The organism is Paenibacillus sp. 23TSA30-6 (genome assembly GCF_014858585.1).
Classification (GTDB): Bacteria; Bacillota; Bacilli; order Paenibacillales; family Paenibacillaceae; genus Paenibacillus.
In genome coordinates this window covers 1-41,729 of record NZ_SLTL01000039.1, presented here as the reverse complement: position 1 = coordinate 41,729, position 41,729 = coordinate 1, and the positions used below count along the sequence as shown (strand labels likewise).

Here is a 41,729-nt window from a genome sequence, read left to right as displayed (position 1 = left end):
TAGGGACGCACCTCGAATGAATTTGATTTTATTCTCGCATTCTCGATTCTCGATGTCCACTTTTTAGTCTAGCATCAATGATAGCCAGCGCATCCAAAATAAGCTTTGTGCATGTTTTAAGTCTCTCTATATGTTCGTCTTCCTGCTGTACCAAGCTCTCATATTGATCAGCCGTATTTTCAGATGGCTTCGTATGTTCCTCGCTCTTTGGCTGTTTCAGTTGAGTATCCAAGTAATCATCTCCTTTATATAAGCAGTGTAGCAAAGGATGGTACTGGATGTGGTACGCGGATACGTAACATATAAAAACAAAATCCCGTACGATAATGTAGATTTAAAGATAAAAAATCTGAAAGTGAACTCTGTATAGTGAGTTCACTTTCAGATTATTCTCTTAAGCCGTTAACTATTCTGTAGCTATTCCTTTAAGCATGATTTCTCTCCAATAGCTTGCGGCGGTACTTAAGTACTCTTCTTAAGCCCGACTCAATCTCTTTTTTAGTGCAGGGTACAGTTATCGTAATTTCATTGCAAAATAGCACATTAGACGTATTCTCACCTTGTGTAATTACACTTGCAATTTGACTTTCCATTAACCAAACATCCGATTTAATCTTGGAAGAATGAATTGGAAACATAAATAGTTTCAAAATAGGACTTAAGCAAATAGGGATTTTATTTCCATAGCCCGTCATTAATCTGGCCGCTTTTCGCACCCCGTCATATTCAGCCCCGTAATGTAACATCGTATCTTTTAATAGGTTAATAGGTCTTCTGGGATCTTGAAACGAGCCCATCTCCTCATATATCTGCGTGATCCAACATCCAGACGGGTCAAGCGTAGGTAATAACGCTAATGTGTTCGGTTTAATTAAATACGCCATCTTCTTTTTGATTCACCCTCTCTTTCCTATGAACTTGTTGTTCAAAGTAAAAGGAGTATACTAACAATGTGTTGGTATACTCCAGCATACTTCTCCCTCCATATTTAATCGTTCCTAGCGAGTGTATGGGGGGAGGTCAATGAATTAATATGTACTCACCCCCTTTGAGGAAGATTTTGTTAACCATCTTTCTATCTTCAAGATATCGTCTTTATTTCCTGAGAGATAGTAGTAGTTATCTTTGCCCCTTCTTACTCCCTTAAATAATTCCCATTGTTCATGATCTGGAGAAAAGTTAATTATAACAAGTTTAGACATTCTTTCTTGAATTGTTTTTAATTTGCTTTCATAGTTCATTTGACTCGTTCCCCGAATAGCATGGTATGCGATCGTTTGCAGTATTGAAAAGGATGCCAACATGGTTTTATGATAATTTCCGATAGTATCAGGAGGATGTAGCTTAAAAAGAAATTTAAACCATTCATTTATTAAATCTATATTCTCCTCATAATTTAGTTTGTTTTTAATAATTCCTTTCGGTAGTTCACTTTTTAGCTCACTGGTTAGAAAAATAGAAATAATTTTTCTTAATTGCGATAGAGTAAGAAAGCTCTTATTATTAGGCTTCTTTAAGCTTTTAAGTTCTCTTTCCACTTTCGCCTTAACTAAATCTGTATTTTGTTCAAGAACGTCATTAGAAATTCGATTAATCTCGTTTCTCGAATCGTAAGCGATTAATTTTGAGAGTGCTACCTTCTTGCCTTTAGTATTAAAGTCTACATACGCTTGCATAATTTCTTCTTGATTTAATCCTTCGTAAATCTGTATTGCAATAGAACTCTCATTAATAAAAATTCTTAGTGACTCACTTTGGTCAAGTTCCTTGGGGTCAAGTGATTTTTGCTTTTGATCAATTACAGTCGAAATTTGCGATAGGGCAAGCAACCTCCCATTTCCATCAATTATGGTTAATCGGTCAGAAAGACGGCTATCTTCTTTCGCTTCTTCTGTATATCTAGCAACAACTAATGGGGGGAAGTAAATTTCATTATTCAAAATATTGTCTACAATATAATTTCGAATTGTTCTAATTCTAGTTTGACTTACATCAAAAAAAATCACTTTATTCTCAGCAACATATCTCAATAAATCCTTAACTTTAAACAGTTCTATGGACTGTTTAAAATCAGTCCGGTAATTCATATGTTAAGTCCACCTCTTTTCTCTTCAATAATTTCAAGAAAAGAATTAGTAAATTTGTTGATGGCAGTAGTATTACTAAAATCAACAAGTCTTTTTTTGTTTTTATCATAGTATGCGTAAAAGATAGGGTCTGTATGTTTCCAAGTGCATTCACTCTTTAAAATACTCAGTAGGTTAATAGCTTCAATATATGAAATATTATTATTTCTTTTTAGCTGATTCACGGTATTCGCAAGTACAATTTGAATCGTAGTAATGCCTGATACATATATAGTACGGTCATTAGCTTTTTGGGGAAATATTTCAAGCCACTTACGAAAAAAAGAGATAGCTATAGGTCTAATTTCATTAATCTTAACCTCTTGGTAAGACTCTTCTCCTTCCTTTATATTTAGATCTCCTTCAAACATAGCTATTAAGCATCTTCTCATGCCAACCAAAGTAGTGAGTGCAGAATTTTGCTTTGATAGTCTTGAAAGTGTTTCTTCAATCTCAAATTCAGATTTCAAATCATGAGAAATCTCGCGTACAAGTTCTGAATATTGGTCGCGTTTATCATACTTAACTATCAGTCCACCATGCAGTTCTCTACGCTCAGTGTTAATGTCGCTAAAGAGCTGTCTCTCCTGCTGGGTATTAAGATTCAGATATATTTGCATAGAAATTGGATAGTTATTAAGCTTTTCTAATATTTTTTTATTCCACTCTACTTCTTCATTATTGCTGGTCATTGTAGTATTAGAGACCATCATCTGAATTCTTTGAATAGCTAGATTTAGACCGCTAATGCGATGCTGGCCGTCAATTACAATTAATTTTGAGTCAGTGGGCATTTCCCAACCATTTGATACCTGTGTTAAAGCTCCTCGCGCCGAGAAAACAAATGGTGAGAAATAAAACCAGTCTTTTTGAACTGCATTTAAAATAAAATCTCTAATCTGATTTCGTTTTCTAACATCAAGTTGCCTTTGTACATATTCGTCCACTTCAAAAATTGTATTCAAATATCTAAAAGGAAGCTGCGTTAATAATATCTTTTTTCCAAATTGAATATAATCTTCGCCTGGCAATCTCGTTGTTATATTATGCTCATACATTATCCTCACCTCATTTTCATTATAATCACTATATTTGGATTTGAATATAATTTCATTCATATAAATCCCATATTTAGTATATCTCCATTCACTATACTCATATTCGTTTTTTTCAGTAATATTAACGTTATTGAAACTCTGTTGCTTTCTATTTTAAATTTGCCTGCGTTTCTTTTCTGATATACTTCTTTCTTAATTAAAGCCCTCTTTTTTTCTACTGCTTGGGTAAAGTCAGCTAGAATTAAATCATAGACTTATCCATTTAATTGTTAAAACGCAACAAACCTCGAACATCGGAGGTTTAAGCCTGTTTCTCTGCTTTTATATACACCATAGAAGACGAGTTTTACACGTTAAGATAACCGTCAGTCTTTCCCCTTTGCAGCTTTTATAGATCTATTTATACCTTCAAGCAAGCCGCTCTACATTCGACTTTAAAACCTTAGTGTGCCATTTTCATATCGCTTTAGAGTTTCAGACAATTTCACCATAGTTGTTATCGGCTGCGCCTGAACCTATCTACACCTCTCCACTTTTTGTTCTTTTTTAAGGTGAATGTATTGCATCCGCATTCAACCACATCTATGCCATGAGTGAGGAACACCATGCTGTAATTTTCGGAAGACGCATTCAAACATTTAGGTCTTTAACAGGTTATCAAGCCAAGTGTGAAAGGTCTTCCATGAATGTTTCTTGATCAGTTCTCCGCTGAATGTTCACTTGGAGGGTTGTTATTTAGAAGTGGGGAGCGTTTCCACTGTTCCTTTGTTACCTCAGTAATTTTCTTTTTCGAAAAAAATTCATGCAAAATATCATCTATGTATTATTGGAACGCATTATCAAGAAGAGTACAAACCATCAAAACAAATCTGCATGTTATAAAGCATAGCCGCAAACTTTTACGCCAGTCTACGGTTAGTCATTTTAAATGTTCCTTAAGGATACTAAGTAACGATAATTCCAAAGGATATCAACATTAAGAGTGTCGTGCGATGAACATAGATACATAGGCTTTTTTTTGGGACTGAGAACGGAACATGACCGCATCCAGTTCAGTCGCAAAACATCTAGCAAAAGCAAATCTTTTTTTAAACTATAAAATGGATCTACCAAGGAGAGTTCCCCGTACTTCTCCGGCTGCTTATGTCTGCTTATACCGCTTTCCTTAGTACCACAATGACTCTTACAATCCATCTATGCCGATAGAGATGTTCTAGCTTGCTATGATCCCGATATACTAATATGTTATTGCCATAGATTGATTCTCCTGTTTGAATGTGTTGTGTTGACTTTATTACATGAACTAGGGCATGAATCATATCTTCATTTATTTAACGGTGTCATACTTCATATCATGTTAGAACAGTTATTTTAAAAAAACCAAATGCCAGTACTCTTCCTCCTCCATCCGATTATCTAAACATTGACTTTAATAAATAAATATGATATAATAAATGTTTTAAAAATACATGATTATTCCTCAGCATCAAAATCCCGCCCTGCACTGCCCTCCATATAACGGACTTTTCGATTTGTTCTCATTACCCGCCCGTTCTTAATATCAAAAAATCCTCGTAATGCTTTTAAAATATTTTTTTTGACTCCAGTCTATTTAGGTAGTCCTGTGAGCATGTAATCTCGCTACTTTATAATATTTTTCTTGTACTTCTTTACCAAATTTAAATAAAAACTCATCACGTTATATGTATCAAACTCTTTTCGAATGTATATCATATGTATATACATCATACAAAGGATGGGGTATAATTGGAACATAAAACGAGAAGGGATATGATCCTCATGACGACAACTACGCTTAGCAAATGGGGAAATAGCATTGCGATCCGTATTCCGAATCAGTTACTTAAACATCTTGATTTGGAGGAAGGCTCTGAGGTTGAAATGATCGTAACATCTGAAAAAGAAATTATCCTTCGGCCTCTCATAAAACCTCAAGAAACGAATGAAGAATTGCGTGACCACTTAGCTATGCTACTTTCAAAAATTAAAACAGATTCGCCACGTCACAACGAAGTTGATCTTGGTATCGAGGGAGACGAATTGATTTGATCATTCCTGCACGCGGAGATTTGGTTTGGCTAGATTTTGATCCACAAGCTGGACACGAACAAGCTGGACGACGACCCGCAATCACACTATCTGATAAACCTTTTAATGAGTTGACTGGTTTTGCCGTCATGTGCCCCATCACGAACCAATCTAAAAATTACGCATTTGAAGTTCCTTTACCGGACGGATTGCCCTTTAGCGGCGTTGCTCTCACTGATCAAATGAAAAGTCTGGATGTTAGAAAGCGTAGAATTAAAATTGTTGGTAATGTATCTCCCGACTCCGATTTTATGAAAAGTGTCCTTCGGAATACTCGATCCATATTAGCGTGAAAATCGTTCCTCTTTCATAAAACCCAAGCAAAAGTCTTGCCTTTATTTAAATAAGCAATCTGAACTGGAAAACAGATGTAGAGAAGCGAAAACAAGCAGTCCATCCTCAACCGAGGATCGGCTGCTTATTTTTTATGAGCTTCACCATTTGTTTTACGTTTGCAATTCCCATACCATAGAATTCAACCGCCGAATAAGCCTGTTGTCGTGCTCCGCAGGTGCATGACAGCAGCCCATCCTTTTGCATTTGACGCAGGCAGTCGAAGTCAGCACTATTCCCGCACTCAACCCTTGTACAATTTCTTGAGTGTGGGACATTTTCAAATTGCTTTCCATCTCTTGGATATCAATGCTTTCGAGTTCCGATATATTACTACCATCCACGTGTCGAGACGATGAAAGGAATATACATCCTCTGCTTTCCAGAAATACACATAGTAAATACCCCAACGATTGGGCCATTCTGTAAACTAACTCTCTCTTTTAACCGATAAATACATATGCTGGATTTAGGAAAGGAGACACCTATGGAAAACATCGTGACGTACGGTCATATCGAAATCATGCCTTATGAATTCGTTCGCCTTCATGAGCTTAAAATCTTAAAAACAGTCAATGACCATGCCCGAATGATCTGTACAGGCATTATCTCGGAGAAAAAGCGCGAGCTGTATGTACGTGCTTCGGATGAAGAAACTCAGGTCAAAGCTTTTGTTACAGACCAAAATGGCAATCGACAGCCCCTTTTTCGAGGCATTGCCCTGGATGTGGAGGAAAAAGTCGTTCACGGCGTTCATTACCTGACCGTCGAAGCCATATCTCATACCTATGAGCTAGATATTAAGCGACATCAACGTTCCTTCCAGAACCCCAAGCTCACCTATACGGGTCTGATCGAAAGTATTGTATCGGACTATTCCAAAGCAGAAGCGATGGATGTTGTGTCCCATAAGAAGCCCATCGGCACCTTTATCATGCAATATGATGAGACCGATTGGCAGTTTCTGAAACGGATGGCCTCCCACTTCTACTCTCCGCTCATTCCTGCGGTGGGCTATGGAGTGCCGAAGTTTTATTTTGGCCTGCCTATGGGACTCAGCAAAGGAGAAATTAAATCTACCAATTATAAGGTCACCAAACGGGTTGCGGATTTTCAAACAGCCTCAGAGAACCATATCCCTGGCGTACGTGATGCTGATTTTATCCAATATGAGGTCGAGACAGAGAAATTACTGGAACCTGGCTACGAAGTGACCTTTCAAGGTCATAAGTTGATCGTAGCTGAGGTGCTAACGGAGATGAAAGACGGGGTGCTAACCCATACCGCCAAGCTGTCACCACGAAGCGGCTTACGTCCAATTAAAGACTACAATCGCTCCATTATCGGCGCTTCCATTCATGGCAAGGTACTGAGCGTTCGCCGGGACAAAGTACGCGCCCAGCTCGATATGGACGATCAGCAAGATCCGAACACGGATTACTGGTTTCCCTACTCTACCATCTATGCATCTGCGGATAACACGGGCTGGTATTGTATGCCTGAAGACGGGGACAGCATCCGTATCTATTTTCCCAGTTATAAGGAAGAAGAGGGATACGCGATCAGCTCAGTTAAAAGAGAACCACAACCTTCCGGGGGAAAATCTACTGCTACTTCTGGACATGCCACAGCTTCTGCTTCGTCCGCTGGATCAAAGTCTTCTTCGGCACTGTCTGCGGTAGCTCCTGCGCCAGATCGAATGGCTGATCCTGCCATTAAGACGCTGCGAACCAAATACGGCAAAGAAATCATGCTCGCTCCAGATCAAATCGTTATTTCCGGCAATGGCATGTCCATTGTCATTAACGATAAAACAGGCATTGATATTGTAAGCGGAAAAAATGTGAGTATTAGCGCAACTTCAGATATTGTTATGAGTTCCGGTAACATCCAGCTTTCCGCCGGAAAAATTGAGCTGTCTGGTAAAGGCAACACGATTACGCTGGATGACAAAACCACCTTCTCCGGCACGGAAATTAAGATGAACTAACGGAAGGCGAGAACTAGCAGATGGATAAACAAACGGCGTTACACCATTTTAAAGAGCATCATTTTACACCTTTGCTAGACATTCAGTTGGACATGCTGGAAGCCATGTTTCATCGCTACCAAGCTCAACTAATCTTCGATTTCAAAGAATCGTTTAGGGATTTGTGTATACACATTTTGAGCATGCAGCAACAAGGTCAAAAAGAACCCATTGGATATATCCACTACTCATTCTTGCGCACTCAGATGCTGGAGCAATCCTACCTGTATATGATCGAGGCTTACTCTGCTGAATGGTACGAAGATGATTCCGATTGCAAGTTAACCTATGACGCATCATGGGCCTATGCACCGATGAGTACCATGTTGGAAACCTTGGAGCAGGAACGAAAAATATATATGGGGACGATCACTTCAGTGGACGTTGAACGACTGATGTTAGAATCCACTCCTTTTTTCCACCAGTTTGTGAACTCCCTCCTGCGCTTAGGGTTGGCAGAAGCCGTTCAAATGCCTGAGTATCTCGCTATTCATAAAGCTGGACGTTTAGCCATCCGAACGGGTGAGTACAAGGATATCAGCGAGAATCTATATGTCGAAGATCAGGAAGCGCTTGTTCCAGATGATGTGAGCGAACAATTGATGCAATCCAGTGAAGAAGAACCCTATGTTTACGAAAACCTAAAGCGGGTCTCTCTTCCCCACCTCCGCCTGATCCAAAAGGATTTGCGCTATAACGATTTTAGCCACAGTGACTTACGGGAAAGCCAGTTTCACACCTGCATATTGATCGGGAGCATCTGGCAACGAGCGAATCTGGAAGGAGGCAGCTTTCAAGGATGCCTACTGACCGATACGGATTTTAGATATAGCGATTTGAGAGGTGCTAGCTTCAGCAGTACCAGCGGACAGCCGCATCGGGAACATGGAGTTCGGGTTCCGGGGCTATGTGGGCTTCATTTTGAACACGCCAACCTGGATGGGGCTGATTTTACGGATGTACATTCGTTTGAACATGCGTATTTTGAGGGGGCTTCGATGCAAGGAACCCTTGTCCCACGAAAGTACCAACAACATTGGAAGCTGAATGAAGCACAGCGTCAATCCATCGTGTGGACAGAGTAAGGAGGAATGTGTATGCGCCATTATTATGTGCTGGTCGATGATCATCGTATTTCCCGAAACATCGAACCGATGAATATGGACCTTTTTAAAACGCCATTTGTTGGCATGCCTCCGGCTCAGGTTTTAGATGTTCATGCGACAGAAGATGCCGAGTACACGGACTGGCTACCGTTTTCAACCTCAAAACCGCTATTTTCCGACCCTATGAAACGGATTCTAGAACTATACAATACACAAGCTCGTTTTAAGCAGGTGTATATCGTGAACCGGGAACCAAGCCGTCAGGAGCTATATTGGATTCCATCTGTTCCCTCTGTGGATGGTATTTCAGAGCAGACTGAATTTTACCCGCATGATCAAACCCTGAAACACCTTGTGCTGGATAGTCAAAAGGTGAATGGACATCATTTTTTTCGACTGTCCAACGTGAGGGAACCTTATTTCATCGTTAGCTTGGAGGCTGCTGAAAGCTTGCTTCGTCGGAGTTTGAGTGGTTTTCGGCTACAAAAGCTAGAACTCTTATAAGGAGGTTCAACCTTGACGGAGCATTGGGATGAATTTTTTTTGAAGTTGCATCATCAACAAACATTGAAAGAGCAACTAAGCATGGCGGAAAACGATGAAAGCTGGATGATGATATCTATTGAAGAAGCGATGGAGGGAATTTCGAAAGGTTCACTAACGCTAGCAGATGAACAGGAAATTCGGTTTCAGACCCTTCCTGTCTTTGAAAATCAACTCACCATTTCCCTACCTGACTCTCTTATTCCAGAATTTCAGACTGGAAAGACAGTAGACCCATCGAAAAGCTTCGTCGTTCAGGACAAGCTGGGCGGAATCCTGTTCGGTCTGCACCAAAGTGGGCAAGAACTGAACCCTGAGCAAGTGGAAGTCTATCAACAACAGATAATGGAGCAAACGAGTCGCGCACAACCAAGTATGAAGCTCGTGGATGAAAAGGCTCTTTCTATTCAAGATACCATCATTGGCTGTTATGAAGCTATTTTTCTAGTTTCCCCCTCTCCCTATTATCAGATTGTCTTTGTGCGTTCCTGGCGTGGCAAGGCTGTGATTGGGAGTTGCCAATTTAAGCTGGAGGATGCTCCCCTATGGGTCCCTTTAACCTATGCCATGCTGCACACCGCGACATGGTCGGAGCCTTCTTGATTCTATACCTTTTATCCAAGGAGGTACTTATATGTTTTTACCTATACTTATTAAAGCTCTGGCCCAAGGTGCGCTCAGCGGAGAACATTCCTATGTGGTGAGAGGAGCCAAGTTACAGTGCAGTCAAGGTACAGACCCTGGTGTGCTCAATATGATGTACAGCCACGGTGTCTTCATTAAAGATAAACCCGTTCTGAACGTGGATGATGCCATTTGTGGAGCCAATATTAGCAAAATTAATGCTTTTGGACTGTGTAAATTGAAGCATGGTCTTCCTTGTGAACCTGAGATTGCGTTTGGGTCCAAGTGGACAGGCGGAAAAGAAGACGTATTGATTGAGGGGGCACCCGCCCTACTCAACAATTCGACCTTAATGTGTAGCTGTCAAGGTGTACAAGAGGCGATATCCTCCTTTTTTGGTGCAGACAGCACAGGATCAGGTGGTGGAGGTATCATCTCCATTACAGATGACGGACAAGATGGCTGATTTTATCAAGCAAGGAGAGTAAGGGATGAACATCGTAGCAAAAGACCGCTTTACCTATCAGCACTTACATGTCACTTGGCCCTATGGCAAGCTACGTCTTAGTCACGTCCATATGAGTCACGAGCTGGGGGAACATGCCAGACTGATGATCACGGGTAGTCTAGAAGCCGATCAGGCAGATACAATCATTACCAAAGCAAGCAGCGACGACGAAGTTGAGCTATGGTATTTAGATGCCAAAGACCAGAAGCATCCCTTATTCATGGGACAACTGTACTGCGTAGATGTGGAGCACAGACATCAAGAGGTCGTGGTTAATCTTAACGTCATTTCTCATAGTTTTAAACTAGATACGCAGCTCAAAAATCGTTCCTTTCAACACATCAATCAAAAGTATGTAGATATTGTAGATGCGGTACTAGCCGATTATAAAGGCTCAGACAAGATTGATGAAGCTTTTGAGAAAAAAGCAACAGGTCAATTCATCATGCAGTATCAGGAGACGGATTGGACCTTTTTAAAACGGCTGGCTTCGCATGTAGGTGCCCTTCTCGTTCCTAATATCGTTTCCCACCATGCGCAAATTTGGATCGGTATTCCACAGGGCAGGCAACATATTCATTTAAAAGAGGTTCCTTTTACGTTGCAGCGCAAAATTGCTCCCTATCTAGATCAGGAGGCGAACGGCTGGAAATCTGCCACTATTGGAGATTACACCCGGTATACCTTTGAATGGGATCAAATGCTGCAACTGGGAGATGAAGTCGAGCGCAATCACGAAACCTATGTCATCACTAAACGTGAAGGCCAGTTGATTCGTGGCCTGATGACCTGGTCGTATGAATGCGCGTTGTCGCAGGGATTAAAGGTGCCTAAAATATACAATCGAACCATCATCGGTGCATCCATTGAAGGAAAAATACTGGAGGTCAGCCGGAATCAGGCTCGATTACACTTGGATATGGACGATCAGCAGAATCCCAAGGATGCCCAGTGGTTCCCCTATTCTGCCGAAGGGAATCAGGTGTGGTATCTCATGCCGGAAAAAGGGGCGCAGGTGAAGCTGTATTTTCCAAGCGCAGACGAAGACGATGCGATGGTTATCCAATCGGTACGAACGAAACCATCTACTGTTGCCGCCCCTCCATCTCACGCAGCTCAAGGTGCCGTGGTCGAATCACCTGCAGAACGCCACCAGCGTAAAACTACCGATCCCGGGGTCAAATCCTTTGCAAATCCGCAGGGAAAAGAAATTTCCTTAGGAAACTCCGAACTGTCGATGAGTGCTCAGGAAGGATCGCTATACATCTCCATGAATACCCATCACGGTGTCAGCCTGAGCAGTACTCAGCATGTTCAGATTCAAGCTACCGGCAGCCTTAGTCTTTCAGCAGGAAGCATTCTGCTGAAAGGAACCAACGGCTTACACTTGAATACAACAACCGATACATTGGATTTGGAGCAGGAAGTCAACAGTGTGAGTTCGGAAATTCAGCTTATAGCTTCCCTCCATCAGTACTACCCTGAGCCGCTTTTGTCTGACTTTGAAAAGCAAGTCGCTGAAAAGGGGATTCAAAGTGTGATGGGAGCACGCGTAAAGGAGAATGTAGGCTCCACGCTCAAGGGGGAATTGGATGCGGGTTTGGATTTTTTAAGCGGGGTATGGAACTCCGCTGTCGATATCGTGGATATAGGAGTCATGGTGGCTACTCCTTTCGTCATGCCCGGTAACGTCACCGGGAAAGGTTTCCTCGATCGTAATGAGACCCTTGAAGGCATTAAGCATGCAGGAGGATATATTGCGGAAACGGTCACTTTTCAAAAATCAGGAAACGAACTTCTGAATGACGGGAAAAAGGCTTGGGATGGTTTTACAGAACCTCTTGTGAAAAAGTGGAACAATTTTATTCCAAACCCGCTGACAGACACGAAGCAAGAAAGTTATGATGCAGGGTATGACAGCATAAAAGCTGTGGAGCGTGGAGTGGATGTATTTACAATCGTCAAGGGAGGAGCCAAACTCACTAAGAATTTAGGAAAGCTAGGCAAAGAAGAAGCCTCTTTATCTAAAGGACTCAAAGAAGCTGAAGAAAAGAAAGCCGGTAAAGGAGGAACACCGGGGTTATTCGGAGATTCAGCAAAGGCCGACTCTGCTCTAGCCAAGGTTGGAGATGGAAAATTCAAAACGAATGCCCTCCGTTTTCCAACCAATTTCGAATCCTTGGGGAATTACTTGCAAAGTGTAGCCCGAAAGATGAACATCAGTATAACTAAAAGGTTACCCATTTTCGAAACTGCTGGAGGTCATTATCGGTTTCATGATCCTGGTCCTGATGTTCCGCATTCCAAAGCGGGTGCAAAAATCACGCCTGAGAGACAAAAACAAATTGATGCGTTAGAATCAGGAGAGTACACGGGTAAGAGCACTAAAACGCTGGAGAAACACGATTACATTCCTGACGATGTAAAAGACGTAGTTAAACAAGTTAAAACTAAAGGTACTTTAAGAGAAGGAATTGATTCCAACGGTAAAGTAGTTAAAAGGTGGGTAGTTCCAAACGGATTTGAAAGTGTTGAGGATTTACTAAAAAAAGCGAGGGATGGGAAAGTGGATGTTACAAAATGGGGCTATACTAATGTGCAAAAATTAGAAGAATCAGTAAACAATCTTCAAAGTAATTATCTTAACAACCCTAAGTATAAACGTCCTAATGTTTTAAATTCAGGTAATGCAGGAGCAATATTTAAAGGCGTGGAATTTGATCCGTTAGGTTTCCCTATATTCGACAAAAAATATATCAAATTTGAAATATCCTTACTAGAGAGTCACACATCAAAACAACTACTGAATATGTCTCGTCCTAACCATTTACAAGCTTCAACAAAGTTATACTGTGAAAAGCTAAAACTGGAGGCAAAAGCAGCAAATTTGGATTTAAACACATATTTAGAGGATGTATTAAAATATGATAAGAAACAAATACGTGCCATTATAAAAGGGGATGATAAAATACCTGGCTTTACTTGGCATCATCATCAAGAAACAGGAAGAATGCAGTTGGTAGATGAGAATGTTCATGGTAAAGTAAATCATACTGGTGGAAATAAAATATGGGGTAATGGCGATTAAACCTCTAATAAATTAGAAGGGAGAATTAAAATGGGATATGAGCTAAAATGGTCTGATAATATAAATTTAGATGAAAGCAAATTGAGAGGTCTTGAGGAGCGATGGAATATCCGCTTTCCTAAAGAGTACGTAGAAATTGTACTAAATCATGATGGATCAGTACCATATATAATAGATCAAAATGGTGAAGAGATGACGGGCGTTGTAGAAGTACCTGGGAAATTAACATGGTCTATACAACTATTGTCTTTAATAGAAAAAGAAGTTCTTGGAGAAGTAATTTCTCCAATTGAACTAGCGTACGATACTTTAAGTGAGGCTTTACCGAAAAATATATTTCCCTTTGCTATTAATGGATCTGGTGATAAATTTTTATTTGATTACAGGAAAGATACAAATGAACCGGAAATTTTGTTTCAAAACCATGAAGATTTAATCTTGGAAAGTGAAATAACCGAAGAGGAATTAGAAGAAAAATCACTTGAAGACTGGCAGGACGAAACATTAGATTTTGTATGTGAATCATTCGCAGCTTTTCTTAAATTAATTTCTCCTAGAGACTAAAAGGATAATTCTTTAAAGCTACTGCCCTAAACATAGCTATAAATAAATGAACTTAATTATATAGATTCGGGAGTGGATTATTTAGAGAAATCATTATTAAATATATATTAAATTCATTTACTCTTTTATTTAAGATGGGTCACTCTAAAATTTTGAAAGTCCATTCCAATTTGAATCATAAGAGGAATGGACTTTTTTTCAATTTAAAGAAGAAATAAAAAATAGCAGCCCCACCAATCTCCCTACACCAAAAACAATAACTTGCCATCCCTCCCCAACAGAGTTAACATACACACACTTCAACAACGGGAGGGGAAATGTACCATGTCAAACTGGCCGGATTGGTTTCTCGAAGCATTACGCCAGCGGTTTTATCAATTAGAACTAGCCCGTGAACAACAGACTTCATGTTCATCTGAGGAAAAAAATTTATTCACTCAAATGGATCAATTCAAAACCAACCAAAACGAGGATATCCAACGTCTGCTATCCGAATGGGAAGAAGCCATAGGCGATCAGCTTAGTCAGGACAAACAATCTATCTATATGGAAGGAGTCAAAGACGGGATTCGATTGATTCTTCCCGTCATGCACTCCACAAATATTCCGTTAGCCCATTGATTGTTTCAGCCTATGGTTTCTCTAGTCCCTGAATTCATTTAACATTGTTCTATTAACCTTAAATGATTTCATCTATGCTCATTCCACTTTTCAAGGTAAAAAAAATGCGCTGGTGAGAGATTCGTGATCTTCTCCACCAACGCATTGAACAGGTTATCATCAAATTGTTCTAGCATATCTTGCCATGAGCTTAGTACCTGAATAATCTCATCGACACGTTCCTTGATTTTCTCATTCTGATCCTCTTCCTCCTCTAATATCAGCATCTGCTGCCGTAGCTCGTTGAGCTCAGTGGAAAGTCTGTTCGTCTCTTCATCATAAACGCTCTCGTCAATCTGATTCCGTAGCTTGAGATTCACTAATTCCTTCAAGTCGGATTTCAATTGTTGCATCTGTCCTTCGATGTTCAAAAGCGGTTCTTGCCCTACTTTGCTCGATAGTATCGATTCAATGTTGGCTTTCAACGTTCGTATGAATCTTTCCTTGTTCTCATACATCCGGTTGAACAATCGTACAAACGCGGAATGTAAAACTTGTTCATCGACTGATTTGGCATCACAGGCTGCTTTACCTTCATTGACATACGTTTTGCATTGCCATACCACTTTTTGAGATGGATTATTGCTGTTCCAGGTTCGGTGTTTAAAAATGGCTCCACAGCATCCACAATATACTTTACTGCTCAGTGCGTATTTACTGGAGTATCGTTTACTCTCCCCCATCACACTCCCTTTCAGCTTGGCTCTCCGTTCCTTCTCTTTTTGCACCGCTTCAAATATTTCCTTGGATACAATCGGTTCATGGTTGTTTTCAATTAAATATTGCTGCTCCTGTCCTCGGTTTTTTATTCGTTTGTGGGTTAGAAAATCTACCGTTACCGTCTTTTGCTGAAGTAAAGCTCCGTAATATTTCTCATTGGTCAGAATTAAGGTAATGGAGGAATCCCACCACGTATCGCCACCCGCTTTGATTCAGTCCATTGTGGACAAACAACAGACTAAGTTGGTTCGCATCCAGAAACGGCTTGATGCTATTGAGCACGAGGGAAAGCAGGGGGGGACGCATGATGTCTTACTGAAAGAAGTGAATCCGTAGCTGGGCATTGTGGTCAGATCGGCTCTCGGCGGATGGGTGACAACGAAAGCGAAGCTGATCGATGTGTCTTGGTTCGGAGGCATCGTGGAGTTCGCTGCATCCTTGCTGGCTGTACTCAGCTATAAGTCTTGACCGCAAAGCCCGGAACGAACAGAAAGCTATCGCGAATTGAACGTCTCCAAGTCGATGCTCAATGCCTGCTCGTAACGGTTGTTTTACCTCGGCTTGCACCCCAACATTCGCAGGACTTTTACATCATCAAATCCTTTCTAAGCTTAAGCGTTTTTTAACAAATCATAATATTCATGAAAAATCTTGGCTTATAATGATAATAAGGTGTACTCTTCCTGCATCATAGAGTTTTTTTAGCCTGTAACTGTTCTACCTTTTTTATTACTGTATACAGTTAATGAGAAGGGAAGGACAATTCTCAAAAGAGAGGAGGATAATTAGCTGCCAGGGGAAACAATTTCGTCATAATCGTATGATTCAGTACTGGGATAGCCATATCTGAGAAAGGTGGGATTTATTGCTATGAAAAAGTTGTGCGGTTTGGCTCTTATTCTTGTTCTAGCTCTTTCGTTTAATGTTTCTGCCTTTGCAAAAGGGGATGATACTCAAGCCCAACCCTTGACGAAGGAAGAGATTGTTAATTCCGATGAGTTTCTTGCTGCTGTGGAGGCGGCTAAGGCTACATTTGAATCTCAGAAAGCTGATGAATCTAAAGAAGCTAAAAACAATGATGGCCCAATTGTCCAGGCATCTGCCCCACCGGTATCTCACATTAATGTATACGCTGTCGCATCTCCTTATGGCGGTCAAGAGATATATGGGTTCAATAGCAACCCGTTTAACACTAATAATGATCACCATGGGGATTGGATTCAGTGTATTACTTACCAGATTGGTTATGACAATTCTCACTATGGTAAGCTCGGCGGCAGTATTATGACAAATAATTGGACTGAGCCTCTTGATTTGAATGGCGATAGTATCATAGATGCTTGGGCCCGTTCTTGGATTTATGAAGGCACTAGTGAAGGCGGACAATTTGTAAGTACTGTTCGTTCCGCAAATTCTCCTTGGAATACTGCGGAAGCATGGATTAATGTTCGTTAACTCCTACTCGCAATTTTCATGAAGTGTAATAACAAGAAGGTTATCCCAGTACTTTCTACGATTAAGTACATGATTTACAGAGGAAGGATGCGGTGGGTTCAATCCCTTAACCGATGCTGATGGTAAAATTGCAGGTTCCTCCTTGTTGGCACGGCATATGGAGATGGAATACAACTTGATGCTTCGTTATGGTGCTAAAGAAGCCCGTACACGCATGAACAATGTGTTTGCAGACAAGGATTCTGCCAAGTCTCTAATAAGTGCGGCTTTGGAACGAGTCAACAATCCGTTAACGAGAGATAAAAGTTCTGCCCAGCTTGGGTTTGAAAAAAATTTTTTGAATCTTTTTATCGCTTCTTGGTTGATTGTAAACTGTTTTATATCAGAAAGCCCAACCAAGCATTATCAAAGATTCTTGATAATGCTACACGCGAACAAGGCGCAGGTATATACCTACCGTGCGTCTTTTCTCGTTGTGACGTTGCCCCAAACCGTATCAGCAGAGAAAAAGTGCAAGGGTCATTGCCCAGGCATCCTGCCACGATTAGCCGAGAGCTTCGCCAGAATGCACAAATAGAAATGCCTCTATAGTAGACATCCCTCCACAAAAACAATAACTTGCTATCCCTCCCCACCAGAGTTAACATACACACACTCAAACCACGGGAGGGAAAATGTACTATGTTAAATTGGCCAGATTGGTTTCAAGAAGCATTACGCCAACGATTTTATCAATTAGAACTCGCCAGAGGACAAAAGTCTATTTACTCAAATGGATCAATTCAAAACCAACCAAAACGAAGATACTCAGCGTCTGCTATCGGAATGGGAAGAAGCCATAGGCGATCAGCTAAGCCAGGATAAACAATCCATCTATATGGAAGGAGTAAACAGACGGGATTCGATTGATCCTTCCTGTCATACAACCCACAAATATTCGTTAGCCTATTGATCGCATTAACCTAAGATTTTTTAGGTTTACATTTTAAAAGCTGATCGTACAATGCAACAAGCTAGACACAAAACAACTTAACAAACACTTATTTTTATATTGCAAAACGTAATGATTTAGAAGAGGGCTTATACAAATTGGCTTCGGGTACTCCCAAGATGTTACCCCATGCAGAATTTTGGGCAGAGAGAATCCATCGGACACTTTTAAATTCAAAAGATTTATTAATTTCTTACGGTAAAGTTTTGGAGAAATTAGAAAGTTCAACTAAACAGACAATCAAAGAAATTTTAATGGGAATTAAAGATGACGATCCAGATTTATATTTAGATAAGGCTAATTCTCTATTAGAAAAATAAGTTAAACATGGGAATCTGGCTGATTTATATACACACAGTTAGTCCTATAATAGATTTTGTAAAAATATTGTAGTGATCACGATCACGGTTTAGACTGTAAATTTAAGTTAAAATACAAACAATTTTAATTTTATTTCATCTAAAATCAAAGGTACTGTGATGGATCACAAAGAAAAAACAAGGAAGTGTACAAAGATGAAAAGAACTGATTTACCTCTTGTCTATTCATGTTCTGGATGTTCCTCCGCAGCACAAACCGCTAACATGATCGCTATACAAATGGATCGAGAAAAAGTCGCTGAAATGTCCTGCATAGCTGGTGTTGGTGGTGATGTCAAACCACTTGTCAGAACAGCACAATCGGGACGTGGCATCATTGCAATTGACGGCTGTCCCTTGTCCTGTTGCAAGAGTTGCTTAGCAAGGCATGATGTTCAACCCAAACACCATTTCCTGCTGTCTGACTTTGACGTACCCAAGATAATAGGAGAAGATCCTAACCCCGATCATTATAGAAATGCTTACACACAAATCTTAGAACTAATTGGACAATGATTCTGATGGCTCACCTTTATTTTAATTTCTTCAAGGTGTTGGGACAGTATACAATAAAAGTATAGCTGGCTCTTATTATGTAACAATATCGTAAATTAGTTTTTACTGGTGGCTCCTAACACATCTTTAAGGGCCACCAGTATTATTTTTATACAGCAAAACATCTTTTTGATATGATTATTTTGTCGACTTTACTTCATATCATAATACATAGACAAATACTTTAAGGAGGGACTTTATGGAACATTCTTTTTATCAATAATGACGTACAGCATACAAACAGTTGCAATATTACATATTTTTGGGGACCAGTTGCTTTCCTTTTTAGGATTGCCCGCATGATCTAATGTTGACAATACTGGGTTTCACTACACCCTTTTTTTCTATCCAGTATTTTTTTTACTCCCAGTTTAATCATTGGATATAAAAATCCTAAAGAATTTGGAGCTCTAATAGCCCACTCTCAAGCCTCTTCAGCACATTTTCTTTATAATTGTTATATGGAGGTAGTTCGTTTATGGGTCGACAAGTATGTTGCTCTTTTGCGGTTTCAGTAAGACTCCAATCATACAAGTCTGGTAAGTAATTCACAATGTTCTTACTATTCAAAGGTACAACTCCCCGTTCATTTGACCACCACTTTATTTTGAAATATTACTCCAGCGATTTTATCAATTAGAACTAGCCAGTGAACAACAAGCTACAAATTTACCAGAAGATGAGCATCTATTCACTCAAATGGATCAATCCAAAATTAACATTGTCTTATATCCTTTTTGTTTGCTCACCAGTTATTTTTTACTAAGGTCCATGAGCATCAACATTCTAGTTGTAGCAATCATGTCTTTTAACACATGTATTTCCCTTCAACTCAAACTAGACTCACATAAAAATGCACCCTCTAGCATTCACCGGATAAACCAAAAGGTTTGTTCCAATGTGTACACTAGGGGGTGCTCTTCTAATCAGGGGAATTTGTTTTACCCTTTAACCGACCCGGCTGCGATTCCTTCCACAATCCGGTCACTCATGATGAGGAACACTAGCAAAATGGGCAAAATGCTGATCATCAACGTAGCTCCGATAGCTCCCCAGTCGGTCGTATATTGTCCGATAAAGTTCTGGACACCAACGGTCAGTGTTTTGTTTTCGTCCGAGCTAATGAACGTATTGACGAAAATAAACTCATTCCAGTTATAGATCATGTTAATAATAGATGTCGTTGCCATGACAGGGGTTGTCATGGGCAGCACGATTCGGAAGAACATCCGGTTGACGGAGCAGCCGTCCATAACGGCTGCTTCTTCCACTTCACGGGGCAAGGCGTAATAGAAGCCCAGCAAGATCATCATCGTTGTGGGCAGATTAAAAGCGACATACGACAGGATGATGGAGAGTGAAGTGTCTGTTAAATGCAGTTTGAGAAACATACTGAACAACGGAATTAAGGTGGCATGGACCGGAATCATCAGTCCGACCATAAATAGCCCGAGAACCAGCTGGCTTCCTTTCCACCGCATACGCGTAATGGCAAACGTTACAAAGCTGGCCAGCAGCACCGTCAGCGCCACGGATATGACCGTAATCCACACACTATTGAAAAAATACCGCCCGATGTTGCCGCTGGTCCACACATTCATATAGTTCTCCCAATGCGGCTGGGACGGGAGTGCAAACGGCGGAAGATTAAACACTTCCTGATTATTTTTAAGCGAGAAAAGCATCAGCCACACCAGCGGTAAAAGCTGCGTCACCGCCAAGATGATCAAAAGTGTATATAAAGCGGCATAACCGACCCGAGTTAACATTCTGTCGCGGGTAGCGACTCCAAGGGGATAGCTGGCGGCTGCCTGGGTTTTCATATCCGTTCCTCCCTCTCCCTGTCCTTTATTACCCTCATCTATTTGCATGACTGTATTATGAATATTGGATGGTGTCACTCGAAGCCGTAACCTTGCGGATCAGCCACGTAGCGATCAGACAGATGAGCAGCAGGGCAAAGGCTGTAGCGCTTCCGTATCCAAAATCAAAGCTGCGGAATGCCTGGTGGTACATGTAAGAGGCCATCACTTCACTGGCTCCATTCGGTCCACCGTCCGTCATGACGTAGATGAGGTCAAAATATTTGAGCGAGCCGACAATGGATAATATGATCGTAACGTTAATCACCTCGCGCAGCAGGGGCAATTTGATACGAGTCGCAATCTGCCAGGCACTGGCCCCGTCGATCCGTGCAGCCTCCATCAGCGTTTCGGGGATGTTTTTCAGCCCAGCATAATAGATCAGGATATAAAAGCCTGCATATTGCCAAATAATCGGGATGAACAAGGCAACCAGCACCAGAGACGGATTAGCTAACCATTCAGGCGGGTTGTGAACTCCGACCGACACCAGTAAGGAATTGAGCATGCCGTTTGTTGGATGATATATTTTGAGCCACAGCTGTGCGATCGCTACAGAAGACAGCAGCATGGGAATCAGATAAATTTTCCGCAGCAGATTCGCTCCCTTGATTTTCCCTGACAAAATCATCGCAATGACCAGATAACCGATCAGACTGATGCCTGAAAACAAGGCCAACAGCAGCGAATGCCAAGCACTTTGCCAGAACGCTTTGTCTGTGAACAAATGTTGATAATTGTCCAGCCCCACAAAAGTCATAGGGCCGATTCCATTCCACTGATTCAGGCCGTAATAGCCGGTCAGTACTATGGGCACATATATCACGGCGAATAACAGCAGCAGAGAAGGCAATACATATAGAGCAATGACAAGCTTATTGGACATGACCTTTTCCACGGTCGGACCTCCTTAGGTGGTCAATTTCAATTTCCTTTCTCGATGGCAGCCTTATGCTGGTCGGCAAATTGTTGCGGTGTCACCGCTTTACCAAACAACGCCTGAATCATATTCAAATGTACCTGTGCTGCATTCGGCTTCATCTGTACATCGGCGAACAATGTAATGCTGCTGGCTTGATTCAGTCCGTTCAGCAAATCGACATACAGCTTGGGCAAATTTTCTTTGGAGGTGTCCACTTTCGTCGCCGGAATAACGCCTGCCTGTGTGACCGATTGCTCTCCCCATTTGACTACGAAGTATTCAACGAACGCTTTGGCCTCTTCTTTCACCTTGGAATTTTCCGAAACGAACAAGCCTACTCCCGGACCTCCTACCCAACTGTTCTCGTTGCCCTTGCCGCCTGCAACCATCGGGAATTTAAAGAAGCCAATTTGATCTTTAAATGCTTGCGGAATTGCGGGATTGGTCGTAAAATTTGGCAATTCCCAAGTAGCCATCAAATACATAGCTGCCTTGTCGTTCATAAACTCGGATTTTCCCTCATCATTGGACAAGCCGTTAAATCCTTTGTTAAAGGCATTCATATCCACAAGCGTCTGGACTTCGGAGGCCGCCTGAATTAAACCAGGGTCATCGAACGATCCTGAGCCGTCAATCGCTTTTTTCAGCGTTTCGTTACCCGCTATACGGTCCGCCAGATACATGTACCAGAGCGAGCCGGTCCAGCGGTCTTTATTGCCCAATGCAATCGGTGCAACTCCATGATCCGTTAGTGTTTTCACAACCTGCTTAAACTCGTCAAATGTCGCAGGTACCTTCAAGTTGTATTTTTGGAATATGGCTTTGTTGTAATAAATGGGTGTAATGTTCAATTCAATCGGAAGCGCATACGTTTTGCCATTCAGCGCATAAGCTTCGGTCGTTCCCGGTACGAATTTGCCCTTCAGCTTGGAACCATTCAACAGGTCATCCATCGGCGTAAATAATCCACCTTTAACGTAAGGCTCCATAAAGCCCGCTGCCCAGGTGATACCGATATCCGGCAATTCATTGGAAGCTGACAGCACTTTGAGTTTGTTTTTGTATTGTTCATTTTCCAGCACTTCCTGCTGAATGACGACATTCGGATGATCCTTTTGGTATTGATCTATAATCTGAGTCACAAGCTTGCTCTGCTGTGCCGAGCTTCCCTCTGGCCACAGGTGCATCATTTTGAGTGTAACCTTTCCCCCTTCTCCACTGGAACTGCCTTGACCATCCTTACCAACACCGCAACCGGATAGCACCAGCATGAATGATAGCAGCAGGGTCAACCCAGCAAACCATTTTTGATGTGAGCGCTTACGTAAACCATACTCGTTGGACATCGTTAGACCTCCGTTATTATAATTATATTTTTTGTAACCGTTATCATTTGTAAGTTTAGCACTCCATTCCTGCTTCCAACAGGGTACGCTCATTGGGTATAATTCCACTTTTATTGGGTTTGATCTGTCTATACTGTCAGTCGATATTCTCCGGCCCTGTACGCATCTGCTGCCTGTAGCGGCTGGGACTTATTCCCTCGGTCGCTTTGAATACTTTAATAAAATATTTATCTGTCCGGTAGCCTGATCGCTCGCCGATTTGGGCAATCGTCAACTGGGTATGCAGCAGCAGCTCCTTAGCCCGTTGGATCCGTAGCCGATGCAGATATTCGCTGAAGGACAAACCACTTTGCTCCTTGAACAAAACACTAAAATAGCTCGCATTCAGGTGTGAATGCGCGGCAGTCTGCGCCATCGTAATGGATTCGTGAAGATGCTCCGCCATATAGGTGAAGGCATATCGTACCGGATCACTAAGAGTAGCCGCCTGGAGATCAAGCTCCAGCAGAACAGGGTCAGCCAGCTTGTCCAGCTTCTCGTACCGCTGCCGCTCCTCTTCCAGCCGAAGCGCTTCATTTACCGCATTCAGCAGCTCCTGCTTATCAATCGGTTTGAGCAAATAATTGACGGCTCCCAGACGAAGAGCCTGCTGGACATAATCAAACTCCGCATAACCCGAGATGACAATGATCGCTGGTCGTCGTGAATCCCGTTCCAGAGAGCGGATTAAATCCAGACCACTGAATTCCGGCAACCGGACATCCGTAATCAACAGATGAACCGTCTCCACTCGCAGTATATTTAATGCTTCCAAACCATTACCGAATGTCACAATCCGGTATTTCCCGGCAGCCCATTGCTCCAGTGTCTGGTGTATCCCCTGACGTGTTCGCTGTTCATCGTCTACAATGACAATGGTTTTGGATGAAACACTCATTCCTACCGCCCTCCATATTCATCAGGAATTTCAAAAGCGACCACAGTCCCTTCCTGCTCAGCACTATGTATCAGCACACCGTCCGTTGGATAAGATTCGTTGTCATAATAGAGCGCGAGCCTGCGCTGCACATTAACTAGTCCCATACCGGTTCCCTTGCTCTGGCAGACTGATCCCCCCATCAACGCTGTACGCACAGCTGCAAGTTCTTCCAGTGTCATTCCAGGTCCGTTATCTATGACCGCGATCTTGGTCCAACCCGATCTGGTCGAAGGAGTGACACTGATTTCAACACGGCCGTTGCCGATGCGATTTTCGACACCATGCAAAATGGCGTTCTCTAGAATAGGCTGGATCAGCAGTTTAGGAAGCGGAATTGGGGCTGCCTCCGAAGGCATATGTATTTGCCAGCTCAGACGTTCACCCAGACGCATCTCCATCAGTTCCAGATAACGACGGATTTGCGCCATTTCTTCCCCGAGTGTCACCCAAGAGTCATGGTGAGCCGGTTCGATAACATAACGAAACAGCCGTGACATGGACACCATCAGCCCGGCAAGCTCCTCCTCTCCCTTCTCCTGTAGCGACCAGTTGAAAGCATCCAGCGTATTAAAAAGAAAATGCGGATTGATCTGCGCCTGCAGAGCTTTAAGCTCGGTTTGGCTTTGTAGAACCTCCTTCTCGCAAATAACACGGATCAATTCATTGATATCGACAATCATCGTGTTGTACTCTGCGTTCAATTCTCGCAGCTCGACCGCTGCTGCCGGTTCTGGATTCAGGGCCAATGCCCCTTCCCGTGAACGGCGCATCGCCTGAATCAAGTGACCTATCGGTCTTGTAATCAACGTAGACAACATAAAGGACATGAACAGGAATAGCACGGCACCAAGAGACGCGGAAATGATAAGTGTAGTCCGTAAAACCGTAATTCCGTCTGTGACGACGCTAACCGGAATCAGGATCAGCAGCGACCAGCCCGTCCGCTCCGACTGCTGAACCGCCTTCACATATTCTCGCTCCCCAATATGAACCGTCTGTGCCTTGCTATGCAGTACACCTGCCAAATCCGTCTGGTTCATAGGTTCACCCGACAGCAGCTGGCCTTGACGATCTACAAGCAGCATGGTTTCATCCGCTTCCTCATTGACTGCTGACGCACCATTCAGTCCAAAATAACTTCGCTCCATACGGGTAATCAGGTACCCTCCGCGTGAGAACCAGCGATCCACCAGGCTCACCTGCCGAATTGCCAGCAGTGACCGAGGGTCTTCGGGATCAATGCCGATCCAGACCAGTCTTCCTTTCATCTGATTCGCTTCCCGAATGTCTGCCTGTCCGATACGTTCCTCCAGACTGCCCTCTCTAATCGGAAACAACATCTTCCCTTCGGCGGTATACAGCTCCAGCGAGCCGACACTCGGCATATATGCCTGATAGCTATGCATCACTTGCAGTAGTGATTGACGCTGTCCAAAATTCACCTTACCCCCGTTGCGCTCCTTCAGCAAAATATGCTGAACAGACGGGTGATTCGCGACCTGCTCCGTCAAGCTGTCCATCTGGCCGATTAATGCATCCAGCCTACCGCTTGCTTGTACCGCGGTCTGACCAATATGTCGCTCGGCACTGTCTTTTAACAGGTGAGATACATTGAGATAAATGAACGCCCCCGCCACACTCATCATAATGAGCATTACCAATATAAAGCCGATAAAAATCTGATTACGCAATGTGTTTAATGGTTGGAACCTTGAACGCATATGCCTTCTCCCCCTGGACCATCGCAACAAAAAATGGTAATGATAACGCTTTCTATTTCTCTATTCTATCGCATCGTTCCCCTTTGTTGGCGTATTTTCAGCAGAGATTAATCAAAATGGACAGGAATGATATGAAATAGGAAGGTCGTAGGGTAATCGAAAAAATGAGGGTACTCTCTGGATAGATTACGTTCGATAATACACGCCATAACAATAAGCTTCTTTCAAAGCAGCTAAACTAAGGTACCGTCCAGCCTTCTTGGCAGCAGTTCATAAAATGAGCGATTTCACCAACAAAACCGTGCAAGTACAAATCACAGTATCCGCCCGACATCGCCGAGGCAGACGGTGTCAGAACTGTATCGTTTTCCGCAAGTGATTCCAAGGGAGTTCTGTGTGACTCTCCGACTTGTAAACGATCAGTTGTGTTCACTTCATCCGCGTTCGCAAAACCGGTGACCTGGGCGACTTCTCCGAACAAATAACGTACCAGATCGACCATATGAACCGCCGCCAGCTTCATGAAGCCGACCATCAGTACGACGCCCGTCGCTTGTGCAATCACGACAACTCCATCACAGTCTTCCTGCTCCAGCATAGTCTTGTTGGATTACATGAAGGAGCGTGAGAATTTATGAAGGAAAAATTAGCAAGAAACATAAGCATATACCGCAAAGAGAGAGGACTTACACAAGAAGAGCTTGCACAAATACTAGGGCTTTCTTTTCAAGCAGTATCCAAGTGGGAAAATGCTCAGTCAATGCCTGATATATCGTTACTACCTCAGCTATCAAGAACCTTAGAAGTTAACATTGACAAACTCCTTGGGTATATCTCGCAGGACAGACCGATTAGTATTTATGAGAAAGAATATAAAACACAGGAATATTACTGGGGTACTGAACCCAATAAAGTATGTTATCAGGTTTTACAATTTATGCCGCCTACTAAACATTTAAAATTGTTGGATATTGGCTGTGGCGAGGGAAAAATGCAGTGTTTTTTGCAAGAAATGGATATGATGTCACTGCATTTGACGTTAACGCGTTTAAGTGGTATTCTGGTGAGTTGCTTGCACACTATCACGACTGATTTATTAAAGACAATTCAGAAGTTGTTTTCGACTGCAATTCTTCAGGTATTCCTCACAAACATGCAATGACAAAAGTTATTGCACAAAAGGTAATCTCGTCAGGCTAAACATGCTACTATTTTAAGCACAAAAAGAGGGGCTCGCTGCCCCTCTTTACTATTTCCGCCAACACATTATACTTCCGCACTAAAAAATAAAACAGCAGTAATTCTACGATAGTATATCTCAGTAACATAAAAATTTCAGAATACAGATTGCATTATGAAACATGGAACATGCTAATTTTTTATTGTATTCTATCATCAAACATTAATTGTATTTGAATACCGAACGGGTCTTCTATAATACCGTATGCTTTGCTAAACACATTACTAGATAAAGGAACAATGATTTTCACTCGATCATCTGTAATTAAGCTATTATAAAAATGTTCAATTTCTTCTAATTCAGCACTTTGAATACATAATGAAGTGTTATTACCAACTGTATATTCTTCACTCATATTCATTGTATCTTCTGCTACCATTACTTTTGTTCTTCCGATTAATAAGACAGAGTGAGAAATATAATTCTTATTTTCCTCAGTAAGCTGTATTGAGCTGTCACGTTTTGCTATATCTTGATAGGTAACAAGTAACAATTCCTTTGCGCTAAAATGGTTTTTGTAAAAATTTATAGCTTCTTTTGCCTTTCCGTTCATTGATAAGAAAATAGCTATTTCTAAATTTGTGCTCATGGTATCAATCTCCTTTTATATCATGATTTTAGGCAGATATCTTATACATTTGATATATTACCTTGAACTCATTATCATATATAAAGGTATCAAAACATGACACCTTTATAAGGAGATTTATATGAACAAATCAGAAAGATTAAATGACATGATCAGATACTTAAACAGTCGAGAGTTCTTTAATTTAAATGACCTAATGGATAAATACAATATTTCAAAAAGTACAGCTCTACGTGATATTAGTTCATTAGAACAATTAGGTATGCCTATTTTTTCGGAACATGGCAGACATGGACGATATGGTATCTTAAAAAATAGATTGTTGTCCCCCATTATTTTTACTATGGATGAAGTGTATGCTCTGTACTTTGCCATGTTGACGTTAGAATCTTATCAATCAACACCATTTCATTTAAGTGTTAATAAACTAAATGAAAAGTTTGAACACTGTCTTTCTAAAATACAGATTAAGCAGATTCACAAAATGAAAAAAGTTCTACAATTTGAAATATATCAGCACAATAATGTTAGTCGTTTTTTAGATAAAATTCTAAAAAGCATTCTTAATGAGAGTAACTGTAAGCTTCAGTATTTAAAAAATAACCAGAAAAAAAGTTACCATGTTCAATTTTTCAAAATTTCCGCTAAGTTTGGTCAATGGTATGCTACTGGAATAGAGTTAAATACGAATAAATATAGAGTTTTCAGATGTGATCGAATAACCTTTATAGAAGAAGAGGAAATCAAATCTCATTTTTCTATAGATGAACTCATTAGTCGTTCATTAGAAATTTATCAATCTGAGAAGAGTATTGACTTCGAAGTAGAGATTTTAGAACAAGCAAAGGATATTTTTTATAAAGAACATTATCCTTCTATGAAAATAGAAAATGGTCATAAAACAGTCATTAAGGGATTCTATAATCCAGGAGAAGAGGAGTTTATAGCTAACTATTTTATGAGATATGGTAATTGTGTTATATCAGTGAAGCCTGAATCATTAAAACAAATTATTCAAGATAGAATAGAGAATCTCTTAAATCACTATCAAAAATTATAAATCAGCATGCGATCCGATCGCTTTCTTTTGTTTGCGAACCATACAAAACTGGAGGCACGAAATTATAAACTACCATCGATGCCGATGGACAAAATAGCTACATAATTCTTCGGCATCACTTGCTTTTTTTCTCCTGTTTTTTCTCTATATTCATTCGTTTCCCTATTGCGATCCGGCTATCCTTAATCCGATTCCTCGTTGCGCTGTCAATAAAATGGACACATTGAAACGAGAAATCCTTAGGCTGCATTTGCATACTGGTTCGGGGATACATAACCTAAAGAAGAATGGATTCGGACACCGTTGTAAAAGCAGGTAATACACTCGGAAAAATGCTGTGAAACGATTCAATGCAAGTCCTATTTGAACGGTCAAAATTTTAAACGCTTTGTCATATTTTATACTCATGTGGACACCTCGAATGGATTTGGTTTTATTCTCATATTCTCGCTTCTCCGTGTCCACTTTTTAGTCTAACATCACTAATAGTTTTTCCTTTACTTGAAACAAGGTATATCACTGGGTAGACGAATACAAAAAAGGGATGCTCGCATTGGGAGTATCCCTTTCTTTTACTCTTCCTGTCCATCAATCATTTTTTGACGTACTCAATAGATAAACCGTATTTTGTAAGTGAATTTACAGAAAATCTGCACGTGCTGGTGTAAATGCATCTAGCAGAATACCGCCGTCCTCCAGTGGGATACAGCCATGAAGAGTATCGGATGGAAAATGGATGCTGTCTCCTTCTTTGACGGTCTGGACTTCCTTTGTTTCGCCATTATCGATCATGAACTTAAAACTTCCCTTTATTACATAAGTGACTTGTTCATGGACATGCTTATGCAACGGGATCTCCCCTGTTTGGGCTTTAGCAAACATCACTTTGACATACATAAGTTGGTCGCTGTGGGCCAGCACTTTCCGGGTGGTATTACTGTCAACGATATCAATTTGAATATCTTGGTCGTTAAAAAACATGGATAATTCCTCCTCATTTAGAACACAAATTAGTGAGATGAGTTATTTTAAAAAACTTCATAAATCGATTTAGTTTAAAACCAGCGGAAAATAAGCCACAGTACTCCGGAAAGGGTAGTAAAGTCGGGATCAGCGAATGTCACCCCTTCGGCACCCAAAAAAGAAAAGAGCGGCAAGGTGAGGGCCGGCAGCAGACAGAGCAAGAATCCATTAAGACAACTGGAAATGACAGCCCCTCTGAAACCACCGCTGGAATTGCCGAATATCGCGGCTGCACCACCAGCGAGGAAGCAGGCCATGATCCCCGGCACAATGACAGGCAATCCGACAAGCGGGAAAAGAAAGACGCAGGCAACGCCTGTGAAGAAGCTGACCAAGAAGCCTACCAACGCGGAATTGGGTGATTTGTCGAACAGTACCAGAACATCCACACCAGGGATTGCTCCAGGTGCGAACACTTGGGAGAACCCTTTAAAAGCGGGTACAATTTCAGTCGTGAACAGCTTAACACCTGCTTTTGCGATATACAAGCCGGCAGCAAAAATAGCTGACTGTTCGAGGATGAAGACGATGTATTCTTTGCCATCAGATAATTTGCTGACATAATCAGAACCAGCAACCAGTCCGGATACCAGTAAAAGCACAAGCATCGTCAAGGTCGTTGCAACATTGGGGTCGCGCAAAAAACTGATGCGGTCATTAATTTTTACGTTTTCGGTGTCATTTTCACGGTTGCCAAAAACTTTTCCTAAATAGGTGCCGAGAATGTAAGAGGTCATGGAAGCATGAGCAATCGTATATTCATCAGATTTGATAATGTTTTTGCTGGCATTCCGGAGCAGGTAAGGGAACACTGCCATATAGCTCCCGATTACCAAAGAACCGACGATGATCGTAGTCAGCGAACTGAGACCCAGACCTTTCATAACGGCTGTAGCGGCAAAGCTCATGAACAAAATCAAGTGAAGAGACAAATAAATGTACTTGAACTTGGTCAGGCGCGCAAGCACGATGTTAAGGATCATGGAAAAGAGCAGAATGAGCGCAGCATCCGCCCCGATCTGATCAATGGTCAGTGCCATGATGGCTTCATTGCTTGGTACGACACCTTTAAGTTTGAACGCATAAGAAAAAATTTGGCTGAAGTTGGTGAGAACGCCTCCTAAAATTCCGCCGCCGACTTTGATCATGGTGAAGCCCATGAAAGAAAGGGTAGTTCCCGTAATGATCTCGGATACTTTCTTCCTCTGGAATATAAGGCCGAGTAATGTCACAATCGCGATAATGATGGATGGCTCCCTGATAATACTCATAAACATTTCCATAGTGATCTCCGACTTTCTTTTATTAATTTTCACTCTTACTAAATCGATTTAGTAATACTTGAAAAAAATTTCCCTTCCGGGAATGTAAAAAGAAGCAGAATTATTTTTGTGAATTAGATCACAATTGAATCCATAAATTATTCGTTTAAGATTCATTCCTCCCTTCTCTTAAATCGCTATCATCACTAAAATCAGGTAGATAAAGAAATGAAAAGGTATTCATGACTCGAATCATAGGATTATTATAGCTCATTATTTTCTTTTTACAATAGAATTCATAAAAACGTTTCCTAAAAGATAAAAAGACTTATTCAAATTATTCAGTTCAATTTTTGGACAGATTCTCTGTGGTTAATGGCCGGATTCAATCGGATGATTTCTGACAGCTCCTCACGACCCTGCTCTTTTTGATCGATTTTCTCCAGCAGCAGCCTCGCACTTCTTTTCCCCATTTCAAAGCTCGGCTGGGAAACGGTAGTGATCGGCGGATTATAAAAAGACGCAAAGGATACATCATCTATGCCAATCAAGGAAAAGTCATTAGGTATGGTCAGACGATTATTTTTTGCATAAATCAGCACCTGCTCCAAAATCATGTCATTCGTAGCAATAATTGCGGTGGGCGGATTCCTCATGTGAAATAGTTGTCCAATAAGATTGGGCATTTCATCCAACCTGCCGCTTTTGATATAGTTTTTATTCACTGATATGTCATGTTTGCCCAACGTATTTCGATAACCGGACAGGCGCTCACTTCGTGTGGTGATCGCTTTTTTGCCTAAGGGAAACGTGATAATGCCAATGTTGTTATGACCATGCTCAATGAGTGCTTCAACCGCAAGCTCGCTGGCTTTTTCATTATTCAGCAGCACCGTGTCTACGCTGATTTCATCGATTTTTCGGTCCACAAACACGAAAGGATAGCCATTCTTGACAAGGGAAACATATAATTTCTTGTTCTCTTCCGTCGGAAAAATGATAAGTCCATCCACTTGCCGAGCAATCATCGACTGGACATACTTTTTCTCTTTGAGCGAATCATCATCGGTATTGCAGACAATGACCTGGACATTTTCCAGTTGGCATTCATCTTCAATTGCACGCACGACTTCTGTTGTAAATCTCGATAAAATGGTTGAAGAAATAACACCCACAATAAAGGTCTTCTTCTGCTTGAGACTGCGTGCCACCTCATTGGGAATATAACTGAGATCCTCAATCGCTTGCTCGATCTTCTTCTTGGTGTTTTCACTCATATAGTTGTATCTCTTTTGCAGAAACTGTGAAACTGTGCTCTTCGACACCCCTGCACGTTCTGCAACTTCCTTCATCGTTGTGACCATGGTTAACCCCCTCTCTTTTTCTGCATGTCAGGCGTGTTGATTTTCAAATATATATATTCTGCAACCTGTGTGTAAAGTTTATTTCACTTTATTATATACCTTCTTGTACAGAAATCTTAGAAATATACGAATTTTATGAACTTGTTTGACGGAAGATTTGAACATAAAATGAGAATGTAATCGGTTACAATTTCTTTTAAATAAAGGAGGAAGCAAAAAACATGAAGAAAAAAGGGTTGAAAAAAACATTTTTCGTCATTGCCTCCCTCGTAATGGGCTTCACACTGTATGGCTACACTCCCGCTTCGGCAGATGCAGCCAGTGTGAAAGGATATTATCACACCCAAGGAAACAAGATTGTAGACGAATCCGGGAAAGAGGCGGCATTTAACGGCCTGAACTGGTTTGGTCTGGAAACTCCTAATTACACCTTGCATGGACTGTGGAGCCGCTCAATGGACGACATGCTTGATCAGGTGAAGAAAGAAGGCTACAATCTCATCCGTCTGCCTTACAGCAATCAGTTATTCGATTCCAGTTCCCGTCCAGACAGTATTGATTATCACAAAAACCCTGATCTGGTCGGATTAACTCCGATTCAAATCATGGACAAGCTGATTGAAAAAGCTGGACAACGCGGTATTCAGATTATCCTTGACCGTCACCGTCCAGGCTCAGGTGGGCAATCCGAGCTGTGGTACACATCCCAGTACCCTGAGTCTCGCTGGATTAGTGACTGGAAAATGTTAGCTGAACGTTATAAAAATAACTCAACCGTCATTGGTGCGGATTTGCACAACGAGCCACACGGTCAAGCAAGCTGGGGTACAGGCAATGCCTCCACAGACTGGCGTCTGGCGGCACAACGTGCAGGGAATGCGATTCTGTCCGTGAATCCGAATTGGCTGATTCTCGTAGAAGGTGTAGACCACAATGTACAAGGCAACAATAGCCAATACTGGTGGGGTGGCAACCTGACAGGTGTAGCCAACTATCCTGTCGTGCTGGATGTACCGAACCGTGTCGTATATTCTCCACATGATTACGGCCCTGGTGTGTCTTCGCAGCCATGGTTCAACGACCCGGCCTTCCCGTCCAACCTGCCAGCGATCTGGGATCAGACCTGGGGCTACATCAGCAAGCAAAACATCGCTCCGGTACTGGTCGGTGAATTCGGCGGTCGCAATGTTGATTTGTCTACTACTGAGGGCAAATGGCAAAATGCACTCGTAGACTATATTCGTGCCAACAACCTGTACTTTACGTACTGGTCCCTGAATCCGAATAGCGGCGACACAGGCGGTCTGCTGCTGGATGACTGGGTTACCTGGAATCGTCCGAAGCAGGATATGCTGAGCCGGATTATGAAGCCTGTAACCTTCGTAGCAGCGGAGCAAGCGAAAGCAGCAGCCGAATAAGCCTGTCGCCTGCTCCGCGGGTGTATGACAACGGCCCATCCTTTGGGCATTTGACACAGGAGGTCGAAATCAGTACGATTTCGGAAGCATGTGTTAACGAATGACCACATTTTTAGGATTGGATTCGGTGCTGATGTTTCTGGCCGTAGCACTTACTGGAGACCATTACGCCGCTGAGTGTGTAGCTTTCTGGCAGACTGCCCATGTTTTTTGCTGATTATCGTGAATTTTTGAGTAACTACGTAGTATACTCATTGTAAAAGCCGCTTTCCCTCCTTCAGGAATCAGGTCATGCCAGACCTATGGAGGGGTGAAAAGCGGTTTTTTAATGTATTTCATAATGAAGAGGTGGTGCTCACAAAATGTTTGGAATCATAAATTATGAAGTATTTTTGCTTACTGGAATCCTCCTAAATCTAATTCCTGGTGCAGACACAATGTATATAATTGGGGAAAGCATTGCACAGGGGAGAAAAGCCGGTGTGTATTCTGTTTTCGGTATCATTATTAGACTGGATGTCTTTATTCCACGCGGCTTTTCGAATCGCCAAGCCGACAGACTCCATATAATAAGTACTAGACTGATCCTAGAAATTGAAACAGCGACATCCAAGGACAAGAAAATAAAGTCCTAGACTGTCGCTGTTTCATTGAACTATCGTGTCCCGTTAGTTGGATCGACTGGCTTGTTCTTATGGGTGTATCAAACTAAATTTAGTTCAGCATATAGATTGAAACTCATCCTTTAGTATGGAGTACATTTTTAAATCCTGATGTCTCCCTTTTATGAAGAGCCCCTTTCTAATAATTCCTTCTAATGACATTTCCGCCTTTTCCATAACTCGTGCAGAACCGATATTTTCTAAATAGCATTTTGCTTGAATACGAACCAAGTCCATATTGGTAAAACCGAATTTAATAACTTTTCTTACGGCTTCCGTTGCGATACCCTTTCCCCAATAATCCGGTGATAAGGCATATCCAATTTCGGCAATTTTATGCTGTCTATCCCATGTGGCGAACTCTATTGTACCAATCAACCTACTATTTTCTTTATATTCAATACCCCAATGAACCAAGCTCTTATTATTCCACTGGATAAGTACTCGCTCAATCGCCTCTTTTGTTTCTGTGATTGTTTTGTAAGGATTCCAAGAAGCGTACTTCGGTACTTCCTCATTAGAACAGTAATAATACATATCCTCTGCATCTTCTAATGTTATCTTTCTTAGTTTAAGTCGATTGGTCTCTAAGACTGGTAGCGCATTGAACACATCTTCCATATGAACACCCACCTAGTTTTGTATACATTGGTTATAAGGAGATAAGCCTAGTCCTCCTAAGATAATATTTAAATAAATTCCAGATCGGGTCTGTGTTTTCCTTCCTGAACAAGTTCGCACTAAACTGCCCGTTAGCCATTCATGCATCCTACGTTGCACCACAGTGTATGAAAGTTTAATTCATTCTTTCATAGTAGCTTATGGGACGTAACGAGTCCAATACTTTATTTTCTTTGGACAACTGGGACTCTTTACATTTACAAGCCACAGCCCTTGGGCAACCGTCATTACGGTTTTTGTCTGGGGATTTGCCGCATTTGGCACCGTGCCCGGATTTCAGATGCGTGTGCTGGACAAAGCCAAATTCGCTCCCAATCTGGCGTCCGCACTCAATATCGGTGCTTTTAACCTCGGGGGTGCAATGGGTGCATGGCTTGGCGGGATAGTGCTGGAAAGTCCATTGGGGCTTCAATCTCTTCCCTGGGTAGCCGCTGTGGTTACACTGCTTGGCCTCATCGTCACACTATGGAGCTGGCATGGGGATGTTAAAGATAAGAACTCGAAGAAACAGGAAACCTGCGTCGTTTGATATCCCGAAAGGAGCATGTATCATGTCCAAAAAAGTAGCACTTGTCGTAGGCGCGACTGGGATTATTGGGAGTTATATTTTGGAGCATATCAGTCAATTGGAGGATTGGGACGCCATCGGGATTGCCAGAACGATTCCAGACCAGCATCCAGAACGATATGTAAGTATGGATCTGTTAAATGAGGTAGACATTCAGGAAAAATTAAGGGAGATACCAGAGGTAACTCATATCTTTTATGCAGCCTATCAGAACTTTCCGGCTCTCTCCAAAGAACTAATAGAAGTAAATACAAGTATGCTAGAGCATGTTGTAAATGCCGTGGAAGAAAAATCCGGTTCTCTGCAAAGAGTTATTTTGATGCAAGGAGCCAAGGTGTACGGTTCTCATCTGGGGAAGTTTAAAACCCCGGCCAAGGAAAGTGCTCCTCGTCACCTTCCTCCAAACTTTTACTATAATCAAGAAGATTTCTTGCGAACGCACCAAAAAGGAAAAGGATGGTCTTGGACGATACTCAGACCTGATGTGGTCGCTGGATTGTCCATAGGGAATCCGATGAACCTCGCCATGCTGATTGGGAATGTCTTCAGATGGGAACATATATGGCCCAAATTTGCCGAATGTTTCGGAATGGATACTGCCCCTGTGCAAACCATTTCATTATCTGACATGATGCCACTACAAAAGGAAACCTGGGATCCAATGGTACAAAAATATGATCTACAGCCTACCCCTTATGAAAAAGTAGCCGCTTGGCCATTTGGCGATTTAATATGGGGAAGTGAATATGATGTGATCACTGATACGACAAAAATAAAACAATTTGGTTTTCACGAAGTTGCCGACAGCGAAACCGTATTTCTCGATCTGTTCGCCCAGTTCAAAAATCAGAAACTGATCCCTTCATCATGAAAACTTAGCTCATGCTTCGTCCTAGCTGCTCGACCTTGCTCAGCCAATCGTTGCGCTGTTGATCTGTTTTCTTATTCATGAGATCAATCGCAGTAGAATGCACCGGTTTGACACCGCATAAATGCAGTGTGGAATCCTTCATCATCCGATGCCCAGGCTGACCCTGGAAAAATCGGTAATACCAGTGCGGTCCGTCCATCGTTGTGATGAGGCGGGCCGTTCTGCCTTTTAAGAGCTTATCCGGCATAGGCTTTCCTTTTTGATACTTAAACGCAAATCCCGGCATAAAGGTACGGTCAATGAAACCCTTCATTAATGCAGGCAAGCTCCCCCACCAGATCGGGAAAACGAAAACCAGATGCTCCGCCCACTTAATGGATTCCTGAGCCTTGATTAAGTCCGGTTCCAGCGGCAATTTATTGCGATATCCACCTAACAGATTAGGATTAAAGTCCAACGCGGACAACTGCAATAAACGCACCTCAGCCCCCGCAGCCTCCGCTCCTTTTACATAGGATTGAGCCAGCGCTTCTCCATAACTGCCAACGACCGGATTTCCCTGAATAACCAATATCTTTTTAGACATTCGAGCCACTTCCTACCCTCATATTTTATTTTTTTAGTTAGAAAACACTAACTTTATATTTAAAAAGAAAAGGTCACTACTGACCTTGACTTAATAAAGCGGTTAAACGTTCCTTGACCTCCGTTGCAAACGGAATAAGCTGCTGGGGCAATTCACCCTCCAGACTGGACACGGACAAGCGTGTAATGGCTCCAATAATGAGCACACCGGATAGCTGGGCATCCTGCTTGGGCAGTTCTCCGTGCCGAATCCCCTGCTCAATAAATTCGACTAACGCCTCTAGAGGCTCCCGGACATTCGAGCTTTGGCTTGCCTCCACATATAGCTCATGATGCTGTGATAACAGAAGCAGACCATACTGATCTTTATCGTGCATCACAAGCACCTCGTCCACCAATTGATGAAAACGGCTAATGAAGCTCCCGCTCTGCTTGCGATAGAAGTCAATCAACGTAGTGTAGCTGTTGCAATACTGCCCGAATACTTCCAAGGCCATCGCATCTTTACTCTTAAAATGCTTATAAATCGCGGCATCCGTCACACCGGCAGCCTCCCCGATTTCTTTGACAGAAATGCCGTCGATGCCTTTGGTCGCAAATAAGCGCATAGCTGCTTGCATAATATCCTTCTTCTTGCTATCTACATGTGTTTTCTTGTTCATAAACATATAGTAAGCGATAACTAACTAAATTGCAAATAATATTTATGCAGCTCTTCCTGTCTCCACATCACAACCTTAAAATTCATTGTTAATATCAAAAATAACATTATTTTATAAGTTAAAATGGTTAAAACATTAAACTATATGTGTATCATCTCATTTTATTAATTTAGAATAAATATGTAACCAAATAAAAAACGGATTATGATGTCACCCATGGGTACAGTTTCAGCTAAAGAAGATGGAAAAGCAACCGATTGGCATACGCTGAATTACGGCGCTCGGGCGCTTGGACAGGTGGGGCTGGTCATGCTTGAGGTACATGCAGTTACCCCGCAGGGGAAAGATTCGGGCTGCCTCAGCTTATGGAGCGACGAGCACATTGCCCCCGCTGCAAAAAGTCGTACAAGCCATCCATGATCAAGGCTCCAAAGCTGGCCTCCAGCTCTGGCACGTCGGGCGCAAAGGCTCATTGCCTCAGGAAACAGCTGTATCTGCCTCTGGTTTGCCTCACCGCGAACGGGCGACCCATGCGCTGTCCATTGAAGAAATTCATAACCTTGTGCTTGCCTTCAAGGAAGCCGCCAAGCGGGCTTCGCAAGCTGGAATAGACATCATTGAGCTACATGCGGCACACGGATATCTGATTAACGATTTTTTGTCCAAGTATACCAATCAACGGGAAGATGCATACGGTGGCTCGGAAGAGCGACGTTATCAATTTTTGCGGGAGATTATTGATGAGATTCGCTTGGTGTGGAGCGGCCCGTTGTTTGTGAGGATTTCCGCTGACGAATATAGCCCACTAGGCAATGGATTACAGGATTCCATTCAATATGCCCACTATATGAAAGCACAAGGTGTAGATTTGATCGATGTCAGCACTGGCGGTGTATTGCCGGACGTGCCGAGCGTGTATCCGGGCTATCAAGTGCCGTACTCGGAGGCCATTCGTCAGGCTGCTGATATTCCGACTGCTGCCGTAGGACTGATCACTCACGGGATTCAGGCAGAGGAAATTTTGCGTAACGGTCGGGCTGATCTGGTGGCGGTAGGACGGGAACTACTGCGTAATCCATTCTGGCCCAGACAGGCAGCCGAACAACTCGGTGTCCGCATGGAAGGACCAGCGCCATATAACCAGTTCTGGTTTTGAATAACTGTACATCGTATAGCGTGCTGTATTACGCACTGTATCGCGCCCTAAATTGGACAGTTTCCACAATGATAGGTGTACCGGAGTAAATCGTTTCTCCTTCGTCGAGATGAATCGTCACCGAAGAAGGCGTCAGGCTATACAGAGTGCTTTCTTGTATCATCCCGTTAATATACAAATTGGCATAGCTGTTACTTCCGACATTAAATAGCGGAGAAGCCTCTTGGACTCCATCAACAGAGAATTGATCCACCCTGATCGTGACCGAAGATTGAATATCATCGGGGGCAAAATAAAAATACCGTTCAGCGGTAGGAACAATTTCAATATCTGCAATGTCGAATGCTGGACCGGAAGGACCTGTTACACCCTGCACTCCCGTTGAGCCGGATACTCCCTGTGTTCCTGTCGGGCCCTGTATGCCCGTTGCACCTGTCGCTCCTGATATCCCTGCACCTACCGGGCCCGGAGTTCCAGGTGCTCCCGCTGCTCCGGGTACACCCTGCGCTCCTGCCAAACCCGGAATGCCTTGTGCACCTGTCAGTCCTGGTGGACCTTGCACACCCGGCGAGCCGGTTACGCCTTGCCCTCCTGCCAGGCCGGACTTACCCTGCTGCCCTACCGAACCCGGCATACCTTGCTTTCCCGTCAGGTTCAATCTTCTGCGCCGTTTGGCAGGAACGCTACTATGCTGCCGATGCATAGTCAGCTTCGGATGTTTTTTGAAATGTAACCTCGTCTTTCTTCGGCGTCTGAATTTAAAACTTGCTGTACATTTTTTACGTCTGATGGATCTGTAAAGTACGGTTCGCTTTCCATGCCTTCTTCGTGATGAAGCGCGTTTGCCCATACCAGCCGTTTACACCTCCTTTTCTCACCTCTATGATATTGTATGCACATTACCCTGTAGGGTTTTGGGCATTTGCAGTAGTCCGTTATTAGTGAACCGCTTCCATCTATATTTGCAGTAAAATGAGGCTTCCTTCATCCACCCTAATTGTTAACATAAAGGTTAATATGCCGTTTCCGAATCTGGATCACACTCATTTATTGATTATGAGCCATTGCATGGTTCAAACCATCCAAGAAAGGAGATGAGCCCTATGCCAATTATAAAACCTGTGTATACAGCAGTAGCTACTGCCCCCGTAGCCTCTGGTGGTGCCGTAACTACGACCATTACCCCAGCCGTGACTCGTTTTTTTGCAACGATTACAGCCGGGATGATCGGAGCTACAACAACAACCGTTCCTGCTGCAAGCTTTGTAGATGACGCTGACGCTCCAGTAGTTGCTTTGCCAACATTAACAGCTACGGATTCTTCTAATTATTATATTAACGGAGTTATTCAGCAGAGCTCCTTATTCACCCTAAGCACAGCAAGTCTGGTCATTGCCTCCGTGGATATTACACCGGGTGTTCCAGTTGTCATAGAAATATCAGACTTTAGCGGCACGACCTCCACCATCACAACACAGCCTACCATCTCTGCTCCTACCGTCACTATTATCACTTAAGCTATTCCACTATTTAGATTGAAGCTGGACTGAGCAATCAAGCATACTGTTCACTACCCCGAATAAACCATAAAAGACCGGTTCAGATATATCTGAACCGGTCTTTTATGCTCAAGATGATTGTATAATCGTATTCAAACAACCCGGTATCAAATGATTAAGGCAAAATAGCAAACGAACGCACCGGAAATCCGGGGGAATCCTGAATGCTCGGTACGATATTATAAATGACAGCACCCGTCGGAGGCAGCTTGTCTAAATTCGTCAGCACCTCAACCTGATAACGATCCTGTTCCAATATGTAATATTCCCCTACCAGCTTGCCTGCTTTGCGATAAGCCACGGAGGAATCGGTATCCAGCGTTTCATGTCCGATGGCAGCAACATTCCGCTCTTCTACCAAAAAGCGCAACGCTTCCAGTGACCAGCCCGGGCAGTGTGCGTCTCCCGTAGCATCCTTGTTCGAAAAGGCCTCCGAATCAGGCCAACGCTTGTTCCAATCACTGCGAAAGGCTACAAAAGCTTGATCGACAATTCGTCCATGCTCCTTCTCAAAAGCCACAATGTCGGCAACCGTAAGCTCATAGTCGGGATTAGCGGCTACGGCTACTGAACGGTCAATAACGACCAGCGGCAGAACCAGCTCCTTCAAGGAAAGCTCATGCAAATATCGTTTGCCCTTCACAAAATGAACTGGTGCGTCAATATGCGTGCCATACTGCCCCGGAAAACAGTATTGCTTCACAAAAAAACCATCGTCATGAGTAAACAGCGTGTCAACCTGAACATTATCGAATACCGGAAAATGAGGAATTTCAGGATAAAAGGCGTGGGACAAATCCACCCATTCTTTTTGCTTTAATAACTTCAAGATATCTGCTAAGTGCTCTGCCATGATGCCCATTCCTCCTCAGCTATATTATAAGAATTGTTTTGATATTTATTGTACGTTAACATTCCATTTGTTGATATTGATAGAGCCGCTACCGTCGAAAATTTCAGTACCGAATTCCACGCTGCTGACGAATTTCGCGTTACTCATCCATTTTTTCGTATAGATCATATAGTCGGTAAAATTTTTGATATTGAACGACGCGCTATTCGTATTGGACTTTCTCACAAAGGAAAACACGTTCCAGCCCTTACCACTGCCTGCATCAATCCAGCCTTTGTACACATCCCAGTTGCTTCCCGCAAGGGAGACGGTTTCCACATAAGTTCCAGCCGGACCGGCATTCGTATTATTCAGCCAAATCATCAATTCATCGGTCGGAGTTGAGTCCCAGCTCGCTTTGTCTGTTTCGTGGAACCACACATCATAAGCAGCGTTGTAGGTCCCGTTAGAATTCCTGTAGAATGAATAATTTGGCCTTTGCACAAAAACGAGCGCCTCGGTACGATGGGGTTGCACAC

General features: G+C 42.4%; 43 protein-coding genes and 4 pseudogenes. 24 read left to right on the top strand and 23 right to left on the bottom strand.

Annotation, left to right across the window (positions count from 1 at the left end; all coding sequences use genetic code 11):
• Positions 1-28 precede the first annotated feature (28 nt).
• The 4 genes from E0698_RS23915 to E0698_RS23900 form a co-directional block, all read right to left on the bottom strand.
• A complete protein-coding gene (locus tag E0698_RS23915; RefSeq protein WP_192513132.1) occupies positions 29-232 on the bottom strand; it encodes a hypothetical protein in 204 nt (67 codons plus the stop codon).
• 193 nt (positions 233-425) lie between these two features.
• Positions 426-884 (bottom strand): competence protein ComK, encoded by a 459-nt coding sequence (locus E0698_RS23910; RefSeq protein ID WP_192513130.1) that lies wholly within the window; start codon positions 882-884, stop codon positions 426-428.
• A 144-nt stretch (positions 885-1,028) separates the two neighbouring features.
• Positions 1,029-2,087 (bottom strand): DNA sulfur modification protein DndB, encoded by a 1,059-nt coding sequence (locus tag E0698_RS23905; RefSeq protein WP_192513129.1) that lies wholly within the window; start codon positions 2,085-2,087, stop codon positions 1,029-1,031.
• The gene (locus tag E0698_RS23900; protein WP_192513128.1) at positions 2,084-3,184 is read right to left on the bottom strand and encodes a DNA sulfur modification protein DndB; all 1,101 of its coding nucleotides are present in this window, start codon (positions 3,182-3,184) and stop codon (positions 2,084-2,086) included. The genes E0698_RS23905 and E0698_RS23900 overlap by 4 nt, the downstream gene beginning before the upstream one ends.
• Positions 3,185-4,951: 1,767 nt before the next feature.
• Between E0698_RS23900 and E0698_RS23895 the strand changes: the two genes are divergently transcribed.
• The 10 genes from E0698_RS23895 (at position 4,952) to E0698_RS23850 (ending at position 14,709) form a co-directional block, all read left to right on the top strand.
• Positions 4,952-5,254 carry an AbrB/MazE/SpoVT family DNA-binding domain-containing protein gene (locus E0698_RS23895; protein ID WP_192513127.1) on the top strand — a complete coding sequence of 101 codons (303 nt, stop codon included), beginning with the start codon at positions 4,952-4,954 and terminating at the stop codon, positions 5,252-5,254.
• Positions 5,251-5,586 (top strand): type II toxin-antitoxin system PemK/MazF family toxin, encoded by a 336-nt coding sequence (locus tag E0698_RS23890; protein WP_134913254.1) that lies wholly within the window; start codon positions 5,251-5,253, stop codon positions 5,584-5,586. The genes E0698_RS23895 and E0698_RS23890 overlap by 4 nt, the downstream gene beginning before the upstream one ends.
• Positions 5,587-6,113: 527 nt before the next feature.
• The gene (locus tag E0698_RS23885; protein ID WP_192513126.1) at positions 6,114-7,616 is read left to right on the top strand and encodes a hypothetical protein; all 1,503 of its coding nucleotides are present in this window, start codon (positions 6,114-6,116) and stop codon (positions 7,614-7,616) included.
• A gap of 20 nt (positions 7,617-7,636) precedes the next feature.
• Positions 7,637-8,740 (top strand): pentapeptide repeat-containing protein, encoded by a 1,104-nt coding sequence (locus tag E0698_RS23880; RefSeq protein ID WP_192513125.1) that lies wholly within the window; start codon positions 7,637-7,639, stop codon positions 8,738-8,740.
• A gap of 12 nt (positions 8,741-8,752) precedes the next feature.
• Entirely contained in the window at positions 8,753-9,265 is a 513-nt protein-coding gene (locus E0698_RS23875) for an imm11 family protein (RefSeq protein ID WP_192513124.1), read from the top strand.
• A 12-nt stretch (positions 9,266-9,277) separates the two neighbouring features.
• Positions 9,278-9,907 carry a hypothetical protein gene (locus tag E0698_RS23870; RefSeq protein ID WP_192513123.1) on the top strand — a complete coding sequence of 210 codons (630 nt, stop codon included), beginning with the start codon at positions 9,278-9,280 and terminating at the stop codon, positions 9,905-9,907.
• A gap of 31 nt (positions 9,908-9,938) precedes the next feature.
• Positions 9,939-10,394 (top strand): DUF4280 domain-containing protein, encoded by a 456-nt coding sequence (locus E0698_RS23865; protein WP_238354124.1) that lies wholly within the window; start codon positions 9,939-9,941, stop codon positions 10,392-10,394.
• 25 nt (positions 10,395-10,419) lie between these two features.
• Entirely contained in the window at positions 10,420-13,524 is a 3,105-nt protein-coding gene (locus tag E0698_RS23860) for an HNH endonuclease (RefSeq protein WP_192513122.1), read from the top strand.
• 30 nt (positions 13,525-13,554) lie between these two features.
• Complete coding sequence (locus E0698_RS23855; RefSeq protein WP_134913245.1) at positions 13,555-14,088, top strand: SMI1/KNR4 family protein; 534 nt, start codon at positions 13,555-13,557, stop codon at positions 14,086-14,088.
• Positions 14,089-14,412: 324 nt separating this feature from the next.
• Complete coding sequence (locus E0698_RS23850; protein ID WP_192513121.1) at positions 14,413-14,709, top strand: hypothetical protein; 297 nt, start codon at positions 14,413-14,415, stop codon at positions 14,707-14,709.
• Between the two features lie 68 nt (positions 14,710-14,777).
• Here E0698_RS23850 and E0698_RS23845 read toward each other — a convergent pair whose 3' ends face one another.
• Together E0698_RS23845 and E0698_RS27540 are read right to left on the bottom strand one after the other, a co-directional pair.
• Positions 14,778-15,476 (bottom strand): zinc ribbon domain-containing protein, encoded by a 699-nt coding sequence (locus tag E0698_RS23845; RefSeq protein WP_337916447.1) that lies wholly within the window; start codon positions 15,474-15,476, stop codon positions 14,778-14,780.
• A gap of 36 nt (positions 15,477-15,512) precedes the next feature.
• Positions 15,513-15,632 (bottom strand): annotated as a pseudogene (locus E0698_RS27540) (hypothetical protein); the annotation flags it as partial.
• Between the two features lie 43 nt (positions 15,633-15,675).
• Between E0698_RS27540 and E0698_RS27380 the strand changes: the two are divergent.
• The 6 genes from E0698_RS27380 to E0698_RS23815 all read left to right on the top strand — a co-directional run bounded on the left by E0698_RS27380 (position 15,676) and on the right by E0698_RS23815 (position 18,789).
• The gene (locus E0698_RS27380; protein ID WP_273043254.1) at positions 15,676-15,804 is read left to right on the top strand and encodes a hypothetical protein; all 129 of its coding nucleotides are present in this window, start codon (positions 15,676-15,678) and stop codon (positions 15,802-15,804) included.
• Between the two features lie 534 nt (positions 15,805-16,338).
• A complete protein-coding gene (locus E0698_RS23835) occupies positions 16,339-16,923 on the top strand; it encodes a DUF4879 domain-containing protein (protein WP_134913244.1) in 585 nt (194 codons plus the stop codon).
• A 157-nt stretch (positions 16,924-17,080) separates the two neighbouring features.
• Positions 17,081-17,500: a hypothetical protein gene (locus E0698_RS23830; protein ID WP_192513120.1), complete on the top strand. Its 420-nt coding sequence runs from the start codon at positions 17,081-17,083 to the stop codon at positions 17,498-17,500.
• A gap of 195 nt (positions 17,501-17,695) precedes the next feature.
• Positions 17,696-17,875, top strand: a complete 180-nt coding sequence (locus tag E0698_RS23825; protein WP_238354123.1) for a hypothetical protein — start codon at positions 17,696-17,698, stop codon at positions 17,873-17,875.
• A 137-nt stretch (positions 17,876-18,012) separates the two neighbouring features.
• Positions 18,013-18,234 carry a hypothetical protein gene (locus E0698_RS23820; protein ID WP_238354122.1) on the top strand — a complete coding sequence of 74 codons (222 nt, stop codon included), beginning with the start codon at positions 18,013-18,015 and terminating at the stop codon, positions 18,232-18,234.
• A gap of 195 nt (positions 18,235-18,429) precedes the next feature.
• Positions 18,430-18,789, top strand: a complete 360-nt coding sequence (locus tag E0698_RS23815) for a putative zinc-binding protein (protein WP_192513119.1) — start codon at positions 18,430-18,432, stop codon at positions 18,787-18,789.
• Positions 18,790-19,769: 980 nt separating this feature from the next.
• On the opposite strand, the gene E0698_RS23810 is transcribed toward E0698_RS23815, so the two are convergent.
• The 6 genes from E0698_RS23810 to E0698_RS23785 all read right to left on the bottom strand — a co-directional run bounded on the left by E0698_RS23810 (position 19,770) and on the right by E0698_RS23785 (position 26,256).
• A complete protein-coding gene (locus E0698_RS23810) occupies positions 19,770-20,651 on the bottom strand; it encodes a carbohydrate ABC transporter permease (RefSeq protein ID WP_192513118.1) in 882 nt (293 codons plus the stop codon).
• Between the two features lie 55 nt (positions 20,652-20,706).
• Positions 20,707-21,588, bottom strand: a complete 882-nt coding sequence (locus E0698_RS23805) for an ABC transporter permease subunit (RefSeq protein WP_192513117.1) — start codon at positions 21,586-21,588, stop codon at positions 20,707-20,709.
• 26 nt (positions 21,589-21,614) lie between these two features.
• Positions 21,615-22,958, bottom strand: a complete 1,344-nt coding sequence (locus E0698_RS23800) for an extracellular solute-binding protein (RefSeq protein ID WP_192513116.1) — start codon at positions 22,956-22,958, stop codon at positions 21,615-21,617.
• Between the two features lie 136 nt (positions 22,959-23,094).
• On the bottom strand, positions 23,095-23,895 hold the full coding sequence (locus tag E0698_RS23795) for a response regulator transcription factor (RefSeq protein WP_192513115.1): 801 nt from the start codon (positions 23,893-23,895) through the stop codon (positions 23,095-23,097).
• A gap of 2 nt (positions 23,896-23,897) precedes the next feature.
• Positions 23,898-25,658, bottom strand: a complete 1,761-nt coding sequence (locus tag E0698_RS23790; RefSeq protein ID WP_192513114.1) for a cache domain-containing sensor histidine kinase — start codon at positions 25,656-25,658, stop codon at positions 23,898-23,900.
• 238 nt (positions 25,659-25,896) lie between these two features.
• Positions 25,897-26,256 (bottom strand): hypothetical protein, encoded by a 360-nt coding sequence (locus E0698_RS23785; protein WP_238354121.1) that lies wholly within the window; start codon positions 26,254-26,256, stop codon positions 25,897-25,899.
• Positions 26,257-26,292: 36 nt separating this feature from the next.
• Here E0698_RS23785 and E0698_RS23780 point away from each other — a divergent pair.
• Positions 26,293-26,858, top strand: a pseudogene (locus E0698_RS23780) (helix-turn-helix domain-containing protein).
• Positions 26,859-27,037: 179 nt separating this feature from the next.
• On the opposite strand, the gene E0698_RS23775 reads toward E0698_RS23780, so the two are convergent.
• Positions 27,038-27,487, bottom strand: a complete 450-nt coding sequence (locus E0698_RS23775) for a VOC family protein (protein ID WP_192513113.1) — start codon at positions 27,485-27,487, stop codon at positions 27,038-27,040.
• Positions 27,488-27,608: 121 nt separating this feature from the next.
• Here E0698_RS23775 and E0698_RS23770 point away from each other — a divergent pair, with 121 nt between their 5' ends.
• Positions 27,609-28,547: a helix-turn-helix transcriptional regulator gene (locus E0698_RS23770; RefSeq protein ID WP_192513112.1), complete on the top strand. Its 939-nt coding sequence runs from the start codon at positions 27,609-27,611 to the stop codon at positions 28,545-28,547.
• Between the two features lie 239 nt (positions 28,548-28,786).
• On the opposite strand, the gene E0698_RS27755 is transcribed toward E0698_RS23770, so the two are convergent.
• From E0698_RS27755 to E0698_RS23755, 4 genes are all read right to left on the bottom strand, one after another.
• Complete coding sequence (locus tag E0698_RS27755) at positions 28,787-28,867, bottom strand: hypothetical protein (protein ID WP_431091390.1); 81 nt, start codon at positions 28,865-28,867, stop codon at positions 28,787-28,789.
• A 319-nt stretch (positions 28,868-29,186) separates the two neighbouring features.
• Entirely contained in the window at positions 29,187-29,528 is a 342-nt protein-coding gene (locus tag E0698_RS23765; protein ID WP_149093768.1) for a cupin domain-containing protein, read from the bottom strand.
• A gap of 74 nt (positions 29,529-29,602) precedes the next feature.
• A complete protein-coding gene (locus E0698_RS23760; RefSeq protein WP_044648863.1) occupies positions 29,603-30,853 on the bottom strand; it encodes a PTS ascorbate transporter subunit IIC in 1,251 nt (416 codons plus the stop codon).
• Positions 30,854-31,173: 320 nt separating this feature from the next.
• Positions 31,174-32,196: a substrate-binding domain-containing protein gene (locus E0698_RS23755; protein WP_192513111.1), complete on the bottom strand. Its 1,023-nt coding sequence runs from the start codon at positions 32,194-32,196 to the stop codon at positions 31,174-31,176.
• 221 nt (positions 32,197-32,417) lie between these two features.
• On the opposite strand from E0698_RS23755, the gene E0698_RS23750 reads away from it, so the two are divergent.
• Positions 32,418-33,614: a glycoside hydrolase family 5 protein gene (locus tag E0698_RS23750; RefSeq protein WP_192513110.1), complete on the top strand. Its 1,197-nt coding sequence runs from the start codon at positions 32,418-32,420 to the stop codon at positions 33,612-33,614.
• Positions 33,615-33,976: 362 nt separating this feature from the next.
• A pseudogene (locus E0698_RS23745) lies at positions 33,977-34,120 on the top strand (LysE family translocator); the annotation flags it as partial.
• Between the two features lie 213 nt (positions 34,121-34,333).
• Here E0698_RS23745 and E0698_RS23740 read toward each other — a convergent pair.
• Entirely contained in the window at positions 34,334-34,897 is a 564-nt protein-coding gene (locus E0698_RS23740; protein WP_134913231.1) for a GNAT family N-acetyltransferase, read from the bottom strand.
• Between the two features lie 325 nt (positions 34,898-35,222).
• Here E0698_RS23740 and E0698_RS23735 point away from each other — a divergent pair, with 325 nt between their 5' ends.
• On the top strand, positions 35,223-35,486 hold the full coding sequence (locus tag E0698_RS23735) for an MFS transporter (protein WP_134913230.1): 264 nt from the start codon (positions 35,223-35,225) through the stop codon (positions 35,484-35,486).
• Positions 35,487-35,508: 22 nt separating this feature from the next.
• Complete coding sequence (locus E0698_RS23730) at positions 35,509-36,396, top strand: NAD-dependent epimerase/dehydratase family protein (RefSeq protein ID WP_192513109.1); 888 nt, start codon at positions 35,509-35,511, stop codon at positions 36,394-36,396.
• Between the two features lie 4 nt (positions 36,397-36,400).
• On the opposite strand, the gene E0698_RS23725 is transcribed toward E0698_RS23730, so the two are convergent.
• Together E0698_RS23725 and E0698_RS23720 are read right to left on the bottom strand one after the other, a co-directional pair.
• A complete protein-coding gene (locus E0698_RS23725) occupies positions 36,401-36,982 on the bottom strand; it encodes an NAD(P)H-dependent oxidoreductase (protein WP_134913229.1) in 582 nt (193 codons plus the stop codon).
• Positions 36,983-37,058: 76 nt separating this feature from the next.
• Positions 37,059-37,643, bottom strand: a complete 585-nt coding sequence (locus tag E0698_RS23720; protein ID WP_134913228.1) for a TetR/AcrR family transcriptional regulator — start codon at positions 37,641-37,643, stop codon at positions 37,059-37,061.
• Between the two features lie 204 nt (positions 37,644-37,847).
• On the opposite strand from E0698_RS23720, the pseudogene E0698_RS23715 reads away from it, so the two are divergent.
• Positions 37,848-38,799: pseudogene (locus E0698_RS23715) on the top strand (oxidoreductase).
• Positions 38,800-38,827: 28 nt separating this feature from the next.
• Here the strand turns inward: E0698_RS23715 and E0698_RS23710 are convergent.
• Positions 38,828-39,502, bottom strand: coding sequence for a DUF4183 domain-containing protein (locus tag E0698_RS23710; protein WP_223264061.1), 675 nt, complete (start codon positions 39,500-39,502; stop codon positions 38,828-38,830).
• Between the two features lie 400 nt (positions 39,503-39,902).
• Here E0698_RS23710 and E0698_RS23705 point away from each other — a divergent pair, with 400 nt between their 5' ends.
• Positions 39,903-40,316 (top strand): DUF4183 domain-containing protein, encoded by a 414-nt coding sequence (locus E0698_RS23705; RefSeq protein ID WP_134913226.1) that lies wholly within the window; start codon positions 39,903-39,905, stop codon positions 40,314-40,316.
• 157 nt (positions 40,317-40,473) lie between these two features.
• On the opposite strand, the gene E0698_RS23700 is transcribed toward E0698_RS23705, so the two are convergent.
• Complete coding sequence (locus E0698_RS23700; protein WP_192513108.1) at positions 40,474-41,211, bottom strand: cyclase family protein; 738 nt, start codon at positions 41,209-41,211, stop codon at positions 40,474-40,476.
• 45 nt (positions 41,212-41,256) lie between these two features.
• Positions 41,257-41,729 (bottom strand): GH12 family glycosyl hydrolase domain-containing protein (locus tag E0698_RS23695; protein ID WP_443146923.1); only part of this gene is annotated, 473 nt, incomplete at its 5' end.

Coding starts and splice junctions, on each gene's coding strand:
- E0698_RS23910 (WP_192513130.1), bottom strand. CDS start 884: ATGGCGTATTTAATTAAACCGAACACATTAGCGTTATTACCTACGCTT.
- E0698_RS23905 (WP_192513129.1), bottom strand. CDS start 2,087: ATGAATTACCGGACTGATTTTAAACAGTCCATAGAACTGTTTAAAGTT.
- E0698_RS23900 (WP_192513128.1), bottom strand. CDS start 3,184: ATGTATGAGCATAATATAACAACGAGATTGCCAGGCGAAGATTATATT.
- E0698_RS23885 (WP_192513126.1), top strand. CDS start 6,114: ATGGAAAACATCGTGACGTACGGTCATATCGAAATCATGCCTTATGAA.
- E0698_RS23880 (WP_192513125.1), top strand. CDS start 7,637: ATGGATAAACAAACGGCGTTACACCATTTTAAAGAGCATCATTTTACA.
- E0698_RS23875 (WP_192513124.1), top strand. CDS start 8,753: ATGCGCCATTATTATGTGCTGGTCGATGATCATCGTATTTCCCGAAAC.
- E0698_RS23865 (WP_238354124.1), top strand. CDS start 9,939: ATGTTTTTACCTATACTTATTAAAGCTCTGGCCCAAGGTGCGCTCAGC.
- E0698_RS23860 (WP_192513122.1), top strand. CDS start 10,420: ATGAACATCGTAGCAAAAGACCGCTTTACCTATCAGCACTTACATGTC.
- E0698_RS23855 (WP_134913245.1), top strand. CDS start 13,555: ATGGGATATGAGCTAAAATGGTCTGATAATATAAATTTAGATGAAAGC.
- E0698_RS23850 (WP_192513121.1), top strand. CDS start 14,413: ATGTCAAACTGGCCGGATTGGTTTCTCGAAGCATTACGCCAGCGGTTT.
- E0698_RS23835 (WP_134913244.1), top strand. CDS start 16,339: ATGAAAAAGTTGTGCGGTTTGGCTCTTATTCTTGTTCTAGCTCTTTCG.
- E0698_RS23830 (WP_192513120.1), top strand. CDS start 17,081: ATGGAGATGGAATACAACTTGATGCTTCGTTATGGTGCTAAAGAAGCC.
- E0698_RS23825 (WP_238354123.1), top strand. CDS start 17,696: ATGGATCAATTCAAAACCAACCAAAACGAAGATACTCAGCGTCTGCTA.
- E0698_RS23815 (WP_192513119.1), top strand. CDS start 18,430: ATGAAAAGAACTGATTTACCTCTTGTCTATTCATGTTCTGGATGTTCC.
- E0698_RS23810 (WP_192513118.1), bottom strand. CDS start 20,651: ATGAAAACCCAGGCAGCCGCCAGCTATCCCCTTGGAGTCGCTACCCGC.
- E0698_RS23800 (WP_192513116.1), bottom strand. CDS start 22,958: ATGTCCAACGAGTATGGTTTACGTAAGCGCTCACATCAAAAATGGTTT.
- E0698_RS23795 (WP_192513115.1), bottom strand. CDS start 23,895: ATGAGTGTTTCATCCAAAACCATTGTCATTGTAGACGATGAACAGCGA.
- E0698_RS23790 (WP_192513114.1), bottom strand. CDS start 25,658: ATGCGTTCAAGGTTCCAACCATTAAACACATTGCGTAATCAGATTTTT.
- E0698_RS23785 (WP_238354121.1), bottom strand. CDS start 26,256: ATGCTGGAGCAGGAAGACTGTGATGGAGTTGTCGTGATTGCACAAGCG.
- E0698_RS23775 (WP_192513113.1), bottom strand. CDS start 27,487: ATGAGCACAAATTTAGAAATAGCTATTTTCTTATCAATGAACGGAAAG.
- E0698_RS23770 (WP_192513112.1), top strand. CDS start 27,609: ATGAACAAATCAGAAAGATTAAATGACATGATCAGATACTTAAACAGT.
- E0698_RS23765 (WP_149093768.1), bottom strand. CDS start 29,528: ATGTTTTTTAACGACCAAGATATTCAAATTGATATCGTTGACAGTAAT.
- E0698_RS23760 (WP_044648863.1), bottom strand. CDS start 30,853: ATGGAAATGTTTATGAGTATTATCAGGGAGCCATCCATCATTATCGCG.
- E0698_RS23755 (WP_192513111.1), bottom strand. CDS start 32,196: ATGGTCACAACGATGAAGGAAGTTGCAGAACGTGCAGGGGTGTCGAAG.
- E0698_RS23750 (WP_192513110.1), top strand. CDS start 32,418: ATGAAGAAAAAAGGGTTGAAAAAAACATTTTTCGTCATTGCCTCCCTC.
- E0698_RS23740 (WP_134913231.1), bottom strand. CDS start 34,897: ATGGAAGATGTGTTCAATGCGCTACCAGTCTTAGAGACCAATCGACTT.
- E0698_RS23730 (WP_192513109.1), top strand. CDS start 35,509: ATGTCCAAAAAAGTAGCACTTGTCGTAGGCGCGACTGGGATTATTGGG.
- E0698_RS23725 (WP_134913229.1), bottom strand. CDS start 36,982: ATGTCTAAAAAGATATTGGTTATTCAGGGAAATCCGGTCGTTGGCAGT.
- E0698_RS23720 (WP_134913228.1), bottom strand. CDS start 37,643: ATGAACAAGAAAACACATGTAGATAGCAAGAAGAAGGATATTATGCAA.
- E0698_RS23710 (WP_223264061.1), bottom strand. CDS start 39,502: ATGCATCGGCAGCATAGTAGCGTTCCTGCCAAACGGCGCAGAAGATTG.
- E0698_RS23705 (WP_134913226.1), top strand. CDS start 39,903: ATGCCAATTATAAAACCTGTGTATACAGCAGTAGCTACTGCCCCCGTA.
- E0698_RS23700 (WP_192513108.1), bottom strand. CDS start 41,211: ATGGCAGAGCACTTAGCAGATATCTTGAAGTTATTAAAGCAAAAAGAA.